General features: G+C 32.6%; 46 protein-coding genes and 1 tRNA gene (2 of these 47 cut by a window edge). 24 read left to right on the top strand and 23 right to left on the bottom strand.

Translation table 11 applies throughout. The annotated features are described in order from the left end of the window. A protein-coding gene (locus QZZ51_RS00850) for a glycoside hydrolase family 71/99-like protein (protein WP_291864567.1) crosses the window boundary here: on the bottom strand, positions 1–632 show its start. Its footprint begins 736 nt before the window's first position; 632 of the gene's 1368 nt are visible here — the first part of the coding sequence; the start codon lies at positions 630–632; its stop codon lies off the left edge, out of view. Positions 633–792: 160 nt separating this feature from the next. Here QZZ51_RS00850 and QZZ51_RS00855 point away from each other — a divergent pair, with 160 nt between their 5' ends. The 3 genes from QZZ51_RS00855 (at position 793) to QZZ51_RS00865 (ending at position 2291) form a co-directional block, all read left to right on the top strand. Then, positions 793–1365: a pentapeptide repeat-containing protein gene (locus QZZ51_RS00855; protein WP_291864570.1), complete on the top strand. Its 573-nt coding sequence runs from the start codon at positions 793–795 to the stop codon at positions 1363–1365. A gap of 85 nt (positions 1366–1450) precedes the next feature. Beyond that, positions 1451–1939, top strand: a complete 489-nt coding sequence (locus QZZ51_RS00860; RefSeq protein WP_291864573.1) for a DUF6265 family protein — start codon at positions 1451–1453, stop codon at positions 1937–1939. A 1-nt stretch (position 1940) separates the two neighbouring features. Further along, positions 1941–2291, top strand: coding sequence for a hypothetical protein (locus tag QZZ51_RS00865; protein ID WP_291864575.1), 351 nt, complete (start codon positions 1941–1943; stop codon positions 2289–2291). A gap of 3 nt (positions 2292–2294) precedes the next feature. Here QZZ51_RS00865 and QZZ51_RS00870 read toward each other — a convergent pair whose 3' ends face one another. Further along, complete coding sequence (locus QZZ51_RS00870; protein ID WP_291864578.1) at positions 2295–2759, bottom strand: CBS domain-containing protein; 465 nt, start codon at positions 2757–2759, stop codon at positions 2295–2297. Between the two features lie 152 nt (positions 2760–2911). Here QZZ51_RS00870 and QZZ51_RS00875 point away from each other — a divergent pair, with 152 nt between their 5' ends. The 4 genes from QZZ51_RS00875 to QZZ51_RS00890 all read left to right on the top strand — a co-directional run bounded on the left by QZZ51_RS00875 (position 2912) and on the right by QZZ51_RS00890 (position 7316). Then, on the top strand, positions 2912–5191 hold the full coding sequence (locus QZZ51_RS00875; protein WP_291864580.1) for a M28 family peptidase: 2280 nt from the start codon (positions 2912–2914) through the stop codon (positions 5189–5191). Beyond that, the gene (locus QZZ51_RS00880) at positions 5191–5997 is read left to right on the top strand and encodes an NAD(P)-binding domain-containing protein (protein ID WP_291864583.1); all 807 of its coding nucleotides are present in this window, start codon (positions 5191–5193) and stop codon (positions 5995–5997) included. The genes QZZ51_RS00875 and QZZ51_RS00880 overlap by 1 nt, the downstream gene beginning before the upstream one ends. A 122-nt stretch (positions 5998–6119) precedes the next feature. Then, a complete protein-coding gene (locus tag QZZ51_RS00885) occupies positions 6120–6494 on the top strand; it encodes a hypothetical protein (RefSeq protein WP_291864586.1) in 375 nt (124 codons plus the stop codon). A 126-nt stretch (positions 6495–6620) separates the two neighbouring features. Next, positions 6621–7316 carry a hypothetical protein gene (locus QZZ51_RS00890; protein ID WP_291864587.1) on the top strand — a complete coding sequence of 232 codons (696 nt, stop codon included), beginning with the start codon at positions 6621–6623 and terminating at the stop codon, positions 7314–7316. 70 nt (positions 7317–7386) lie between these two features. On the opposite strand, the gene QZZ51_RS00895 is transcribed toward QZZ51_RS00890, so the two are convergent. From QZZ51_RS00895 to rseP, 4 genes are all read right to left on the bottom strand, one after another. Beyond that, positions 7387–7887 (bottom strand): hypothetical protein, encoded by a 501-nt coding sequence (locus QZZ51_RS00895; RefSeq protein WP_291864588.1) that lies wholly within the window; start codon positions 7885–7887, stop codon positions 7387–7389. Positions 7888–7953: 66 nt separating this feature from the next. Beyond that, complete coding sequence (locus QZZ51_RS00900; RefSeq protein ID WP_291864589.1) at positions 7954–9603, bottom strand: glycerol-3-phosphate dehydrogenase/oxidase; 1650 nt, start codon at positions 9601–9603, stop codon at positions 7954–7956. Between the two features lie 64 nt (positions 9604–9667). Next, a tRNA-Asn gene (locus tag QZZ51_RS00905) sits at positions 9668–9741 on the bottom strand. Between the two features lie 81 nt (positions 9742–9822). Then, positions 9823–11178, bottom strand: coding sequence for an RIP metalloprotease RseP (gene rseP, locus QZZ51_RS00910; RefSeq protein WP_291864590.1), 1356 nt, complete (start codon positions 11176–11178; stop codon positions 9823–9825). A gap of 162 nt (positions 11179–11340) precedes the next feature. Here rseP and QZZ51_RS00915 point away from each other — a divergent pair, with 162 nt between their 5' ends. The 6 genes from QZZ51_RS00915 (at position 11341) to QZZ51_RS00940 (ending at position 19309) form a co-directional block, all read left to right on the top strand. Continuing rightward, on the top strand, positions 11341–12015 hold the full coding sequence (locus QZZ51_RS00915; RefSeq protein ID WP_291864592.1) for an SCO family protein: 675 nt from the start codon (positions 11341–11343) through the stop codon (positions 12013–12015). A 184-nt stretch (positions 12016–12199) separates the two neighbouring features. Beyond that, complete coding sequence (locus QZZ51_RS00920) at positions 12200–12442, top strand: FeoA domain-containing protein (RefSeq protein ID WP_291864595.1); 243 nt, start codon at positions 12200–12202, stop codon at positions 12440–12442. Further along, the gene (gene feoB / locus QZZ51_RS00925) at positions 12439–14676 is read left to right on the top strand and encodes a ferrous iron transport protein B (protein ID WP_291864597.1); all 2238 of its coding nucleotides are present in this window, start codon (positions 12439–12441) and stop codon (positions 14674–14676) included. The genes QZZ51_RS00920 and feoB overlap by 4 nt, the downstream gene beginning before the upstream one ends. A gap of 2 nt (positions 14677–14678) precedes the next feature. Continuing rightward, positions 14679–14831: a hypothetical protein gene (locus QZZ51_RS00930; RefSeq protein ID WP_291864600.1), complete on the top strand. Its 153-nt coding sequence runs from the start codon at positions 14679–14681 to the stop codon at positions 14829–14831. Positions 14832–15016: 185 nt separating this feature from the next. After that, positions 15017–16558, top strand: coding sequence for a carboxypeptidase-like regulatory domain-containing protein (locus QZZ51_RS00935; RefSeq protein WP_291864602.1), 1542 nt, complete (start codon positions 15017–15019; stop codon positions 16556–16558). 96 nt (positions 16559–16654) lie between these two features. Beyond that, positions 16655–19309: a DUF5916 domain-containing protein gene (locus QZZ51_RS00940; protein WP_291864605.1), complete on the top strand. Its 2655-nt coding sequence runs from the start codon at positions 16655–16657 to the stop codon at positions 19307–19309. On the opposite strand, the gene QZZ51_RS00945 is transcribed toward QZZ51_RS00940, so the two are convergent. The 14 genes from QZZ51_RS00945 to QZZ51_RS01010 all read right to left on the bottom strand — a co-directional run bounded on the left by QZZ51_RS00945 (position 19304) and on the right by QZZ51_RS01010 (position 39024). Next, the gene (locus QZZ51_RS00945) at positions 19304–19678 is read right to left on the bottom strand and encodes a DUF423 domain-containing protein (RefSeq protein WP_291864607.1); all 375 of its coding nucleotides are present in this window, start codon (positions 19676–19678) and stop codon (positions 19304–19306) included. The genes QZZ51_RS00940 and QZZ51_RS00945 overlap by 6 nt on opposite strands. Before the next feature lie 113 nt (positions 19679–19791). Beyond that, on the bottom strand, positions 19792–20223 hold the full coding sequence (locus tag QZZ51_RS00950) for a hypothetical protein (protein ID WP_291864610.1): 432 nt from the start codon (positions 20221–20223) through the stop codon (positions 19792–19794). Between the two features lie 5 nt (positions 20224–20228). Next, on the bottom strand, positions 20229–22268 hold the full coding sequence (locus QZZ51_RS00955; RefSeq protein WP_291864613.1) for a S9 family peptidase: 2040 nt from the start codon (positions 22266–22268) through the stop codon (positions 20229–20231). Positions 22269–22329: 61 nt separating this feature from the next. After that, positions 22330–23787, bottom strand: coding sequence for a class I adenylate-forming enzyme family protein (locus QZZ51_RS00960; protein ID WP_291864615.1), 1458 nt, complete (start codon positions 23785–23787; stop codon positions 22330–22332). Between the two features lie 15 nt (positions 23788–23802). Continuing rightward, positions 23803–24783, bottom strand: coding sequence for an NAD(+) synthase (gene nadE, locus QZZ51_RS00965; protein ID WP_291864618.1), 981 nt, complete (start codon positions 24781–24783; stop codon positions 23803–23805). A gap of 18 nt (positions 24784–24801) precedes the next feature. Beyond that, entirely contained in the window at positions 24802–26778 is a 1977-nt protein-coding gene (asnB, locus tag QZZ51_RS00970) for an asparagine synthase (glutamine-hydrolyzing) (protein WP_291864620.1), read from the bottom strand. Between the two features lie 20 nt (positions 26779–26798). Further along, the gene (locus QZZ51_RS00975) at positions 26799–27056 is read right to left on the bottom strand and encodes an acyl carrier protein (protein WP_291864622.1); all 258 of its coding nucleotides are present in this window, start codon (positions 27054–27056) and stop codon (positions 26799–26801) included. Beyond that, a complete protein-coding gene (locus QZZ51_RS00980) occupies positions 27028–27657 on the bottom strand; it encodes an acyltransferase (protein WP_291864625.1) in 630 nt (209 codons plus the stop codon). The genes QZZ51_RS00975 and QZZ51_RS00980 overlap by 29 nt, the downstream gene beginning before the upstream one ends. Positions 27658–27944: 287 nt before the next feature. Continuing rightward, entirely contained in the window at positions 27945–31949 is a 4005-nt protein-coding gene (locus tag QZZ51_RS00985) for a DUF2194 domain-containing protein (protein WP_291864627.1), read from the bottom strand. After that, positions 31946–33925 carry a hypothetical protein gene (locus tag QZZ51_RS00990; protein ID WP_291864630.1) on the bottom strand — a complete coding sequence of 660 codons (1980 nt, stop codon included), beginning with the start codon at positions 33923–33925 and terminating at the stop codon, positions 31946–31948. The genes QZZ51_RS00985 and QZZ51_RS00990 overlap by 4 nt, the downstream gene beginning before the upstream one ends. 5 nt (positions 33926–33930) lie before the next feature. Further along, complete coding sequence (locus tag QZZ51_RS00995) at positions 33931–34740, bottom strand: endo alpha-1,4 polygalactosaminidase (RefSeq protein WP_291864633.1); 810 nt, start codon at positions 34738–34740, stop codon at positions 33931–33933. Then, complete coding sequence (locus QZZ51_RS01000; protein ID WP_291864636.1) at positions 34727–36334, bottom strand: hypothetical protein; 1608 nt, start codon at positions 36332–36334, stop codon at positions 34727–34729. Before QZZ51_RS01000 ends, QZZ51_RS00995 begins: the two co-directional genes overlap by 14 nt. Before the next feature lie 35 nt (positions 36335–36369). Then, complete coding sequence (pelF, locus tag QZZ51_RS01005) at positions 36370–37887, bottom strand: GT4 family glycosyltransferase PelF (RefSeq protein WP_291864639.1); 1518 nt, start codon at positions 37885–37887, stop codon at positions 36370–36372. Positions 37888–38025: 138 nt separating this feature from the next. Then, a complete protein-coding gene (locus QZZ51_RS01010) occupies positions 38026–39024 on the bottom strand; it encodes an endo alpha-1,4 polygalactosaminidase (RefSeq protein WP_291864641.1) in 999 nt (332 codons plus the stop codon). A gap of 180 nt (positions 39025–39204) precedes the next feature. On the opposite strand from QZZ51_RS01010, the gene QZZ51_RS01015 reads away from it, so the two are divergent. From QZZ51_RS01015 to QZZ51_RS01025, 3 genes are all read left to right on the top strand, one after another. Further along, positions 39205–39606 (top strand): hypothetical protein, encoded by a 402-nt coding sequence (locus QZZ51_RS01015; protein ID WP_291864644.1) that lies wholly within the window; start codon positions 39205–39207, stop codon positions 39604–39606. 69 nt (positions 39607–39675) lie between these two features. After that, positions 39676–44007, top strand: coding sequence for a CusA/CzcA family heavy metal efflux RND transporter (locus QZZ51_RS01020; RefSeq protein WP_291864647.1), 4332 nt, complete (start codon positions 39676–39678; stop codon positions 44005–44007). A 9-nt stretch (positions 44008–44016) separates the two neighbouring features. After that, a complete protein-coding gene (locus tag QZZ51_RS01025) occupies positions 44017–45198 on the top strand; it encodes an efflux RND transporter periplasmic adaptor subunit (protein WP_291864650.1) in 1182 nt (393 codons plus the stop codon). Between the two features lie 11 nt (positions 45199–45209). On the opposite strand, the gene QZZ51_RS01030 is transcribed toward QZZ51_RS01025, so the two are convergent. Together QZZ51_RS01030 and QZZ51_RS01035 are read right to left on the bottom strand one after the other, a co-directional pair. After that, positions 45210–46031, bottom strand: coding sequence for a ZIP family metal transporter (locus QZZ51_RS01030; RefSeq protein ID WP_291864683.1), 822 nt, complete (start codon positions 46029–46031; stop codon positions 45210–45212). A 2-nt stretch (positions 46032–46033) separates the two neighbouring features. Further along, entirely contained in the window at positions 46034–46690 is a 657-nt protein-coding gene (locus QZZ51_RS01035; RefSeq protein WP_291864652.1) for a metal-dependent transcriptional regulator, read from the bottom strand. A gap of 92 nt (positions 46691–46782) precedes the next feature. Here QZZ51_RS01035 and QZZ51_RS01040 point away from each other — a divergent pair, with 92 nt between their 5' ends. Together QZZ51_RS01040 and QZZ51_RS01045 are read left to right on the top strand one after the other, a co-directional pair. After that, a complete protein-coding gene (locus QZZ51_RS01040) occupies positions 46783–49071 on the top strand; it encodes a TonB-dependent receptor (RefSeq protein WP_291864653.1) in 2289 nt (762 codons plus the stop codon). A 488-nt stretch (positions 49072–49559) separates the two neighbouring features. Next, positions 49560–49730 carry a hypothetical protein gene (locus tag QZZ51_RS01045; protein ID WP_291864656.1) on the top strand — a complete coding sequence of 57 codons (171 nt, stop codon included), beginning with the start codon at positions 49560–49562 and terminating at the stop codon, positions 49728–49730. On the opposite strand, the gene QZZ51_RS01050 is transcribed toward QZZ51_RS01045, so the two are convergent. Continuing rightward, complete coding sequence (locus QZZ51_RS01050) at positions 49710–50684, bottom strand: polyprenyl synthetase family protein (protein ID WP_291864659.1); 975 nt, start codon at positions 50682–50684, stop codon at positions 49710–49712. The genes QZZ51_RS01045 and QZZ51_RS01050 overlap by 21 nt on opposite strands. A gap of 74 nt (positions 50685–50758) precedes the next feature. Here QZZ51_RS01050 and QZZ51_RS01055 point away from each other — a divergent pair, with 74 nt between their 5' ends. From QZZ51_RS01055 to QZZ51_RS01080, 6 genes are all read left to right on the top strand, one after another. Beyond that, the gene (locus QZZ51_RS01055; RefSeq protein WP_291864662.1) at positions 50759–51397 is read left to right on the top strand and encodes an RNA polymerase sigma factor; all 639 of its coding nucleotides are present in this window, start codon (positions 50759–50761) and stop codon (positions 51395–51397) included. Between the two features lie 6 nt (positions 51398–51403). Then, a complete protein-coding gene (locus tag QZZ51_RS01060; RefSeq protein ID WP_291864665.1) occupies positions 51404–51799 on the top strand; it encodes a hypothetical protein in 396 nt (131 codons plus the stop codon). A 103-nt stretch (positions 51800–51902) separates the two neighbouring features. After that, positions 51903–52508, top strand: a complete 606-nt coding sequence (locus QZZ51_RS01065; protein WP_291864667.1) for a TetR/AcrR family transcriptional regulator — start codon at positions 51903–51905, stop codon at positions 52506–52508. Next, a complete protein-coding gene (locus QZZ51_RS01070) occupies positions 52509–53849 on the top strand; it encodes a TolC family protein (RefSeq protein WP_291864668.1) in 1341 nt (446 codons plus the stop codon). A 31-nt stretch (positions 53850–53880) separates the two neighbouring features. Further along, positions 53881–55044, top strand: a complete 1164-nt coding sequence (locus QZZ51_RS01075) for an efflux RND transporter periplasmic adaptor subunit (protein WP_291864670.1) — start codon at positions 53881–53883, stop codon at positions 55042–55044. A gap of 9 nt (positions 55045–55053) precedes the next feature. Then, positions 55054–57671, top strand: partial view of an efflux RND transporter permease subunit gene (locus QZZ51_RS01080; RefSeq protein ID WP_291864673.1) — the 5' portion only. It continues 871 nt past the right edge of the window; only the first 2618 of its 3489 coding nucleotides appear in the window; the start codon lies at positions 55054–55056; its stop codon lies beyond the right edge, outside the window.

The following is a 57671-nucleotide window of genomic DNA, read 5'->3' on the forward strand; positions in this document are numbered from 1 at the left end:
GAAGCAAGTCCAGAATTATAGGTGTCCACTGCAACCCTATCTTCATACATAATAGAAAATTCCATACCTAAATCATCTAACCTTGCCATAAATGACTCTGTAGATTGTTTAATTAAATCATAATCATACAGATCCTTACTACCATACCAGTCAAAAATTACTCCATCTATTCCAGAAAGTTTCATCATTAAAAAATGATATTCTTGCAAATCTGGGTCATTAGAAGAATATGGTCCTATGATAGGATAATAATACGATGCTATTTCTCTCTTCCCATCCGCATCAACAATATTTGGGTTTTTATTAGCCATTGTCCAGTGTTGCCCCCAATACCCATCATAATCTAAACTTTGAAACCAAGGCATATAATGCGCATATACCTTTTTCGGATTCTCTTTTACAACATCCATTCCAGAGATATCAACAATTCTTCCTGCCTTTGTCATTTTCCGATAAGCATCTTCTTCTTTTAAAACCGATAATAAAAGAGAATCCGAAACTACCACAGAATCCAATTCAATACTAAAAACTTGATTATCAGAAGGTTTCTCTTTTAAATTTTCCTTTTCACAAGATTGAAAAAAAATAATTATTCCAAGTAAGCATAAAGCAAATTTTGAATTAGACCACATAACAAATTAATTAATTTTGGAAAGCTATCAAATATGGAAACATATTAAGGTAATTCTTACAAAAATCATAAGTATTAACAATAAATTAACACTTATGATGCAATAAACCTAATAACAACTTAAGCATCTAATAAGTAACTTTACTTCTATTTAGAAGACTATGCAAAGATCATTCATAACAGATAAAATATATAAGGGAAAAAATTATACAACCCATAGGTTAGAAAGAAGAGAGTATGAAAATTGTACTTTCAACGGCTGCAATTTTGAAAACAGCTTGTTAGACAATCAAAATTTTATGGAGTGTACATTCATAGACTGTAATCTTTCTTCTGTAAATATTACCAACACCACTTTTAAAGAAGTTTCTTTTATAAATTGTAAAATATTGGGTGTAAATTTTGAAACTTGCAACACTTTTTTAATAGATTTTGTGTTCCACAATTGTACTTTAAACTATGCTTCTTTTTTTGGGCTCACTCTAAAAAACCAACAATTTAAGGATAGTAAACTAATTGAGGTAGATTTTACAAAAAGTGAGTTAAATGGAGTAGACTTCTCTGGCTGTAATTTAGAGCAAGCAATATTCGACAGAACCAACTTGGAAAAAGCAGACTTCACAACTGCTTTTAACCACACTATAGACCCAGAGAAAAATGAACTTAAAAAAGCAAAATTTTCTAAAGACGGCCTTTCTGGTTTACTAATAAAGCATCAGTTAATAATAGAATAAATTGCCTACCTAGAAGTACAGATTATACGATTATTGATTTATAATCGTATAATTTGTAACTTGTTGCAAATGTAAATCCCTATCTATGAAACTCATTCTCTTACTATTACTTCTATTTTCCATAAACGTATCTAGCCAAAATACGATACAATTAAAAGAAGGAGAAAAGTCTCCCAAAGCCAGCCTTTCTGATGTTGCTTGGATTTCTGGACATTGGAAAGGAGAAGCCTTTGGTGGTACTACAGAAGAAATATGGAGTCCTCCAATGGGCGATTCTATGATGTTTGTTTTTAAACTAGTCTTAGAAGGAAAAGTACAATTTTACGAAATTGGGCATATTCAAGAAAAAGAAAACACACTTTTACTACAATTAAAACATTTTGGTGGTAATTTAAAAGGTTGGGAGACAAAAGATGAAACCGTAGATTTTAAATTAATAAAAATGGAAGAAAACAAAGCCTTTTTTGAAGGGTTTACGTTTGAAAAAATTAGTGAAAACGAAATAAATTTATATGTTGTAATTAACAGCGATGGAGTTAAAGCAGAAGAAAAATTTAGCTACAAGAGGAAATAATATGAAAAAAGAGTGCTTAGAATGTAGTACAGAAATAATGGGTAGAGTGGATAAAAAATTCTGCTCTGATTATTGTAGAAACGCATATAATAACAAAATAAATAAAGACAGCAAAAACCTCATTAGAAATATAAATAATCGCCTCCGCAAAAACTACCGAGTTCTAGACAGTTTCCCCCTTAAAGATGGTAAAACCAAAACCACAAGAACAAGGCTTTTAGACCGAGGTTTCGATTTTGATTTTATCACCAACCTGTATACTACAAAAAAAGGAACTACCTATTTTTTTATATATGACCTAGGGTACTTACCTCTAGATAATGATTACTATATGATTGTTAAAAGAGAATAATAATTACTTATAGTTTTGTCCGCTCAATTTCAAAGCAGCTATCACAATATCTTTACGGCTTATCTGGCCTACTAAAATTCCATTGTTCATAACAGGAAGCCTACGTCTGTTACCTTTATGAAAAACACCAGCAGCATCAAAAATACTTATGCTATGCTCAATAGTTTCTACATTTTTAGTCATAAAACGCTCCACGCTTTTGTCCAAAATAGGTTGATTAAAATAACGGCTTTCCGATATTTGTTTCATACAATCTGCCTCCGAGATAATCCCCACTAAAAATCCATTGTTATCAATAACAGGCCCCCCAGATATATGGTTCTTTGCAAAAAGCTCCATAACCTCTAGTATAGATTGTTCTGGACTAAACGTTAGTAACTTTTTAGTCATGTAATCTTCAACCAATAACGGAGCATCAAATTCCTTCTTCGTAGTCTTTCTTATCCCTTGAAAACTCTTAATCCCCATATGCTTTTATTTTTTAGGTTGATTACTAAAGATAGAAAAATATTGCGAAATTCCTAATTATACCCGTTTTAATGTGTCATTACATTATCATTTATCATATTTAAGCATTAATTTTACATTAAACTTGTTCTAAAATAGATTATTCCTTATAAATGAAAAAAAGTACCGCCCTAAGTACCTTAGTTCTTATTACCATAGCCATTTATTGGTCATTTAAATCTTCTATGCCCTCTTACACAGAAGATAGTAATGCAACTAAAACCGAATTTTCTACGGACCGAGCATTAGAACATGTAAAACACATATCAAAAAAACCACATGGTGTTGGCTTCCCAGAACACACCGTAGTTAGAAATTATATCTCTAGCGAATTGGAAAAATTAGGTCTTGAAGTTTCCTTTCAAGAAGGGTATACAGCTGGAGACTGGGGAAACCTAAGTAAAGTAAATAATATATTGGCTCGCATTAAAGGAAGTGATTCCAAAAAAGCATTGCTTCTATTGAGTCACTATGATAGTCACCCGCATTCCTCCTTAGGTGCTAGTGACGCAGCTAGTGGCGTAGCAACGATTTTAGAAGGAGTACGTCAATTTTTAGCCAAAGAAAACAAACCTAAAAATGATATTATTATCCTCATCTCGGATTCTGAGGAATTAGGTCTTAACGGAGCAGATTTGTTCGTAAATAAGCATCCTTGGATTAAAGATATTGGCCTTGTGCTTAATTTTGAAGCACGTGGCAGTGGTGGCCCAAGCTACATGCTTATAGAGACTAATAGAGGAAATAAGAAACTTATAGAAGAATTTACCAAGGCAAACCCCGATTACCCTGTTGCCAATTCTTTAGTCTATAGTATCTACAAAATGCTTCCTAATGATACTGATTTAACCGTTTTTAGAGAAAATGGAGATATTGAAGGCTTTAATTTTGCTTTTATTGATGACCATTACGACTACCATACTGCCAAAGATAGCTATGCACGTTTAGATAGAAATACATTAGCCCACCAAGGCAGTTACTTAGTTCCCTTGCTTCATTATTTTTCCAATTCGGATTTAAGTAATCTAAAAAGCCTTAGCGATTTTATCTACTTTAATGTACCTTTCTTTAAATTGGTGTCTTACCCTTTTGATTGGATTTTACCAATGTTAGTATTAGGAATACTTTTGTTTGTCCTATTACTCTTTCAAGGGTTTAAAAAGAAAACCCTACAAGGAAACAAAATCTTAACAGGTTTTTTACCTATGTTAATTTCCATTGCCATAAATGGTGTTATTGGATATTTTAGTTGGAGTATCTTAAAAACACTTTACCCGCAGTACAACGATATGTTACATGGATTCACTTATAACGGCCATGCTTATATAGCAGCTTTTGTTTCTTTATCTATTGGCGTCTGTTTTTGGGTATATTATAAATTTCATAAAATAACAACCCCAAACCTCTTAATAGCCCCGCTATTTTTGTGGTTACTTCTTTGCGCTGGTGTTTCGGTATATTTAAAGGGCGCTAGTTTCTTTATTATTCCAGTTTATGCCTTGTTAGCGGCTCTATTTGTTACGCAAAATCAAAAAATGCCGAACGGTTTATTACTCGTCTTTTTAGCATTACCTGCGTTATGGATTTACGCTCCTTTTATAAAAATGTTTCCCATAGGATTAGGTTTAAAAATGATGGTGGCTTCTACCGTACTAACTACTTTAACTTTTATTTTATTATTACCCATATTTGCGTTCTACAAGAACAAGCGTTTTTTAGCCATACTATCTTTTATTGTATTTTTAGGATTCTTCTTCTATGCCCATTTAAATTCTAATTTTAACAAAGAAAATTCTAAGCCAACTAGTCTATTGTATGTGCTAGACACCGATACAAATGCTGCCAAATGGGTAACCTATGAGCACCAATTATCTCCCTGGACATCTCAATATTTAGGAAAAACAAAAAAGACTCCAGAAGCTGGATCCAAGACTTTGAGCAGTAAGTATGGCACAAACTTCACCTTTACAGTTGCTGCTCCCTTAAAAAATATTAAACCCCCAGTAATTGAGAAAACAAAGGACACCATTATTGGTAATCAAAGATTTATAGATTTATGCATTACACCACAGCGTAATGTAAATAGATTAGAACTTATTACAAATGACATAGAAATACAAAGTGCAGAAATAAATGGAGTTCCTTTATCCAATTATTTTCTAGAAAACAGAAAAAGAAACAAGCTAATAACACACTATATAACAGACAATGCCTATACAGAAGTTAGATTAAGTTTTCCTAAAGATGAACATTTAGAGCTTACTCTTTTTGAAGCTTCTAATGATTTACTAGACAATCCCCTTTTTAGTATTCCGGAAAGACCCAAAGATAATATTCCGATGCCTTTTATATTAAATGATGCTATAGTGATAACTAAAACCATTAAATTTTAATGCAGAATATTGGAATTATAGGATGCGGTTGGTTAGGATTACCTTTAGCCAAATCGTTACTAAAAGATGGTTTTACAGTTCATGGTACCACCACCTCTTCCGACAAAATAGAAACCTTAAAAAATGCCGGAATTAAAGCCTATAATATTTCTCTTTTTGAAGATAGAATCGAAGGACCAATCTCTGACTTTTTACATTCTTTAGATATTATAGTCATAAATGTTCCTCCTCGCTTAAGAGGAAAAAAACAGGAGAGTTTTGTAAAAAAAATGTCCCTCCTAAAAAACAAGATTAAAACCAGTCTATGTTCTAAAATTATCTTTGCTAGTAGCACTGCTGTTTATGGAAATACTACAGGGATTATTAATGAAAAAACTACAGTCTCTCCCAACACAGAGTCTGGTAAGCAATTAGTACTCTCTGAAAATATGCTTTTAGAAGATTCCAGTTTACAAACTACCATAATCCGTTTTGGCGGATTAATAGGTCCTAATAGACACCCAATAACAATACTTTCTGGTAAAACAGAATTAAAAAATGGGAATGCCTCCGTAAATTTAATCCACTTAGAGGATTGTATTTCTATATTAAAAGAAAGTATAACTAATAATTGGAGCAACGAACTTATTAATGCAGTATACCCAAGCCATCCTACAAAAAAGGAATATTACACCCAGGAAGCTATAAAAAGAGGTATAGTCCCTCCAAAGTACGCAGATTCACCACAGGACGACTCTAAAAGGGTAAGCTCCTACTTCCTTACAAATGTTAAAAACTACCATTTCCACACATCAATCTTCACTTAAGACACCACAAACAAAAGAGGTTTTACAACAAATACGTAGATTTTATGTTAATTAATAAATTGATTATAAGTTAGTTATAGATTAAACACATAACTTTACTTAAATGATTAAATATAAAAGCCATGGAAAATTCAAATCTAAAAGGGAGAATTTTAATGGATGTAGAAAATCTAATTTCCCGTAGTTGTACCGACCAAACCAACACTTTAAATTTTAAAAGGTTGCACATTGCACTACTTAAAAAATATTATAATGCTGCAGATGTATCTATAGATTATTATAGACATCGTGTAAAAATGGATATTGTTATCGACGATAAACAATATAATCCTAAAACTGCAAATGTTAACCTACCTGTAGTACATGCTAATTTATTTTTTAAAAACTTAAAAGAATTTTTAAAATCTTGCATTGACAAAGACTCTAAAAGTCTTGGCTTTTATGCCACCTTATTACGATCTTTTACACAGCAAGAAGTAAAATTAAGTATTGCATAATTCTAATTTAAAAGAAAAGAGATGTTTAACGCATCTCTTTTCTCTTTTACATCCCTTATTTAAGGGTTTTATTAACAGAATACTAGAAATAATTTCAATAGATTAGCAAACCAAAAATGAACAAAAATGAAAAAAGTACTTTTTGTATTTGCATGTCTAATAGGATTTTCTGCAATTGCACAAACCAAAACAGAATTACAAAAACATTATGAAGCTTTTTATAATGAAATGCGTCAACAAGGTGATGTTAGTGGCGTTATAAATGCACTAACACATTTAAACGTTATATCTCCTTCTAAACAAAGGAAAGATACCTTAGCATACATTTATGCCAATGACAATCAACACTTACAAGCATTAAATACTATTGGAATTGAAAAGTTAGATTCCGATTCTGATTTAGCAGTGCAGGTAAAAGCAATTTCTTTAAAAGCTTTAAACCAACCAAAGAGAGCTTTAGAACAGTTTGAAGTATTAAACAAAAGAACGCCAAACGCTTATTTAGCATACGAATTAGCAGATTTAAAAATACAAACAGGAGATAAGGTTGGCGCATCTACACATATTGATTATGGTATTATAAATGCAAAAACAGAAATGAAATATGCATTTTACGAACGCCAACAACCATATGAAGTCCCTTTAAAAGCTGCTTTTCTTCATTTAAAAGCTCTTATAACTTATAATAATGATAAAAAGAATATTGATGCCTCTGTTGCTTTACTAGATGAGGCTTTAGTATTAGACCCTAACTTTAATTTAGCAAGTTTAAGCAAACAAGCTTTAGTTTCTAGAAAAGAGGCGCCAGAGGAAAAAAAATAATTTCTATTAAACAAAAGAGAGAGAAGTAAAATTTCTCTCTCTTTTGTTTACATACTTTTACTCCCGTTTTTTAATTTCCCTCTTCTTCTAGTATTAAGGAATTATCTAACGGATTATTTATCTCCACATTAAACTGAGTTCTCATTGCATTATTTGCCTCTAACAACTCTCGGGTAGATACTTCTGTAGGCAATCTATACTCTAGATCCGCCTTTAATTTTAGCATATAGGTAAGTACTACTTTTTGTCTACTTTTTATTTGCGGAACATTATAATCCTCTGGGTATTTAGACTTTAAAAGAAGTTTTTGCTTTTCTATTAAGTCTTCTAATGCTATAGCCAAATCCTCTAAATTCTCAGCTTTATAAAGTACCTCTACACTTGTATCAAAAGCATTGTATTCTGGCCATGACTCTAGAATAGAGTTTGCTTTTGCATTAACCATTGCCTTTTTAATCCATTCTTTTGTGTCTAAAGTCGACACATCATCAGCTATACTAGCCTGGATACTCTTCTCTTTACAAGACATAAAACAAAGCACCATAAAACAAAAAAGAATTATTTTTCTCATAGAACGAATTTACAAATTAATAGGAGAGATTTTTATATGGTTAACACACCTTAACAAAACTACAGCTTAAAACGAAGAATGCTTAATTACTTCTTTTTCTATAGTTTCTCTAAAAACATTTATTTGTTCTGCAGAATAGTTAAAAGAAACTCCAAAAACGGTTAAAATTTTCTCTAAATATTTTGTTACACTTTCTATATCAAAATACAACATACCTGTTCTTCTAAAAAAGAAATCCATTGGTGTAACTACCATTTCATTTTGTATACAAAAATCTAACTCTGCCAATATTAAATTTTCATTTTTATCGTCTCCAGATTTTGTTTTAAAAACAGCTATAATCTGCTCAGATTGTCTCCCGTATGTAGTGGTTAAATACCATGCGGTATAGGGTTCAAAACCATATTGCTCTAAATCTTGAGTTAATTTTTTTACATACTTTTTAACCTGCTTATATTTTTTCCAAGGGCCACCAACCAAAGGAATTTTATGGGTAAACACTTCTTTGTATTCAATATGGGTAGTTCTTTCTAATTTTTTTTGAAGTTTATTCACCACCTTTTCTGCCATTTTTCTGTAGCCAGTAAGTTTTCCGCCTGCCATACTAATTAACCCAGAATCGGAAATAAATATTTCATCCTTTCTGGATAGCTCTGAAGGAGACTTCCCTTCTTCATGAATTAAAGGTCTTAATCCTGCCCAGGAAGAAATAATATCTTTCCGCACTAAATTAACAGTAGGAAACATGTTATTTATAGCATTTAATAAATAATCCGCATCTTCTATTGTTGTTCTTACTTCGTTTTTATCTAAAGTATAATTAGTATCCGTAGTACCTGCATATGTAACTTTTCCTCTTGGAATTGCAAACATCATACGCCCGTCTGGAATATCAAAATACACCGATTGTTTCAACGGTAATTTCTCTCTTGGAAACACTAAATGCACTCCTTTTGTTAAATGTAATTGTTTTCCTTCTTTAGAATGGTTAACCTCTCTAAGTTCATCTACCCAGGGTCCAGTTGCGTTTATAATAAATCTAGAATTTATGCTATATGCTTCTCCACTAATCTTATCTATAACCTTTACACCTGCTACCTGCCCTTCATTATAAATAAACTCCTCTACTTGCGTATAATTTAACGGCGTACCTCCATAACCAATAGCCGTTTTTATGTTTTCTAATGTAAGCCTAGCATCGTCTGTTCTATATTCTGCATAATACCCGGAACCTTTTAAAATATCCTCTGGCAATAATGGCTCTAGCGCTAAAGTTTCTTCTTTATTTTTCATCTTACGCTTGTCTTCCTCCTCTACATCTGCCAAAATATCATAGACCTTAAGGCCAATCGAAGTCATCCATTCGCTATAGGAACCATTTTTAATTAATGGAAGAAGCATTTTTTCGGGAATCACCAAATGCGGTGCTAACCTGTGTACAATAGCTCTTTCTTTACCTACTTCTTTTACTAAAGAAAGCTCAAACTGTTTTAAATAACGAAGACCACCATGAATAAGTTTAGAGGATCTGCTACTAGTACCAGAAGCAAAATCTTCTTTTTCTACTAATGCAACTTTCATTCCTCTAGAAGATGCATCTAAAAGAATTCCTGCCCCTGTAATTCCGCCACCAATAACGACCAAATCGTACTCGGTTTGCTCTAGCTCCGTAACAATCTTACTTCTATTATGGTTTGTGAATTTTATATTTTTCATAAGATATTAGGCTATTTAAATCAAAAAAGCCTCTACATTTCTGTAAAGGCTTTTTGTGTATCTGCTCCCCCTCTTGGGCTCGAACCAAGGACCCTCTGATTAACAGTCAGATGCTCTAACCAACTGAGCTAAGGAGGAGTGTTATTTTTACTTTAGTATCCTAAAGCGGCTGCAAATATAAATGTTTTTTCTACTTCACCAAACAATTTTTTATTGTTTTTATTTAATTAACCATTTGTACAAATCATTACCGTTGGCAAACAACAATAAAGCTATTAAAATAAAGAATCCTGTCATCTGTGCATACTCCATAAATTTATCGCCAGGTTTTCTTCCTGTAACCATTTCATACAGTAAAAACATTACGTGTCCACCATCTAAGGCTGGTATGGGTAATATGTTCATAAAAGCTAAAATAATAGATAAGAAAGCTGTTGCATTCCAAAAAACTGGCCAATTCCAAGCATCTGGAAAAATACCTGCAATAGCAGCAAAGCCACCTACTCCTTTATACGCACCTGTAGAAGGGTTGAATATTTTTTTCATCCCCTTAATATAATTAGATAATGTTTCTATACCCTTGTTTATTCCTGCTGGTATAGATTCTACAAAAGAGTATTTTACAGTTTCTAACTTTAACATCCCTTTTGCCTCCATATCATCTAAACCAAGTAAACCCGGAATAAAACCTATTGTAGCAGTATCACTTATAACAACAGCAAATTGCTTTTCAATATTCCCTTCTCTTTTTACCCTAAGAGATACTTCTTTGCCTTTATATTGCTCTAGAATAGGCTTAACCTCATCAAAATAAGTAATCTTTTTATCGCCAATACCTATAATTTCATCATTAGCTTGAATGCCTGAATTTTTATTTGCAGATTCTTCTGAGACTTCGGCAATAATAAATGGTCTTCTAAGACTTAAGAAACGCATTTTATCTTCATCCTTAATTAAAGTAGCTATAAAATCCTCTGGAATTTCTTGCTCAAAAGTATTACCATCTCTTTTAATAGTAATAGTATTACCGTAAGCAATATCTCCCATAATAGCGCTAAACTTCTCTACCTGGTTTCCATCTACAGCTAGGATTAAATCGCCTGTTTTAACTCCTAATTTATCTCCTATAGTAGATTCTGTTACCCAGAAACCATCTTTTAAACTATCTGCCTTTATATACTCATCTCCATACGACCAAGCCATACCAATATAAATAATTACAGCTAGAATAAAATTAACGGTAACCCCTCCTAACATAATAATTAATCGCTGCCAAGCTGGTTTACTTCTAAACTCCCAAGATTTTGGCTCTTCTTGCATGGCTTCTGTATCCATGCTTTCATCAATCATTCCGGAAATTTTTACATAACCTCCTAATGGCAACCAACCAATTCCATATACGGTTTCGCCAATCTTCTTTTTAAATAAGGAAAATTTTATATCAAAAAACAGGTAGAATTTCTCTACTCTTGTTTTAAATATTTTTGCAGGTATAAAATGCCCTAATTCGTGCAGAACTATCAATAAAGATAGACTTAAAAAGAATTGTATGGTCTTAATTAAAATTGGATTCATATTGTATTTTGTAATTAAAAATCGGCTCAAAAATACATCTTTACAAAGTCTTAAAAAAAGAAACTATCTGAAGCTCCTTATTTTTATGAAATAATTGGCTACAATATATATTGCATTTTTTTGATGTCTTTACAAGACTAGTGTACCTTTGTAAAAAAAAATATGCTTTCTTTTTTTAGCAAATACAAGTTCTTTGGAGTGGTTATGTTAATCCTATCGGGTATCATTGTATATCTATTTTACAATGCCCTATTGCCAAAAAAGACACTCCCAATATACCAGCCAGCTATGGTAAACTCAGAGTTGGTAGATAGCACCCTACAGCACGTTAAAAAATACCATACTATCGCCAACTTCTCGCTAACGAACCAAAATGGAGAAACGATAACGCAAGAAAATTATAACAATAAAATTTATATAGCCGATTTCTTTTTTACTACTTGTCCTACTATTTGCCCTATTATGACCAAAAATATGGGAGGCATACAGTCTAAAATCCTAAATGATGACGATGTTCTTTTACTTTCGCACTCCGTTACACCCATAATAGATAGTGTAGCGCAGCTGAAAAAATATGCTTTGGAAAAAGGAGTAAACGATTCTAAATGGAATTTAGTTACTGGAGATAAAAAAGAAATCTATAAGCTAGCCAGAAAATCTTATTTAGCAGTAAAAGACGATGGTGATGGTGGCCCTTTTGATATGGTACACACAGAGAACTTTATTCTAGTAGATAAAGAAAAACGTATTCGCGGTTTTTATGATGGTACTAAAAAAGAAGACATTGAAAAACTAATGACAGATTTAGCAATTCTAAAACAAGAATACCAAGAATAAATCCTTGTAAACAAAATATACCAAGTAAGCCTAAGAGGGCTTAAAAAGAATTCGTTTTTACTATTTTGATACACCCATAGTAGTAATAAAATTACTGGATAGAATAAATTTTCCCTAACCGCTTAAAAACTCATCTTTTTCTCTTATTTTTGTCCTTACTTAAAATCAATCTAAATAAAAATTAGTGGTTACAGTCGCGCATTTAAAGAGAGGAGAAAAAGGAATAATAAAAGATTTTGCACATGATTACCTTCCTATTAAACTACTAGAACTAGGTTGCTTACCTGGTAATCTGGTAGAACTAGTGCAAATAGCGCCCCTTAAAGACCCTATATATATAAACGTTAATGGTTCGCACATAGCTATTAGAAGGTCTATGGCTTTAAAAATTGAATTAGATTTAGTTCCGGAACCTGTAAATCTATGAGTAAACAAATTAATGTAGCGCTTATAGGAAACCCTAATACTGGAAAAACTTCTGTTTTTAACCAATTAACTGGTCTTAACCAAAAAGTTGGTAATTATCCTGGTATTACTGTTGAAAAAAAAGAAGGCCTCTGTAAATTACCCCGAGGTATTAAAGCACACATACTAGATTTACCTGGTACATACAGCTTAAACACAACTTCTTTAGATGAAAGTGTAGCAGTAGAGCTACTGCTAAACAAGAACGATAAAAACCACCCTGATCTTGCCATCGTAATTTCTGATGTAGAAAACCTTAAAAGAAACCTTCTACTTTTTACCCAAATTAAAGACCTTAAAATACCCACCATTTTAGTCATAAATATGGCAGACCAAATGGTAAAAAAAGGTATTGTAATAGATATAGCGCTTTTAGAAAAAAAGTTAGATACTAAAATTGCTTTAGTAAGTTCTAGAAAAGGAACGGGTATAGATAAACTTAAAGAATTAATTACTGATTATAAAAACCTATCCTCAAAACCCTGTGTAGATACCACAAAAATTGATATAGATTATTTTAGCAGATTACAACAAACTTTCCCTAAAGAAGATTTATATAAACTATGGCTAGTTATTACGCAAGACGTAAATTTTATGCCTATAGAAAAGAAGTTGATGGCAGACACTTCTTCTTTTGCTACTAAATCTAAATCGGAACTTAAGAGGTTACAACAAAAAGAAACCATTTTAAGGTATAAGTTTATTAATGAAATTTTAAAAGAAGCCTATTATGTAGATACTAATGCTGCAACAGGAGCAAGAGCTACATTAGACAAAATGTTAACACATAAAGTATTTGGCTACCTTATCTTTTTTCTTATTCTACTTACCATTTTCCAAGCTATTTATGATTGGAGTAGCTTACCTATGGATTTTATTGACGAGTCTTTTGCGTATGCTAGCGAATGGGTTAAAAATACGCTGCCCGCAGGAGCTTTCACCAATTTAATTGCAGAAGGAATAATTGCAGGCATCGGTGGAATAGTCATATTTATTCCCCAAATAGCCTTCTTATTTTTGTTCATTGCTCTTTTAGAAGAAACTGGTTATATGAGTAGGGTTGTTTTTTTAACAGATCGCATAATGCGCCCTTTTGGATTAAGCGGAAAAAGTATTGTCCCTTTAATTTCTGGAACCGCTTGCGCCATACCCGCAGTAATGGCCACACGAACTATTGAAAACTGGAAAGAACGTTTAATAACCATTCTTGTAACTCCTTTTACCACTTGTTCTGCTCGTTTACCTGTATATTTAATAATTATCTCTTTAGTTATTCCCGAAGGAAGATTTTTAGGCTTAAGCTACCAAGCACTAACTTTAATGTTACTTTATCTATTAGGTTTTGGTGCTGCTATAGTCTCTGCAATGATTTTAAATAAAATATTAAAAATTAAAAGTAGATCCTTTTTTGTAGTAGAAATGCCCAATTACAAACTACCACTGTTTAAAAATGTAGCATATACGGTATGGGAAAAAACTAAAAGTTTCGTTTTTGGCGCTGGTAAAATAATACTTGCCATCTCTATAATTATATGGTTCCTAGGTTCTTATGGAGTATCTGACAACTACAAAAATGCAGAGACTATTATTGAAAGTAAAATAGAAGAACATGGTTTATCTTCCTTTAACCAACTGAGTGTAACGGAAGATTTAGCAATTTATAAAGCAGAACTCTTACAAAGTCCTGCAAAAACAATATTCCAACAGAAACCAGAAGTATTGAACGATTCTTTACTTTTAAAAGAAACACATCTTATAGAACAAGCCAAAAACCAAGAAATTGCTAGTTTTAAATTAGAAAACTCCTATATGGGATATTTAGGAAAAGCAATAACTCCTATTGTAGAGCCTTTGGGATACGATTGGAAAATTGGTATTGCGGTACTAACTTCCTTTGCTGCCAGAGAAGTATTTGTAGGCACCCTTGCAACTATCTATAGCGTTGGTAGCGATGAAGAAGACACCATTAAAAACCGTATGGCAGCAGAAATAAATCCTGCAACTAAAAAGCCCCTGTTTAACCTAGCGTCTGGAATTTCTCTACTACTCTTTTATGCATTTGCAATGCAATGCATGAGTACTCTAGCTGTTGTAAAAAGGGAAACCAACACTTGGAAATGGCCTGCAGGACAATTAGTGTTTATGACGATTTTTGCTTACATTGTTGCATTAGCTGCTTACCAAATACTAAAGTAAAGATGGAGATATTACAAAACATTTTGGTTTACCTAACTCTTGCCGTAGCAGTTGGTTTTATGATGAAAAAATTTTTCCTTCCCAAACCAGTGAAGTCACAAAAGAAAGGTTTTGAAAAATCTTGCGGACAAAGTGGTTCTTGTGGTTGCAATTAAACAATAAATAATTTCTCTTCTACTCAATTTATTATCCCTTCCTAGTAACAAAACCCTTTTGTACTCGTCTATATTTTAATTATAGTTCTTAAAAAAAAGATAAAACTGTACTAAAGAAAATAAAAATAGACCTTCTTTCTATTTATCATTGCTTTAGTTTGTAGTATCAATCAACACAAACTTGTATGGAAAAAATTACTTTTTGGCTTTTATCTATTGTTATAACCACCATTTTTTCTAGCACGCAAGCACAAACTTTAACAGCCACAGTTGTTGACTCTACGAGTCAAAAACCAATTCCATACGTTACCGTTAAACTAAAAAATAAAGGAGTAATTACCAATGAAGAAGGTCGTTTTAGTTTTCTACTAAATAATGAAATTAAGGCAACTGACTCTTTATTCATCTCCTGTATTGGTTACGCTACTTTAGGGAAACCCATCAATGAATTTCAAGAAAACACTATTTATTTGCAACCTATGGCTATTGAGCTTAACCCTGTTATAGTATCTAACAAACAATATACTGCAGAAGAAATCATAGACATGGTTGAAGATAATTTAGAAAAAAATTACAACAGTAACTTAAGTAAAAAAAGGCTGTTTTTTAGAGATTCTTATTACCAGAGTTTTAATAAAATGGACTATACTTTTGTAAAATCTACCATAGACGCTTTTAATAAAAATTTCCTAGATAGCGTTTTAAATTCTGTCCCTAAAAGAAGTAGTTATTACACAGAAGTTTTGTGCGATTTGTATGGAAATAATGAAGAAGACAATCAGAAAATGGAGCTTATAAAAGCATCAGAGCTTTACGACAAAAGCAAACAGCTCGATTTTACGAACCTAGAAGATAGATTTAATGAAATAGTGCGTAAAAATGTAAAACCCAATTCTTATTTTAAAATAAAATCTGGTCTATTTGGCACTAAAGTAGATGGGGAAGATTTTGATGAAATTTTTGAAACCGAAGTAGATTCCTCAGATGCAGCTGCTTTAAAGAAAGAAATAGAAAAAAAGAAAAAAGAAGAAATAGACCGAAAAGCCAACTTCTCTAAATATAGAAGAAACTCTTTAGCTAGAATGATGCAAAATCTGTTTTACATGGAAGATTCTAAGCTAAACTTCATTCATAAATCTAGAAAATACAATTTTACTCTTAAAGAGTTTACTTATATCGGTGATGATGCCATATACATAGTGGATTTTAAATCTAAAGGTTCTGCCGACTACAGCGGTCAGCTTTATATAAATTCGGATGATTTTGCAATTATACGAGTAGATTATGAGAACATAAAATCCCTTAAAAAATTCAGTTTATTAGGTTTAAATATGAACCGATATTTAGATAAAGGGAAAATGTTCTTTATCAAGGAAGAAAACGGAAAATACAATTTGCGTTATTTAGAGGAAGAGGAAGGAACCCGAGTTGGTATAAAAAGACCATTAAAAATTATTGAAAAAAACAAACACGTAAAAGGCAGGAATAAACAGAATGAGTTGTCCTTAAAATTAGATATAGCAACAACAGGTATAAATAAACATGAGGTAATTGTCTTTAACTCCGAAAACATTACCCAAGCAGCCTACGATGCTTATACGGAAAACAATACCGTTCTACCCAAATATATGCCTAATTACAATCCCGAGTTTTGGAAAGGATATACTATAATTGAACCAAACCAAGCTATACGAGAGTTTACTTCAGATGATGTTAGTATAGAATAATACTCTCTAAATTGTTAAAAATATCTTAAAAGGCTAGACATGCTGTAACAGTTATTGATTTTGCAAGTCTCTTAAGACACATCCATCAACTAACACATGAAAATCAACTACTTAATAGTTTTTTTTGCTATTTCCTTTTTTCACACTCTTGTATACCCTCAAGATTCTACCGCTACAATTATACAAAAAACATACACGACTAAGGCATTAGCCAATACTTTGCCTCCAGACATCGATGGTATTCTAAATGATTCCAGCTGGGGCTTAGTAGAATGGGCAGGTGATTTTATAGAAAGTAGACCCGACGAAAACACACCTCCCAACTATCAAACTAAATTTAAAATAGTATACGATAAAAATTTTCTATATCTAGCCGTTCGTTGTTTTGACAATGAACCTCAAAAAATAGTAAAAAGATTATCCAGAAGAGATGGTTTTGAGGGAGATTGGGTAGGTTTCTTTTTTGATAGTTACCATGATGAACGTACTGCATTTTCATTTATAGTTACTGCTGCAGGTGTAAAAGGCGATGAATTCTCTTCTAACAATGGAAATGATTCTGATGAAAGCTGGAACCCTATTTGGTACACCAAAACAAAGATTGATGACAAAGGGTGGACAGCAGAATTAAAAATACCCTTAAGCCAATTAAAATTTGGCAAATCTGGTGAACAAGAATGGGGACTGCAATGCATGCGTAAATTCTTTAGAGATGAAGAACGCTCTCTATGGCAGCGTATACCACAAGACACACCTGGTTTTGTAAGTGAATTTGGAATATTAAAAGGCTTACTAAATTTAGAACCCCAAAAACAACTAGAAATACAGCCCTACACTATTACTAAGTTAGAAACTTATGAGCCCGAAGAGGGCAACCCATTCTTAGACGGTAACGATAGTAAAATTACGGTAGGATTAGATGCTAAAATAGGCATCACTAATGATTTAACCTTAGACCTAACTATTAACCCAGATTTTGGACAAGTAGAAGCAGATCCTTCAGCAATTGCCTTAGACGGTTTTCAAATATTTTTTAGGGAACAACGACCATTTTTTGTAGAAAACAAAAATATCTTTGATTATAGAGTATCTCGTTCAGAAGCTGGCAATACTTTTGGCTCGGATAATGTTTTTTACTCTAGACGTATTGGTAGAAGTCCACAGGGGTATCCAGACATTGAAGATAACGAATATGTAGACCAACCAGAAAATACTGCAATTCTAGGAGCGGCAAAATTTAGCGGCAAAACTAAAAATGGCTGGTCTATTGGAGTATTAGAAAGTGTAACCGCCCAAAAATACGCTACTATAGATAATAATGGCACTCGAAGAAAAGAGCTTGTAGAACCCTTGACAAATTATTTTGTTGGTAGATTACAAAAAGATTTCAATGATAAAAACACCTTCGTAGGAGGCATATTTACAGCAACAAATAGAGACAAATTATCCGAAAATTTAGACTTTATACATCATTCTGCATATACCGGTGGTTTAGATTTTAAACACCAATGGAACGACCGAGATTGGTATGCTGGGGGCAATATTCTTTGGAGCCATGTTAAAGGGAGTAAAGAAGCCATACAGAATACCCAAGAATCTATTGCCCATTTATTTCATAGAGAAGGTGCCAGTTACCTTTCTGTAGACCCTTCTAAAAATTCATTAACAGGCACAGGTGGTAACGTACAATTAGGAAAAGTAGGTAACGGACATTGGAAATTTGAAACTGGCGCTACTTGGAGATCACCAGAACTAGAATTAAATGATGTGGGTTTCCAAAGAAAAGCAGATGATATTAGACATTATACTTGGGTTGGGTACCAAACCCTAAAACCCGATAATACCTTTAGAAAAGTAGGCATTAATTATAATCACTGGAGTGTATGGGATTTTGGAGGGAATAATAATAGTATTCGCTTTAATACAAATAGCTGGCAAAACTGGAAAAACAACTGGTTTACGAATCTTGGTTTTAACTACGAACCCGTACAATACTCTAACTCTGCATTACGAGGTGGCTCTAGATTAAAGCTTGCTAAAGAAATTGGGTTCTTTAACGGTGTTAGAACTGATTCCAGAAAAAAAACTCGTTTTAACATCTTTCACAATGGTCGGAAAGGAACAGATGACTCATACAAATCTTACAATATTGAATTTGGCGTAACCTACCAACCTTTTAATTCTTTTAGCATTTCTGTATCGCCCGAATATGGTACTTACACAAACAAACTACAATTCATTGAAAACATAGAAGTAGCAAATGACACCAAATATGTAAATGGTACTATCGACCAAAAGACGCTAAGTATGTCTATACGTCTTAATTATACTATTAACCCTAATTTATCTATACAATACTGGGGGCAGCCTTTTATTTCTAGAGGTAGATATTCTTCTTTCAAAGAAGTAATAAACCCAATGGCAAATGATTTTGATAATAGAATATCTACGTTTACCGATAATCAAATTACTCTTCAGAATGATACCTATTCTATCGATACTAACTTAGATGGAGCAACAGATTTTAGTTTTGACAATCCAGATTTTTCATTTATACAGTTTAGATCCAATCTGGTAGCTCGTTGGGAATATATTCCAGGTTCCGAAATATTCTTAGTGTGGTCCCAGGACATATCTCAATCTGGAGATCCAAATAGCGGCCTTTATAGTAGCTTAGAAGATGGAGTTTTTGGAAATGAAAAACCAAAAAATATTTTTCTTATTAAAGCAACCTATCGCTTTGTTTTATAAAAAAGAGTATAGAAGCAAGCCCCAACCTAACACTAAAAACAAGCCTCCAAGAGGCGTAATTGGCCCTAAAAATTTTAGCGGTTTCCCTTTTGCAGAGCTTATGCAAAGACCATAAATACTGAATGAGAATAGAAAGACTCCTATGATTATAGAATAAATCATGGTTTGTTCCAAACTAGTTTCTAGTTTTAAATTAAACCCTAGAATTAACAGTAACAATGCATGATACATTTGATATTTAACACCAGTTTCAAAACTTTTTATTTGATCTTCGTTAAAAATCTTTTTCAATGCATGAGCGCCAAATGCACCCAAAATAATTGCTAACGCTCCAAATAACGCTCCGAAAAATTGAGCTAAAAACACCATAATTTCTAATTTAAGAAACGAATATAAGTATATCGTAAGAAAGAGCTATTGAAAGTTTCTCTCGTAATTATACCTATTTGCGACTATAATATTTTGCTTAACTACTTAAATAGTTATTTAGAACCATCCAATTTTCTTTTAAAAAGAGACAAAAGCTCTACCGTTTCTATACTATCCTTGTAATTAAAAAATAATTTTAGGGAATCTTGGTATACTATTCTAATTTTTTGATGTTCAAAATTATCGACAAAGACATGCACTTTCTTATCGGTAAGCGAATCTTTAAACTCTCTATACAATCCATTACCCTTAGACAAGGCCGAAAATCCATTTAAACGCTCCATATCGGGTATTCTCTCTACCATTGACACACTATCAACCTCAATGAATTTTATCTCTTTATAATAAATCCCAGAGACCATTTTTATACTATCTAGCTCTATTTTTGTCCAGTTTTTATAATGTACGGCAAAGGCTAATAAACATGCTGCTAATGTTATTAGTAGAATTAAATTCCACAACCAATGTCTCTTTTTATTCGCCATATATACTATTCCTTTGTTTCATTATACGTATTAAACCATGATAAAGTATGTGCAATCTTTGTAATTAAATTACTCGGCCTGTTTGCTATACCATGACTTGCTCCTGGAATTTCTACTAAAACAGTTTCTATCTTTCTTAATTTTAAGGCGTGGTATAATTGTTTTGCTTCGCTAGGAGGTGTTCGTAAATCATTCATCCCCACCATTACCATAGTAGGGGTTTCAATATTACCAACGAGCGAAAGTGGTGAAAATTTCCAATAGCCTTCAAAATTTTCCCATGGTTGCCCTGGGTATCTAGAATTTGCATACCCAAAATAATTATCGGCTACAAGGGTTTTACTAATCCAGTTCATAACTGGTTTTGCAACTACAGCTGCCTCAAATCTATTATTTTTTCCTATCATCCAAGCCGACATAATACCCCCTGCACTACCTCCTGTAACATATAATTTATCTTCCTGAGCTATTCCTTTTTCTATGCAGAAATCTACGCCATCCATAACATCATTATAATCTTCTCCTGGGTAATTATTGTACAATAAATTGGCAAACTCTTCTCCATAACCAGTGCTTCCTCTAGGATTTGGGTAAAAAACAATATATCCTGCAGAAGCATACAATTGCATTTCTGCAGAAAAACGATCTCCATAGTTAAGAATAGGTCCTCCGTGATTTTCTACTAAAAAAGGATATTTTCTTGTTGCATCATAATTTGGAGGGTATACTACCCAGCCTTGAATATCTCTCTGATCTACGGAAGACGTATACCATACTTCTTCTACTTTTCCTAAATTTTTATAGGTAAACAAAGCGTTATTTAAAGCTGTTATTTTCTTTACTTTCTTTGATTTTGGATTCACTATTGCTAATTCCGAAGGGTATTCGGGGCGCGTCTGTGTATAGGCTATTGTTCCATTTTTAGAAACCGTAAAAGAGCCTCCTGCATACGGTCTACCAATAGAAGTTCCCCCTTTATTATCTGCCAATTTAGAAACTTTTCCCTGCAGCGTAATATGCCCTATTTTACTATTGCCTTTATCATCATAACCAAAATAAAGCCCAGAACTTTTACTATCCCAAATAATATTAGAAACACTCCTGTCTAAATCATTAGAAATAACTTTAGAATTACTTCCATCCACATTCATTATATGTAATTTTCTAACCTGGAATGCCTGTACTTTATCTTCAAAACCAATATATGCTATTCGTTTTCCGTCTGGAGAAATAATAGGGTTTGCATCTGGGCCTTTTCTATTGGTTAAGGCCTTAATATCTCCATTAATAACCCCAACTTCATAGACTTCGCTATTTCTAAAATCGTACTCCCAATCTTCATTTCTATTACCAGAAAAATAAATTTTGTCTCCTTTTAGAGACCAACTTAAATTTCCTCTATGATGAAAGTCTCCTGTTGTAATTTGACGTATTGCTCCTCCTATTGCTGGTACCACGAATAGGTGATTAAATCCCGTAGGAATGTAACCTCTCCCATCTGCCTCATGATACAATCTATCCGTAATTCTTGGTTTATCTGCCCATTTAGCTCCTTTTGGTTTTTTTGGCATTTTAGCCAATACAGGAGGGGCTTTAGGCATATGCATAGTAAATGCCAATTGGACACCATCTGGCGACCATGTTAATGAACTAGGATTAAAAGGCAACTGAGAAATTTTTGCGATTTTACTAGAAGCAAGCCAGTACATATAAATTTCTGAGCCTTCTTCGGTACTACTTACAAAAGCCAACCTATCTCCAGAAGGAGACCACCTAGCACTAAATTCTGATACTTCTCTAGAGGTTAGTTTTTGGTGTTTTGTACCATCTGAATTAATAAGCCAAAGTTGCCCTACGGATTTATCTTTCATAATATCAAAGCCCATTCTTCTATATACCACCATATTTCCATTAGGTGAAATTTGAGGGTCTGACACATATTCTAAATCATATACATCTAAATAAGAGAATAATTTTTCTTGTGCTGTTATGTTAGTAGCCCATAACTGGCTTAACAAAAAGAGTATTAAAAAGGGTCTTTGCATTGGTTTTATTTTTATTAGTCACCCTAAACTTAACCAATAGTGTAGATTAATACAACAATATTTAGTATTTGGTTTTTTTGCCCGTGGCATTCATGGCTATAGCTTTCTTAAACACAAAATTTCTAGGTATTTTATATAACGAAAGTTTCTTGGCGCAGTACTCCAGAATTTGTGCTTTCATAGCATCTTCCTTATCGTCTTTATTAATTACAACAATAGCCTGTAACGCTTCCCCTTGTACCTCATCTATTACTCCAACAATACTACAATCTATAACACCAGGCACCTCTAAAACTACTGCTTCTATTTCCTTAGGACTTACTCTTTTTCCTCCAACTTTTAAAATTGCCTTTTTTCTGTCTACTAAATAAATAAAATCCTCTTCATCTTTTTTAGCAATATCTCCTGTATACAGCCACCCATCTACCAATGTTTCTTCCGTAGCTTTATTATCTTTATAATAACCAAGCATAATATTATCTCCTTTGGCTATTAATTCCCCTTCTTTATTTACAGCTACTTCCATTCCTTTTTCATCGACGATTTTCAATTCTACATTGGGAATAGCCTTACCTATAGATTTTATTTTACTTGGTAGATTTTCTGGAGCTAAATATGACAAACGCGCAGTGGCTTCTGTTTGTCCATACATTATGTAAAAATTTATCTCTGGAAAAGCATTTGTAAATTCATCGATAAAATTACTATGCAATTTACCTCCTGCTTGGGTAACATATTTTAAATACGGAAATTTAGTATCTTTAAAGGTTTTCGATTTTTTTAATAAAATTTGAAAGTGACTTGGAACCCCTGCAAAACCGGTACATTTATATTTCTGCATATCGGATATTACAGTGCCTAGAAAAATAAAATTATTATTCAAAACAATAGAACCTCCGACTTTTAAATGGGTATGTAAAAGAGACAAACCGTAGCAATAAAAGAAAGGTAAAACAACACACATAACATCTTTAGAAGTAAGTTTTAAATACCCAAGAATAGATTCTGTGTTTGTTATTATATTTTTATGAGACAACATTACTCCTTTAGGTAAACCTGTTGACCCAGAAGTAAATATTATTTCTGCAACTTTGTTACTATCTAAAAAAGCATCAAAATTAATTACTTTTTGCTCTTGTATAATCTGCTCTACATCCTCCTCTACCAGACAATTTTCTAAGGATTGATTCAACTTTTTAGCCAATGCTTTTGTTGTAACTACTAAACTACAGTTTGTAGAACCTAAAACATACTCCAAGGTTGCTTGTTCAACACCGTAATTAAGAGGAATACAAATATTTCCTGATTTTAAAATTGCTAAATACGCTGTTATAAAAAAAGTAGAATTGGGAGCAATTAATACTATAGCCTTCTCTTTGCCAACACTTTCTTTAAAATAAGATGCAACTTTTAAACTATTGGCATATAATTCTGAAAAAGAGATTGCCTCTTTAGACCCTAGAACAAATTCTTTTTCTAGATTTTTAGAACCGCTAAAGAGGTAATCAAAAACATTCATAATTCTCTGTTTATCCTAAAAAATAGGCTTCATTCTTAAATACTCTGTTGTTTTCTGTTTACGAACAAAACTCTTAAAAATATTCTCAATTTCAGGAGTAGACCTTTCCATTACTTTCCCTACTTCTTCTGCGGAATATTGGTTTTCCCAACCATACCATATTAAATCCATTTCTTTAAAAGGCATCTGATAAAAGAAATCTTCTTGGGTTTGTTCTGCAGTATATGTATCCGTGGTTGGTGTTCTACTAATAATTTCTTTGGGAACACCTAAATACTCGGCCAACTGATATACTTGCGTTTTATATAAATGACCAATAGGCATAACATCTGCTCCTCCGTCTCCGTACTTTACAAAAAAGCCTTGTTCTACTTCGTGCTTATTTGGTGTTCCTATAACCGCATAATGCATTCTTTCTGCATGATAGTATAACATAGACATTCTACTTCTTTGCTTAAAATTTGTTGCTGCAACAATTTGTAAATACTCCTTTGCTGGTAATAATTTACTAACTACTTCTCCATCTGGTCTAATTACGGTAATCGAAAAAACGGCTGGAATATTATCCGCAATATTCTGTTTTATTTCAATTTTTGCTTTATCTGCTTTTGGATTAAAATCTTTTATTACTCTCCCAATTGCTTCATCTCTTCTTTCATAGCAATTAAACCCACGTAATGCTCCTGTAATATTTTCTTCTAAAGTAACGACCCCAAAAGTATCCGCTAATTCTAATGCCAACATTTTACTATCATCACTAGAATCTTGCTCTGGGAGCATAATACCTAACACCTTTTTTGGGCCAAATGCCTTTGCCGATAATGCCAACACTACAGAAGAATCTATACCTCCGCTAATACCAACAATAGCCCCTCTACGTTGTAAATTTGCTCCTACATCTTCTTGTAACTTTTTTATAATATCGTTACAAAGATTCTCTATATCCTTTATTACTAAAATGTCTTTAGAAAAAGGTTCTTTTATCATTGTTTCCATAAAACTTATTTTTTTCTACTATTGAATTATTACTTTATCTAATTGCAATATATCTTTATCTTCTATAGATCCCCGTGACCTTTTTATAAAAGTATCGTATACTATTTGAGTAGATAAAATACCTGTAATTGCCATATTATCTATTTCGGATACCGGATGATTAGACCTCATTTTCTTTAACAGGTTACCCACATGGTTCTCGTTAAACAATCCAAATTCTTTTATCTTCTCTACCTCTAAAAGACTTTTTAAATATAAGGGTAAGCCTTCTTGCGCAAAGGCAGATCTAATAGGTGACCTATACGCCTGTTTTGGTCTATTACGTATCTCTTCTGGTAGTTTACCTTTCATCATCTTCTTTAAAAGATACTTTTCGTTAAGTCCTTTTAATTTATATTCTGATGGTAATTGCATACAAAAATCTATAATTCTATGGTCTAGAAAAGGGTATCTTCCTTCAATAGAATGAGCCATAGCCATGCGATCCCCTTGCGATGACAGCAAGTACCCAGACATAAAAAGACACATTTCTAGCCATTGAGCTTTACTTAGAGAATCTACATTGTTTAGTTTTTTTACTAGCTCCTTCTCGAGTCTATCAATAGGGTCATTCCCTTTTATTTTATCTTTTATTTTTTGCGATAAATAACTAGTTATATGCGCTGTATTATGCCAGCGTAATACATGGGAGTAAATCGGAGATTTAACATCGGATAATTTATACCCAAAAAACAACTTTAACGCTGTAATATTTACACTTTTCATCCATGGGAGATAAGGATACAGTTTTTTTAAAAGTAATGGCCTTAAATTAGAAGTAGGGTCTTTAGACCAGAATTTTCTAATTTTAGATTCTTTAAATATATTATACCCTCCACAAATTTCATCTGCGCCTTCCCCTGTAACTACTACCTTAATGTTGTTTTTTTGTACTAGCCCAGCTAGTAAATTCATTGGCGCAGGAGACGTTCTTAAAATAGGAGCTTCTGTATGCCAAATGACATCCGGAAAAACTCGCGCTATATCTTTATAACTACTTTTTATACTGGCGTGGCTTGTTTTAAAATAGTCTACAGCTATTTGCTGATAGTCCGACTCATCAAACTCCTTTTCATTAAAACCTATTGAAAAAGTTTTTAATTTATTCGTAGAAACTTCTTTTATCGTGGCAGTAATAATACTAGAATCTAGTCCTCCGCTTAAATATGCTGCAACGGGAACATCTGCTCGTAACCTTATACGCACAGCATCTTTAAAAATAGCATCTAGTTTTTCTGATGCTTCTTCTAGACTTCCTTTAAACTGTCTTTTGGGTGTATAGATTGGCACCTTCCAATATCTAGATTCTTTGATTCCACCTGAATTTACAATTAGACTATGCCCTGGTTTTAATTCATAAACATCTTTAAATAGGGTATGTGGAGGAATGGCTGTCCAAAACGTAAAATACTCTTGAAGGGCTTTAGATGAAATCTTTAAATTTAACTCTGGGTATTCTAAAAAAGCTTTTATTTCTGATGCAAAAACGAAAGCTCCATTTACCTGGGTATAAAAAAATGGACGAATCCCAACTCTATCTCTGGCTAAAAACAATTCCTCCTTAATAGTATCCCATATAGCAATTGCAAACTGACCATTTAATTGGCTGATAAAATCTGGACCGTATTCTTGATACAAATGCACAATAACCTCCGTATCACTAGTAGTTTTAAAAGTATGCCCTTTTTGTACTAATTCTTCTTTTAATTCTGGGTGATTAAATATTTCTCCATTAAAAACAATCCATAGAGACTCCTCTTCATTAGATAAAGGCATTGTACCTGTTTCTAAATCGACTATGCTTAACCTTACACTGCCTAAACCAATTTTATTAGATAAATAAACCCCACTTTGGTCTGGTCCTCTATGCTTAATTCTAGTAAGCATTTTGGTGAGAATATTTAAGCGTGTATCCTTGCTGTCGCTACATTGGTAAAAACCTGCGATACCACACATAAGCTATTTATATCTATGAGTTATTCCTTGCCGACTTTACTCTCAATAAAATCTGAGATACTATCAATAGATTTAAAATTATCTACTACCAATTCGGCATCATTAGTCTCTATACTAAACTCTTCTTTAATATACTCTATAAGGAATAATAACCCCATAGAATCTAATAATCCGGCTTCGAAAATTAAGGTGTTATCTTGGATATCTTCTGTATCTCCAAAGGTCGATTCTATAATGTATTCTCTAATTTTATCTCTTGTTTCTGTTGTTGTAATCATAATCTGGGACGTTTTGGTTTTTAGTTAATAAATCTATTTTTTGGGTAAGTAGGTTTTTGGATCTATTTGTTAATTTTTTAATGGGGTTTCCGTAGTATATCGTCCATGACTTTAAGTTAGTAGAAACTACGGCAAGGGCACCAATAGCAACTCCTTCTTCTATAGTTACATTTGGTAGAATTACACTGCCTGCACCAACTATAACGTGTTCTTGTATTAATACTTTACCTTTTTTATAATTTTTATATTTATTAGGGGTTGTTGGGTTTGTTAAAGTATTCCCTGAGTAATCATCTGTTTTACTATAAATTTTGACTCCTTGAGACAGTCCACTAAAATCTTGAATTTCTATCCCATCGGTAGCCAACAAATGACTAAAAGAACCAATATGAACATAAGAACCTATATTTAAAAATCCTTGTTCCGTAATAATAAAAGAACAGTGCTCATCAATAATTACATTACTTCCAATAGACAAATTAGTAATACCTACAATGGTACAATTCTTTGCAACCTTTACATTTTTACCCACTTCTTTTACTCCAAAAGATTTTAAATCTTCTTCGGTATAATAGTCCGTAATAAAAGGGTTTTTAGTCATGGATTTAATTTGAAAAATTAAACACCGCAACAACAAAATAAAAGAATTATTAAAATCCTCTTATTTTGTTGTTTTGAATTTAAAATAACAAGATAAAGTTATGGTTTTACGCCCCTCAATTAAATGATATATATCATTTAATACCAGTAAATAACATTTTTATTTAAAACAAAAAAGTCCCTGTATTAGTAAAACACAAGGACTTTTTAAAAAGAGTAAATTACAATTACTTCATAAAAACAAGAAATAACATAGTATCTTAAATTTCACTATTTAATACGACAGGTTTATTTAAAATTATACGATAATCCAAATTGAATAACATTAGAAAAGAAGTTCTTTATTGTGTAAAACTCATAGCCTGCATTTATTTTAGTAAAGTCCGTTATTTTATAAGACATGTTCCCTGTATATCTCTCGAAATTAGGCTCGTCTTTCTCCATAAACATTCCAAAATCAGCAGTTAAGTTAAACTTGCTTTTCTCTGAACCTAAAACAACCAAAGCACCAGCACCTGCGTATACTCTTTCTTTAGCCATCCAATAAGGATAGCCAGATTTACGATCTGTACTCCCTATTCCTGCAGCTCCCTCGATTAATGGTAAAAACTTAAGTTTATCTAAACCTATAAGTTTATATTCTAATCTACCCAATAGCATATGGTCATTCTCTTTGTCTGTATAATAGTTAGATTCTAAAGACAATATTGGTTTAATTTGTTTCCCAATAGCCATTTCTTTATAGCCCGTAAACTGAATTCTATAGATACCTAAAGAATGTCCTGGTCCAGACATCACCGGAAAGGCATCTAATTGAAAGGCCGTAAAATTCTTTTTCTTAGAATAGTTAACTCCTGCACTTCCCTGAAAAAAGAAATCCCCAAAATTATCTCTTTCTACTCGTCCTCTCAGAGCATACTTATATTTTTTATTAGACTTATTGGTAAACCCATATTCTAATCCCATTAAGTCATGTCCAATATTTTCATTATTTGATGGAAAACCATTCAATTTAAACATAGTGCTTTGCGTAACGGAAAAACTATGCATGTTTCCATTGGCATTGTGGGTATTGTAATTTACAATATTAGATAATACGGTTGGCTTTAATTTATCGTTAATACTAAAAGACCCAAAGCTTATAGACGACCCTCTTTCTTGCCTCATCTTTTTGGCTATTTGTTCCCCAATTTCTAGATCTAACAAATCGCCATATTGCCTAAATATTTCCACTTGCTCTTTAAGCTCTAGATTTTTAACTTCTTTGTTTAGTGCTCTCTTGTATTTTTCATTAATTTTTTCACTAGGAACACTAAATGCTACTTTTGCAGATTCTTTTACTTCCCCTTCATAAAGCAATAACGTTGCCATAAATAAACGTATTTCATGGTCTTTAGAATTTCTAGCGATATATCTCGTAAACGTACTTTTTAGTCCCGAAATATCTTTTACTTCATAAAGCCAAGACATTTTATCTTTTATAGTAATTTCGTCGGTACATTCTGCCCATTCCAACGCTTTTTTATAATTACCATAATCGGCATAAGTTTTAGCAATTTTTGTTGCTAAATGTTTTAATTCTTTAGAACAACTTTTGTTACTCTTAAGCTCTTGTGTTGCTTTTTTAGGGTTATTCGCTAACAATAAAGCTATATAGTATGGGAAATTTTTCTTTTTCATCTTTTCGAAATTCGAAGAGCTCATTGTCCAAAAATCGATTGTTTCCTGATCTATATTACTTGCGCATTTCTGCCATTCTAAAGCCTTACTGAATCTTAAATTATCTGCAAAAGTCCAAGCGATTATCGTTGCTAATTCTTTATAATCTTTATCACATGGATTTAAAACCAAAAGTTCTTCCACTAAATCTTCATAATCATTATCTATTAAGTGATTTATATAAAGTTTAGAGTTTTTAGAATTTGGCTGTATAGTTACTAATTTTTTTAATACTTCTCTAATCTGTTTATGGTTTGGTTTTGTGTTAAAATAATCTACGTACTCTGATAAAACATTAATGTCTTTAGATTTCCATTCTATTTGTCTGGTAAGCCATACTTTACGTTCTGCATCATTAGGGTACCCTACTATGTCATTAACTTTCCTAGAAATGTCTGCATTATTTTTGGACTTAAATCTTAAGTAGTAGCTATTTAGCTCTTTCCAAACTTTATTTTCTCTTTTCTGCCATGCCATGTATTCGGCATATTCCAACCATATATCGGAGCTTGCATTAGGGTTCGTTTTAAAATTTTCTTCGATTAAATCTGTTGCCTTATTTAATTCTCCATCGACTACATACCTATTCACTAAATCGGCCATTGGAGTCATTAATTTTTTATTTTTTAAATACAGCTCATAATCTTTAGTTACCACTGATAATACTACATTGTTAGGTTTATAAACAGCTCTCGATTTACCGAATAAATCAGGAACAGAAATAGATGAATTTCCTGATTTTATCGAGTATAAAAAACCATCTAACATAGCTGTTTTCTTAATTTTTAGTTCCTCTTCAGTTAACAAATCATCTACTAGAGGAACATTAGCCTCATCTACGTACATTAACCAAAAATTACTCTTTTCTTTATTTCTGGCATTACTACTTTCTACCTCATACATTCCATCAAAATTAGAATGCCTATAATAAGCATAGCGCCAATCCATAGTGCGTTCTGCTGCCTTACTAGCATTTAAAAACCTTGAAAAAGGGTGGTCCCTTTTGTACTCAGAAATATGATCATTAAAAGTATCGTACATCCCTTTTTTACCATTTTTAGAATACCAGTTTAGTTTGTGCTTATTTCTATAACTAAAATGACCACTAGTCAACGCATTAGATTTATCAGGGATTTGATATACATCATCTGGGTGCACAAAATGTGTCCATACTCCCGTACACAAATACATAGACTCTATAGCCCAAATATTAGCGGTTTCTAAAACATAACCACTACTTATTCTAGGGAAATCGAAAAACTTGTCATTATACGGGTCTGGCCCAAATTCTCTATCACCACCTTCTTCTAATGTCCCTAAATAAACACTTTGCAAATACTTAATACTTGGTATTCCTTTGTTTAATTTAACCAAACCAATACTATCTATATAATTTGATGGAGGTACGTAGGATACGGGTAAGTTTTTAAAATCTAATACTTTCCATTTTTTTTCAGCAGCATCTAAGGCGGTAACCATATATTCTGGGTTCTTCCAATCTTCCTTTAATAGCGAAACATGGTTATATCCATGAAAACCAAGTTCATGCCCATTTTTAATAACATCCCTACCAATCCAACTGCTTAATTTTTGCAATGAGCCTTCTTTAGTAACCGTATTCCTATCCCATTCTGTAAAAGTAAAAGGTGGAACAACAACCGCGTTATAATCGAAAGTAACATAAGCTGTATATTCTATATTTTGCTTTAGTGCTAGTTTTTTCATATCGGGCCACCAGACGTCTTTTACGTAATCTGTTACCGTAATATTTAGTTCTGACTTAATTGGTTCCTTATAAATATTATATGTTGGTGAAGGAAAATCATCTAAAAAGATAGTAGCTACATTAGCAATAGGATAAGGAATACCTTCTAAACCTTTAAGAATGCTAGAGAACATAAATCCACGCATACTCTTGTTCAATAGAGTAGATGAATTAAAAAACATTACCCTTCCTTTACCTATTTTATTTTCTAATAACACAGGGTAATCAGTATTGTTTGTAGCACTAATTAAAACTTGAGTGTTATCGGAAAAATTACGCCCACTAAATCCTAAATGAAGACCCCCATCATTATACTTAAAACCTTGTTTCCCCGGAAAAACAGGAGACTTAAAACTATATCCTTGTGCTGTTTTATTTGTTTCCCAATTGGCATCTGGGTTAAGGCCTATTAAAAATGCTATTCTTTCATCTTTAATTGCTTTCGTTACATATAAAGTACCTCCTTTTGCTACAAAATTTAAAATAGCCTTTAAAGCTAGTTTATTTAAAGGAGCTGTTTCATATATACATAAAACTCTTGTTGTTGGAGCTATTTCTTGATTCTCATTAAAATCATTTATAAAAATATTTTTGTATGGTATTTTAGTATATTCTAGTGCCTTATTTAAATTTTTACTTTCTAAGATATTACTATACTCATTTTTACTAACCAAAAATTGAACAAGGGGTAGTTCCCTACTCTTTTCTGGCATACTAAATTCGTGTGTAAATCTATAAATATCTCTTTGGCATCCTAATAGAAAGCCCACCAAAATGGTTAGAAAGCCAAGCTTTATTTTATTGATCATAAATCAAAAATTAAATCATTTAATCTAGAAGCATTTTCCTTATTTACGATTTCGTAAACGGTTAAAAAATTATCTTCAAAATATACTTTTACCTTTCGCCCTCTATTTTTTAGAATATCTATTTGATATTCTATTTGAATAGCTGTTTCTTTTTTAATCTTAAAGTTTTTATCCTTAGAATTTACATTGTTTTTGGGCACAAAAACAAAAACACTATTTGGTAATATATTACCAGAATTCTTTTTCATTAATTCCTCATCTCCCTTGATGGTTTGATAGATAGAATCTTGTTTAGCATATGCGCTTGTAAAAATATTATAATTAATAAAATGATGTTCGCTCTTCCCTATGCTCTGTCCATAATTTTGATTTACCACAGCATAAGAGTATGGTAAATAATTACTAGACAAATCATTATAAATTAAAAGAATATCGGTTTTAAGCTCATCTGTCTTTTCAAAATTATACTTAGAAAAACTATTGGTAAAATACGATGCTAATACTAATAAAGTGAATACAGATGCTATACTTATAGCCTTTGACTTTCGATTTTTAGGGATAGAGATTCTAAAATAGCTTATTACAATACCACAAAATACACCCATTAGAATAACAATTAATACGGAAAGAATTTGATAATATAAATCTACATCAATCCAAGGCCATTCTAACCATTTTAAAGCTATCACCATGTTTAAAAAAACAATAAAAACCATTGCTGGAGTCCATTTTTCTTTGTCCTTTACAAATAATGGTATTAATCCCAAAAGCGTAATTACGCCAAGGATTGCATATACTAATACCAAATTATCTATGGTTATAACCAATTGTGGAAAATACGTATACACATCTACCAATATCATACTTTCCTTTATAAAAGTAACAAAAGAAGTATCTAATAACCAACATGCTATTGCATGTATTGTCATTACCAAAATAGTTGCCAATAAATAACTAAGCATGCTTCTTAAAATATATGGCAGTCCTTTTTTTGTAAAAAACAACAATGCTATAATTAAAAAAAGAGGCATAATGATAACACCAACAAATAAACTAACAAAAGCCAATGCAGTATAAATAACAAATAATGTTATAAAATATTTACGTTTATCTGTACTAAGTAATTGAGGTATAACCGTAAAAAGCATCGCAGGAAATGCAAACCAAACAGCCATATACAAAGCATTGTGCTCCAATAAAAGGTTTATGTTTATCGGAAGGTACTTATAGAAAAAACCAAAGAATAAAACACCAATCATTGGCGCTAAAAACTTTGAGTTCGTAATCTTTACTAATACCCAATACATAACTAAGCTAACCCCAAACGTTTCTAATAGGCCAAAAGAATGAACTGCCATTTCTTCGCTTATACCTGTAATTTTACTGTAAAAATTAATAATAGCGTTTTCTCCTAGCAATGTAAATCCAGGGCTAAACCAAATATTTTCATTAAAATTTTTGACAAATTCTAGATTCTGAATCCATAAACCAGAAAGTGTATATAGGTCATTTTTTAAGAAAAGATATCTAGAAATAAAGCAAGCCGATGATACTGCAAAAGCAGTAACAACCATAAAATTTATCTTTTTAGGAAGAAAAAAATTGATGGTTTTTTTAAATTGTTTAGAAAAATTTGGTTTCTCTTCCATAAACCTAAAGAAGGTAAGTAAAAAGGCTTTCCGTTTTTTCTGTATTTGGCTAGCAGAATTTCTTAAACTTCCTAAATCTAAATACAGAAAAAATAACAACCCAAAAAACAAGGATATTAAAGAAAAAACATCATACATTTTTAACTGCACCAACACAAAAACCAATAGTAATATAATACTTCCAAATATAATAGAACGCTTAATTACATAATCTAAATTGTATGTCTTAATTGGCTGCCGTGTAACTATTTGGTGCACCACCAGAACTCCCAGAAAAAGAAGAAAAATTCTAAAAGGCCCTAAAAGTATATTATCTAGAAATACCATTTAAACTACATTTTAAATTTTGGAATAGACTGTAAATCTATTTGTGCAACAAATGCTGAAAAACCAAGTTTTAGACTCTCTTGTAGAATCTTTTTTTTCATTTTAGCTGTTTCTGCATATTCAATAACATAAATTGGCCTTGTGGTTTTTTTTCTTGCCAATTTTAAGCTTTTAACCATTTCTTTTTTAGTATTTACATCTCGTAAGGCATACTCTTTCTTCTTAAAATCATAGGCACTTATAACAGACTCTACAACAATAGCATCTGTAATCTTCTTAAGTTCATTAGTTATAAAAAGACCTGCATTCTGAACCAAATAAAGCTCTTCATTATCCTTTTTAATTTTATTTAAAAATGTAATAAATTCATCCTTTTGATCGTGTAATTTTCCCCATTTAGATACATTATCTAGGTTATCTAAAAACAATCCTTGGATTCCTTTTTGTTTTATTCTACTAATTACTTTTAGTAAAATCTCTTGGGCTTTTTTGTCTTTAATATTTATAAAATGACTATTCCAAATATCATTTTTTCCTAAAGTAAAAGGCTCTATATGTCTATAAAAAGAAACGTATTCGTTAGCTTCTGATAAACTTATATAAGCGACTACTTTTTTATTATTCTTGTTAAAAATTTCTATTTCAGAAGAAGTATAATGTTCCGATTCTATAACAACTAATTCATACCCCTTTATTAATTCTGGATCTACTTTACCATAACAAACAAAGAGCTTGTCTACCAAGGTGTCCTTAGGCTGTAATTGAGATATACCTAGAAATGGCAATAAAAGGTATATTATATTAATAGGCCGCATAATAATGGTAATCTAGTTTTTTAAAGAAAATAATAATTTCTCTTAAAGTTAAAATCATAAACAATCCTGCTCCTACCAACATACCAACAACGCTATACTCATAGCTTATTGTTCTAGATAAGATAAAACCTACAACCAAATTAACTAAGCAAGCAATTATTATAGAACGTAATGGTCCTTTTGGGCTATCTAATGTGAACAAATACAAAGAATTAAGCATTCCCCATGTAAGTAACAAATAACCAATACCACCAAGAACACAAACCTTGATACTTATAAAGTCTAGAGTTTCTCCAAAATTAGCTTCATAACCCCAAGGTTGGGTAATTAATAAATAGATAAATGTGGTAGTTACTAATGCTGTAAGGATGAGCAATGAGATATGTCCTAGATACATTCTAAAAAGACTTTTATTAAAAACCTTCTTATTAATCAATAATGTATTTCGTTGTTTTATATCTAGAAACTTGCTAAAAGATGCAATAGCATACTCTAATACTCCTGCTAGCATAAAAAATATGAGAATTGCAATATCCATCCCTATTTCATAATCTTTCTCATATAAAAATATAAACTGATGTGTTAAATCTATATCAGCAGACCAAGCTAAAAATCTATCCATAAAAATAAAAACATATATAAGGGTACCGTAAAAGAAATACCTATAGTTTTTATAAATAACCATTAACTTCTTTGGTCTCAAATTTTCTGCAGTATAAAAGCCCTTTTTTCTATTAAAAAAGAATTCTAAAAATAGTTTAGAAACTATAATAGCCACTCCAATGCCTGCCCAATGTGTAACATAAGTATTTGTGTTAGTATATAATTTAAGGAACAACGCAATCGCTGTAGCAAGGAGTATTGCTAATGAAATAACCCAGCGCTGTCTTATGGTATGAAAAGGTGCCGACACTAAGAGTAGCAACCCTATTAAAAAAGCATACACACATGTAATTAGTATAAAAGAAAAAGGGTATAGATTAAACAGGAAATTTACGGCAGCAATACTTAAAAATGTTAATAGTAAACCCTTAATTCCGGATTTAATTAACTTATTGACTACCATTTTGGCTTTCTTAAACTCTTGGTGGTGCCAATAAAAGGATGCTTGCCTCCCTAATACCTGAACATACCCTCCGGAAACAATTAAACCAATTATAACTCCAAAAACTACAGATGTAGATTGTACAATATTGAATCCTATAAAAGCCCATAAAGAATATCCAAAAACAATTATAGATGCTATTTGTAAAAAAATAGGGAGTAGATGAAATATCCCTAAAGGATAAAACTGCACTAACAGCTTTGTTTTCATCCATAAATAGCTAGATACTGGAACTAGCGCATTTTTTTTCTTTGCCTTTCTTAATTCACTTTCGTTTTTTAATGTGTCTGTGTTTCTTCCTTTTAAATCTTTAAATACGTGCTTGGCCAAATCGGAAAGGGAAACAAACCCGTAATCTTCAAAAACGTCTTTATCTCTAATCCCGAAAGATTCTAATGTCGCCAAAACGACCATTACACTAACTGGATTACCAATTTTATGGATTACCAATTCTGTTATACTTTCAATATTTTCTTGAATATTTTTCATGTAATGAGAGGACAGCCTTCGCTTCCGTACGGATACTAAATTGTTTGATTTTCTATTAAACTCGTAGTTTTAACACTTAAATTTTGGTATGTTTTTTCAAAAGAATTTATAAAGGTTTCTATAGTAAAATTTTCTAATACTTTCTGGCGGGCATTCTCACCCATCCCTTTTCTTAGTTTTTCATTATGCAAAAGTTTTATCACATTTTGTGCTATTTCTTTATGGTCTTTAGGTTTGCAAACTAAACCACAGGTATCATCTATTGCTTCTGTAACCCCTCCTACATCTGTAGCAACTACAGGTATTCCGGAGCTCATAGATTCTATTACGGTAAAAGGGAATCCTTCTGAAATAGAGGTTAGTATAGATATATCTCCTTCGGAATAAATTAACTCTGGCTTATTATGAAATCCTTTTAAAAAGAAATTATTTTCTAGCTTTAATTCTTTTATTAATTCTTCACATTCTATCGTGTATTCTGGTACTGCATCTTTGTTACCATATATTAAATACTGCACATTGGGTATTGTTTTTACCACTTCATTGCAAGATTTAATCATGGTTAAAATATCTTTTAAATCGAAAATTCTTGCAGCTGCAACAACAGTTGGAATATTTTTTAAGTGTTCTGGTTTTGGTCTTGGAATAAATACGTTTTCATCCACTCCATTATAAATAACTTCTATTTTTGATAGTTCTGCTCCATAAAATTTTTCCCACGACATATTGAATTTACTAACCGTGCTAATTTTTGACGCATGCGAATAAACCAATTTTGTAATACATTCTGAAAAATTAATAAGCATTTTTTTTAAGAAATAAGAATAGTCGGCAGCGCTAATAGCAATTAAACGTTCTCTGATAAAAACACCATGTTCTGTTACTAAAATTGGCGTATTGTATTTATATTTTAATACTAAAGCAGGAATAACCGCTATTCCAGAAATTGTAATATGAGAAATATCCATTTTAGGAACCTCTATGGCCATTGGAATAAGAAAACGATAAATCCAACGCATAGCTGTCGTCATATCTTCCAAGGATATTACATTTAACTCTTCTGGGGGCAATACTTGCGACACAACGTCACAGAAAGTATACCAGACTGCTTCGCTGGTCATTGTAGTTTTATAATCATATTTCTGAAAAAAACGCCACATTTTATAGAAACTGGCATTTACATTTTCTAAAGATTGATTTTCAGAATATATTTCTTCGATAAATGATTTAAAATTTGGAACAAAAGAGCTTGTAATAATATCGTCTGATGTAAACTCTCTTGCCTTGAGTATTGCAGAGTATTTTATATTATAATCTACACAATCAAAAGGTTCTTCTGGAGACCACATTGGAACCTGTATGATATTTTTTACATTTTTACTTAGTGGGTATTTAGGGGTTACTTCTACGCCTGCGTTAATAGAATATAATGTAAAATCAATACCCCTTGTCTTAGTGCACAAATCATGAGCCCATGTAGAAACTCCTCCTCCGCTATAAGGGTATGTGCCTTCCGTAATAAGAAGCACATTAATATTATTGGTTAGTGTCATGTTGTTTTTTTCCTCTTACTATTTTTGGCAAAACAAAGCCAAAGAAAATATATAAAACTGATATGCCAGTTTATTTTGGCTAAAGCATGGGAATTAATCTACAAAAGGCATATACATTACCCTTATCGATAAAACACTCTATTCATCATAGTTCTCAAAATACTCAAAGGCGTCTATAATATCTAGATAAACACCATCAAACCCCGTAGAAAGAATCTTATCTAGGTAAGCGTCTTCACTTCCATAAATAACATTTTGCCAGTCTTTTTCCCAATAGCGAACTTTATAATTTCCTTCCCAATTTTTATTCTCTTTATCTAACCAAACTGGGGCATTAGTCTTCCAATCACTATTCCAATAATATCTATAGTCCTCTGCTTCGCCTATAGACATGTAGCACATAACCAATCTTTGCCCTCCATCGGGTTTGGTTTTTAGCTCTTCAATAGAAAGTCTTGAAAATGGCGTTCCATCATTAAAAAACATATCTAAAAAAACCACATCGTAATTAGAATTTCCTATTTCGGTTAATAAGTCATTTTTAGTATCATAATCTTCGTAATTAAGAATAAATAAAAAATTCTCTGCATCACTCAGTGAAGACACATCCCGACTACTCAATTTATTAAAAGTTGTAGGCGTTGGGGGTATTAATGTTAAATCTCTTTCTGTTGCTACAAAAGGTGTAAAATTTAGGGCATAATTTTGCTCATAGGAATTCGTTATTTTTTTGCTTGAGGAGCAGTAATCAATCACAAAAATAGAATTATTATAATTTTGAGACACTTGCAATAAGCTTACATTATAATCTGTTACCTCCTGTGTTGTTGCTACATTATCTTTTTTATAGCCATAAAACAAGTTTTCTTGTCCATTCCCATCTATAGCCTCCAAGTAACTTTCACTTGGAGCTCCATCTGCTGTACCTGTTTCTGTTACTAATTCAATTCCGTTTTGGGGTATTATAGAAAAATCTGGATTTACTCCTTTAGCGTGTTTACTTAAACCAATTACAAAAGAGCGCATATCTTCTCTAAAGTCTCTACTCTCTAGCCGAGGAATAGCATTTTGTTCTAAATCCGTTGTGCTTGTGCCTTTATTATTCTCACAACCAGTATTCAAAAAAAATAAAAACAAAAATAACTTTATAAAACCCATCTTATTTATAGTTTATAAACTGCAACAAATATAGCGCATATTTATAGTAGAAGTATATGGCGCTTACATAAAACACCACCTGCAAGTTGCAGATAATACACAACGTTATGTTAATTTTCTCTTACAACTCTAAAAAATTCTATCTTTACTCTATATTATATGATAAAACTAGTTTCTATAGTAACTTCTTTACTCATTTTAATTCAGAGTTTTCAATTTAGTTTTGTTGAGCTAATGGAAATGGACGAATTAATAGAGCACGCCGAGTTTCATGCAAATGAATATGGGGATAATTTTCTAGTGTTTTTATCTAAACATTATGGGGAGCTAAAAGCGGAACACGATAAAACCAGTCACGGAGAAAAAAAAGAACACGAAGAATTACCTTTTCAACATGCGGCACATGCCCCTTCATTATCTGTTTTTGTAATTACGTATAGTAGTAACTATAACACTCCCTCTTTTTTAGAACAAGAATACAAAACCACAAACTACCATTATATAGATTCTCATTCTATATATAAAAAAGAGGGTCTCTTACAACCTCCCAGACAGGCATAACATAATCTTTTTTTTAATTGCACAACCCTTCTTTAGGGCGTGTATTGTCTCATGATTATTTTATGAATTATGCTTTCACACATTATTAGTTTTAGCCTTAAGAATAAGCTTATTATTCTGTTATTTACGGTTTTTGTAATAAGTTTTGGTTTCTATTCCTTAACCCAAATCTCTATTGGTGCGGTACCCGATGTTACCAATAATCAGGTACAGGTAATAACCACTTCCCGAAACTTATCTACCCAAGATATGGAACAGTTTATTACATATCCTGTAGAATTAGAAATGGCCAATTTACCAGGCGTAGAAGAAATACGTTCTATATCTAAATTTGGCCTTTCTGTCGTTACTGTTGTCTTTAAAGATAATATGGGCACTTTTTTACCTAGACAGCTTCTTGCGGAAAAAATAAAATCGGCTTCCGAAAAAATCCCGGAAGGGTTTGGAACTCCAGAAATGGGCCCTATAACTACAGGCTTAGGAGAAATATACCAATATATTTTAGATGTTAAACCCGGTTATGAAGATAAATATGATGCTTCCGATTTAAGAACCATACAAGATTGGGTTGTTAAAAGGCAGCTTTCTGGAATCCCTGGTGTTGTTGAAGTAAATACTTGGGGTGGTTTTCTAAAACAATACGAAGTAGCAATTAATACGCAGAAACTAAATGCTATGGGTATTACAACGCAAAATATTTTTACAGCACTAGAAACTAATAATAGTATTGCAGGAGGTGGTTATATTGAAAAAACAAATCAAGCCTATTTTATACGAGCTGAAGGTTTAATTACCAATTTAGAGGATATAAAAAACATAGTTATTACATCTAAAAATGGACTTCCAGTTTACGTTAAAGACGTTGCCACCGTAGGTTTTGGAAGTGCCAATCGTTTTGGAGCTATTACAGGAAATGGAGAAGGAGAAAAAGTTCTTGGCCAAGTAATGATGCTTAAAGATGCAAACTCCAAAAAAGTGATTGATGCTGTAAAAGAAAGAGTAGAATCTATTTCTAGTTCTTTACCAGAAGGTGTTTACATCAATGCTTTCTTAGACAGAAGCGAACTTATTGCAAAAACAACCTTTACCGTAACCGAAAACCTAATTCTTGGTTGTCTCATCGTAATTTTTGTGGTAGTTCTTTTATTAGGGAACTTACGTTCTGGTTTGGTTGTAGCATCTGTTATTCCATTATGTTTACTTTTTGCTTTATCCTTAATGTACATCTTTGGAGTCGATGCCAATTTAATGAGTTTAGGCGCTATAGATTTTGGAATAATCATAGATGGCGCAGTAATAATAGTAGAATTTATTGCCTTCCAAATAACCTCCAAAAAAGAAGAATTAGAACTATTATCTAAGGATAATCTACAAAAGGTTAAAGATGAAATCACCTTAAACAGCTCCTCCAAGATGATGAATTCTGCCATTTTCGGACAGCTTATCATTTTAATAGTCTTTATTCCTATACTTTCTCTAACTGGTGTGGAAGGGAAAATGTTTAAACCAATGGCATTAACCTTTAGTTTTGCTTTAATCGGCGCCATGATTTTCTGTTTTACCTACGTTCCTGTTGCTGCTTCCATCTTCTTAAAACCAACAAATATCAATTCTAAAAATCCTTCTATTAGGCTAATGAATTGGGTTTATAAAATATACGCCCCAATAATTGACTGGGCATTAAATAAGAAAAAAACTGTTTTAGGTATTGCTTCTGCACTATTAGTTATGACTATTATTCTTTTTTCATCCATGGGCGGAGAATTTGTTCCTACTCTAGATGAAGGCGATTTTGTAATTCAGCCTGTTCTTAAAACAGGAACCTCTCTAAGCAAGACTGTAGAAACCACAACCCAAATAGAAAAAATACTATTAAATAATTTTCCTGAAGTAAAACAAGTGGTCTCTAGAATAGGCGCTGCTGAAGTTCCTACGGATCCCATGTCTATGGAAGAAAGTGATGTAATCATAACACTTAAACCTAAAAAAGAGTGGACCTCAGCTAGCTCCAAAGATGAGTTAGCAAATAAATTTAAAGAAGCACTGGCAATCCTTCCTGGTATGGAAGTAGAATTTACGCAACCTATAGAAATGCGGTTCAATGAACTTATAACAGGTGTTAGAGCAGATATTGCTATTAAAATCTTTGGAGAAGATTTAAATGTTCTTAGCCAAAAAGGAAATGAGCTTAAATCTTTAATAGAAAATGTAGAAGGCGCAGCAGATATCTCCGTAGAAAAAATTATTGGCCTTCCACAAATGAAGGTAAAATATGATCGGGCTAAAATTGCTCGTTACGGATTAAATATAAAAGATCTAAACGAAATGGTATCCATGGGTTTTGCTGGTCGTATAGTTGGTAATGTCTATGAAGGAGAGAAAAGGTTTGATCTTGTAGTTCGTCTAGAAAAACAAAATAGAAAAAGCATTACTAATCTTAAAAACCTCTATGTTGATCTTCCTAATGGGGGTAAAACCCCCTTAAATGAGTTGGCAAGTATCACCTACGAAAAAGGCGCTGCCAAAATCTCTAGGGATGATACACGAAGAAGAATAGTAGTAGGTATAAATGTTAGAGATAGAGACTTGCAATCCGTTGTCGACGATGTGCAACTTATTGTAAAAGAAAAAATTAAACTCCCTGTAGGATACAACATAACCTATGGTGGCCAATTCCAAAATTTACAAAGTGCAACTTCCAGATTACTATTAGCCGTTCCGGTAGCATTAATCTTAATTTTTGTGCTTCTATATTTTGCATTTAAATCTGCAAAAGAAGCTTTAATCATCTATTCTGCCATTCCCCTTTCAGCTGTTGGCGGTGTACTCCTACTTTGGATAAGAGATTTACCTTTTAGTATATCGGCAGGTGTAGGTTTTATAGCTCTATTTGGTATTGCTGTATTAAACGGAATAGTATTAATTGAACATTTTAAAGAACTAAAAAAGCAAAAATTCGAAAGCATGGAGGCATTAGTAAAACAAGGTACAAAAGACAGATTAAGGGCTGTTTTATTAACTGCCCTAGCAGCAGCATTCGGGTTTCTACCGATGGCCATCTCTACCAATGCTGGAGCAGAAGTACAACGTCCATTAGCTACCGTAGTAATTGGTGGTTTAATAACGGCTACCATATTGACTCTAGTAGTATTGCCCGTGCTTTTCGCCTATTTCAATGGACCGAAAAATAATAAGGTAAACTCTTCTAAAATTTCTTCTATTGGCACCCTGTTACTTCTATGCTTTTTTCTTTTTCCTAAATCTGGAATATCGCAAGAAAAAGACATGGATAAACTTATAAGCCTAGGGTTAGAAAACAATGCAGAACTCCAATCTTTTGCTCTTAAAAAAGAGCAAGCAAATGCACTTATAGGAACAGCTTTTAATTTTGATAAAACTCAAGTATATTATGCATACGATGAGAACAATTTAGCAAGTAATAATGAAGCTTTAAGGATTTTTGGAGTACAACAAGACTTCCTCTTCCCTACTCTTTATTTTGCTCAAAAAAAATGGAATAAAGCGGCATCTGATTCAGAATCTATTCAATATAGTATTCAGAAAAAACGTCTTATACAACAAATAACTTCTAGCTACCAAGCATTGCTCTATGAAAAAGAAAAAAAATCTATTTATAGAAAACTAGATAGTTTATACACCAATTTTTCTGCCATGGCACAAAGAAGGTTTGAGCTTGGCGAAACCAATTATTTAGAAAAAATAACTTCCCTTTCTAAGCAAAAACAAATAGAACTTAAGCTAGAACAGGCAGAACAAGAAGTTTCCATAGCCTACAACAATCTAATTAAAATTATACAGCCTAAGGACAGTATTTATTTGGCTACTGTTTCTTTATCTAAATTAAGGTTAAATCTACCCGTCTCTAATTCTAACATAGAGTCTAAATTTTATGAAAGTAGAATAATGCTTTTCCAAGCCAAGAACCGGTATGAAAAACAGCAATTACTACCAGATATTAGTTTGGATTATTTTCAAGGTACCGCTCCTAATTTAAAAGGTTCTTTAAAAGGATATTCCATAGGACTAAAAATACCTTTATTTTTCAATGGGCAGTCCTCCAAAATAAAAGCATCGAAAATCGGAGCGTCTATTGCCGAGGCAGAATCACAACAATACCAAAAGGAACTAAAAGGGTTACAAAACAACTTAATGGTAAAATACCATACACAACAAAAAGCCTTAGATTATTATGAAACCGAAGGAAAAGTATTAGCTACTGAAATATTAAAAACAGCCAGCCTAAGTTTTAAAAATGGTGAAATTGATTTTTTTCAATACATACAAAGCATAGAAAATTCTTATACCATAACCCTAGAATATTTAAATAAACTGAATCAGTATAACCAAACCGTTATTACTCTTAATTATTTATCTCTTTAATACACTATTATGAAATTATATACATACTCTCTATACAGTTTACTTTTAATTTTCACTTTAAGTGGTTGTGGAAATTCGGAAAAAAATACAACCTCAAAAACTTCTGAAAAAAGTTCGTCGATAGAAAACGAGGAACATAGAGACAAAATTCTTGAAATTACCAAAGAGCAATTTAATAACGCCAAAATGGAAATAGGCAAGTTAACAAAACAACCTTTTCCTGAAACTATTACCACTAGCGGTATGATAGATGTTCCCCCAGAGAACAAAGCTGTTGTTAGTGCTACCATGGGCGGGTACATAAAATCTACACCTTTATTAGTTGGTGACCAAGTAACAAAAGGACAGTCATTAGTTACTATTGAAAATCCAGAATTTATAACTCTACAGCAAGAATACTTAGAAATTAAAGAGCAGTTAACTTATTTAAAATCCGAGTATGACCGCCATAAAATTCTCTTTGCAGAAAATATTACATCACAAAAAAACTACTTAAAAACGGAAAGTGAATACAAAACTGCAAAAGCTAAATACAATGGTTTTAGAAAACAGCTTAGTATGCTAAACATTTCATCTTCTAATGTAGACAAAGGAATAATTACTACAGTAGCATCTGTTTACGCTCCTATTAGTGGTAGTGTTACTAAAATGAATGTTACTAAAGGCACCTATGTCTCTGCTGCTGCTGCTATTTTAGAAATAATAAATAACGAACACCTCCATGTAGAACTCACGGTGTATGAAAAAGACATCTTAAAAATTAAAAAAGGCCAAGAAATTCTTTTTAAAATACCCGAAGCTTCTAAAGAGGTTTTTAAAGCCAAAGTACACCTGATAGGCAAATCTATTAATGCAAATAGAACTATTACAGTGCACGGTCATATGGAAGATGAATCCGAAAATAATTTTTTAACTGGAATGTTTTTAGATGCTAATATCATTACTAGCACCACCAAAGAAATGGGTCTTCCAGAAGATAGTATTATTGAACAAGATGGCAAATATTTTGTCCTTCGGTTAATGCCCCAAACCGATTCTTATCATTTTAAAATGATAGAAGTAAACAAAGGAGACACCAGTAATGGATACACGGCTATAAAACCTAATAAAAATTTAACCGAGGATTCTCAATTCCTCACTAAAGGAGCTTTTAATTTAATAAGTGAAGAAGGCGGTGGTCATAGTCATTAATTTTTTACCCTCTATCCCAAACCAACATCTAGGGTCATCATCACAATAAAACCGCCGATAAAGCCCATTACAGCAATATCGGTATATTTATCTTGTTGTGTTTCAGGAATAACTTCTTCTACTACAACAAAAATCATAGCGCCTGCTGCAAAAGAAAGTGCATATGGTAAAATAGGTTGAAAAGTAAGTACCGCCCAAGCGCCAATAACTGCTGCTACAGGTTCTACTAAGGCAGACGCCTGTCCAAACATAAAGCTTCTAGTTCTACTTAATCCTTGTCTTCTTAATGGCATTGCTACTGCGAAACCTTCTGGAAAATTCTGGAGCCCAATACCCAAAGCTAATGCCACGGCTCCACCAATCGAAGCACCATCAAAACCAGCTGCAACTCCTCCAAATAAAACTCCTACAGCTAAACCCTCTGGAATATTATGTAAGGTTATGGCAAGAGTTAGTAATATAGATCTATGCCATGGCGTTTTTATGCCTTCTTTTTCGCTTTCTTTAAAATTAATATGTAAATGAGGCAATACTTTGTCTAATCCAAAAAGAAACAGAGCTCCTAATAAAAATCCAACTGCAGCTGGTATAACTTTTACAAAACCTTCTCCCGGACTCATTTCTATTCCTGGCGCTAAGAGACTCCAAAAACTAGCCGCCACCATTACGCCACCAGTAAAACCGAGCATACCATCTAAAACTGCTCTGTTTAAAGTTTTGAAGAGAAAAACTAAGGCCGCTCCTGCTGCCGTTAATGCCCACGTAAATATTGTGGCATAGAATGCTGCTAATATGGGATCTATAGATCCTAAATATGTTACTACTTGTTCCATCATTATTCTATAATTCTTAAATATAAGTTAGATGCTATTTGATCCGATATATGAATATCTATATCTCTAATTTTTATATGTAAAGAGCCATCAAACTCTTCTTTATCAACAATCAATATTGTATCCCCCAAAGCAATGTTATTTTTGTCTAGAAATTTTAAAAACGGAGGTGAAGAGTCTTTTACTCCAACACAAATACCTTCTTTTCCTATAGGTACTTCATTTAACAATCTCTTAATCGACTTTTTAAATTCTCCATTTTTAGAAGGTATTGGATCCCCATGCGGGTCAATTTGCGGGTATCCCAAATGTTTATCTAGCATATCTACAAGCTTCTCACTTTTTATATGCTCTAATTGCTCTGCTACTTCATGCACCTCATCCCAAGAAAATTCTAATTTCTCTACCAAAAACACCTCCCACAATCTATGTTTTCTTACTATAGACAAGGCTATCTTTAAACCATATTCCGAAAGAGTTACTCCTTGGTATTTTTTATAATTCACAAGACCTTTTTCCGACAATTTCTTAATCATATCGGTAACCGAAGATGGTTTTGTTTCCATCCTCGCTGCAATAGAATTTGTAGAAACACTACCCGATTCTCCCTTTCCTAAATGGTATATTATTTTAATATAGTCTTCCTCTGAAAGCGTCATTAAATTTTCATTTAAAACAAAAATACATTTTTATTATTAAAAACAAATATTTAGTTTTGTCTAAATTTTAATTTTTGCAAACATAAATATTTATGAATCATATCCTCAAATCGTTCCTTATTAGCATTGTATTTCTATACAGTTGCCAAATTTTAAATGCTCAAGAATCGCAAATAAAAGGAATTGTATCCGAAAACAATACCCCAGTAGCCTTTGCTAATATTCTTTTAAAGGGCACTTTAAAAGGCACTGCAAGTGATGAAAATGGTAATTTTACTATAAAAAACATTACCCCAGGAAGCTATACTTTATACGTATCCGTACTAGGCTACTTGCCCTATTTTCAAAAAATAGCAATTAAAGAAAATGAAAATAAAACCTTTTCCATTGAACTAAAAGCTTCTTCTGAGCAACTAGAGGAAACCGTTGTAACAGGAACCCTAAAACCCGTTAAAAGATTAGAGAGCCCTGTACCCGTGGAAGTTTATAGCCCTACATTTTTAAAAAAGAACCCAACTGCAAGCATTTTTGAGGCTTTGCAAAACGTAAATGGCGTTCGTCCACAAATAAATTGCAATGTCTGTAATACTGGAGACATACATATTAATGGTTTAGAAGGCCCATATACTTTAGTTTTAATTGATGGAATGCCTATTGTTAGTGGACTAGGAACGGTTTATGGTCTTTCTGGAATACCAAATTCCCTTATTGAACAAATTGAAATTGTAAAAGGACCAGCTTCTAGTTTATATGGAAGTGAAGCCGTTGGTGGTTTAATAAATATTATTACAAAACGTACCGAAGATGCACCTATATTTTTTGCAGATGCTTTCGCCACAGGTTGGGGAGAATATAATCTAGATATAGGAACAAAAATAAAAGCAGGTAAGAAAGCTGATGCCTTATTAGGGGTTAACTATTTTAACTATGATAATCCTATAGATAATAATAACGATAATTTCACCGACTTAACCTTACAAGAACGTATTTCTGTATTTCAAAAATGGAATTTTAAACGGAAAGAAAATAAAATTTTATCACTAGCAGGGCGTTTTTTTCTTGAAAATCGTTGGGGCGGTGAAATGCAATGGACACCAGAGTTTAGAGGTGGAACAGATATTTATGGAGAAAGTATCGAAACAACTAGATGGGAAATACTAGGTAAATACCAACTCCCAATAGAAGAAAAAGTTCTTTTTTCATTTTCTTATAATGACCATCATCAAGATTCTTTTTATGGAGACATTCCTTATTTAGCAGATCAAAGAATTGGCTTTGCACAACTTACTTGGGATAAGCCAATAGGGAAACACGATTTACTTTTTGGAACTTCGCTACGTTATAATTATTACGATGATAACACTTCAGCAACAGCAAATAACGCAGAAAATAATCCTGATGAAATAATTATTCCAAGTTTATTTGTACAAGATGAAATTAAGTTCAATAAAAAACATTCTTTACTATTAGGTGCTAGGTATGATTATGATGAAAGACATGGCTCCATTTTTACCCCCAGAACTGCTTATAAATGGAAAGTTTCCAACAATGGAATTCTACGATTAAACGCTGGTACTGGATTTAGAGTGGTGAATTTATTTACAGAAGAACATGCTTCTTTAACAGGGTCTAGAGAAGTTATAGTTGCCAATGAACTAAAACCTGAGAAATCCGTAAACGCTAATTTAAACTACCTTCAAAAATTCTATAGTGACAATGGAACTTTTGCAAGTTTAGATGCTTCTCTTTTTTACACCCATTTTAACAATATTATCTTACCAGACTACGACACCAATCCTAACCAAATAATATACGACAACCTAGACGGAAAATCGGTTTCTAAAGGGATAAGTGCCAACGTAGATATTGTTTTCCCTAACCATCTAAAACTTCTTTTGGGAGCCACATTTATGAATGTTAGCAATACCAGAAATGGCGTAACAGAAAGACAAATATTAACCGAAAGTTATTCTGGTACTTGGGGTATTTCTTATGAAATAAAACCTATCAAATTAAATATAGACTATACAGGTAATATATACGGTCCAATGCGTTTACCCATATTAGGAGAACTAGACCCTAGAAGTGAGTATTCCCCTGTTTGGAGTATACAAAATATTCAATTCACCTTTAAAGGGTTACCAAAAATGGAAATCTATAGTGGCATTAAAAATCTTTTAAACTGGACTCCAAACCGTGGTAATCCTTTTATAATAGCACGATCCAATGACCCCTTTGATAAAGACGTAACGTTTAATACCAATGGTGATGCTATCCCAACGGCTAACAACCCTTATGGCTTAACTTTTGACCCAGCTTATGTATATGGGCCAAATCAAGGTATTAGAGGTTTCTTAGGAGTTCGGTACATCTTAAACTAAGAACTATATAATAACGCCTGAGCTAAGTATAGTGGGGAAGTAAGGAAACTTTTCGTTTCCGACTTCGCACTAAGCCGAAGCTTATTGTTTTGCTTTTTCTTTTTTGTTCCAAAGCTAAATACAATAGATTCGGCGACCTTATAAAATTACGCAAAACTTGGGATTTAGTACCAATCACCGTATTAATTTTAGTTCTGTTGACAGTAGTATTTGTCACGTCAAGTTGCTTTCAAATAATTCCAATTTGATAATATTCATAATTCTAAAGTTTCTTAATCAGGACTTTTTTAATAATGATTCTGGATTGATAATGAAATATAATCCGACTAAAATTACGGAATAATATAGCCAATTATAGTTTTCCAAAATCATTGAGCCAATCAAGATTAAAATATTGGCAATTTGTCCAATAATATAAAAACTCTTTTTTTGATGAGATTAAGTATGATATTACATTGACTAAGCTAAATCCAATTATACTACTAGATATGAAAACAATTATGCCAGTTCTATCGCCACTCAAATCGCCTTTAACTATAGAACCAATTATATTTGCAATTGTTTGGATAATAGCAAAAACTAGTGGTGCAGAAGTCATTGAAGCCACTACATTCTTTAAAAACAATAACGGGAAAAAATTAAACTTCTCTTTGCATTAAGCCTTCTCCAAATTCTCTAAGAACTTTTTTATTTTCCGTAGGAATATTGAGCTCTTCTAGAACTTTAAATGCCTTTTGTGTATACTCCGATATTGCCGATTTAGCATCTGTAACAGCACCTGTATCCATAAACACTTCTTTTACCGTGTCTATTTTGTGGGTAACATCATTAGGTTGTATAGAATATAAATCTGTTAACTCTCTTACTTGCGATTTTGTACCCAATTCTAAAGCCCTTAAATACAAGTATGTTTTTTTGTTTTCTATAATATCTCCTCCTACTTGTTTCCCAAAAGTTTCTGGATTACCAAAGGCATCTAAATAATCATCTTGCAATTGAAAAGCGATACCAAGATTTCTACCGAAATCATAAATTCTATTCTGGTCTTCTTGCGAAGCTTTAGCAATTATACCCCCCATTTTCATGGCTGCACCAACTAAAACTGCAGTTTTATAATCAATCATTTTTAAGTACTCTGGAATAGTAACATCGTCTCTGGTTTCAAAATCCATATCGTACTGTTGACCCTCACAAACTTCTATGGCTGTCTTAGTAAATAATTGTGCTAACGCCCTAAACGTTTCACTCTCATAATTTTCAAAAAGCTGATATGCATTTATAAGCATTGCATCTCCAGAAAGTATTCCCGTATTTATGTTCCATTTTTCATGAACAGAAGGCATTCCTCTACGTAAAGGAGCATCGTCCATAATATCATCATGCACCAAAGAGAAATTATGAAAAACTTCAATGGCTAATGCTGCATCCAAAGCTTTGGTAAAATCTGTATTAAAAATTTCGGCAGTCATCAGAGTTAGAACAGGTCTTAACCGCTTTCCTCCCAACTCTAAAATATAAGTAATGGGGTCATAGAGATTTTTAGGCTCTTTGGTAAAAATTTTCTCTTCTAAATACGTAACAAAATGAGTGCGGAAATAATCTACAGAATGCATGTTTGCAATTTTTTTTCAAAAATACATCCATTTTACCAAATGACCTCCAAACAAATTCATAGGACTTAAAAAGAATGAAATTTTCTAAAAAAATTAAAAAAAATGCAATAGTTTTAAAAAACCTCGTCTTTATAGTTGCATGCTGGTTGTTAAACCAAAAAGATACAATGCCCGATACAGATAATGACAAAAGGCTTAAGCTATTTTTTTATAACGAATATCCTTCGTTAAAAGCCTATGTACATTCTAAAATTAAAGATACAGCAGACAGAGGTGCAGAAGATATTATACAAGAAGTTGCTCTAAAAATCTTCTCAAGATCCAAAAATGCCTCTCCCATTACCAATGTTACTGGCTTTGTATATAATGCGGTGAAAAATAAAATTATAGATACGTTACGAACCAAAAAAAACAATTTGTCATTTGAAGAAAAAACAGAATTAAAACTTCTAGAATTCTCTGAACTCATTTATGAAAATTCAACTGAAATATATTCTGACAAAATGAAATTAGAGTTAAAAAAGGCAATTAGCGACCTAAAACCAGAGTATCAAAGTATAATTATAGCTATAGATTTTGAAGGCTATAGTTATAAAGAAATTGCGTGGGATACAGGAATACCAGAAGGCACTCTTATGTCTAGAAGACATAGAGCACTATCTATATTGGCAAAAAAATTAATGCAACAAAAACGTACAGCACATTTAATATAAAAAATTATGGAACAATACATTAAACATAAAATTAGAAGTAAAAATATTGGAACCATTGTAGGCTGGGTACTATTTGGTATTATAGCAGCAATAGCTTTTGCTCTCCTTCTTGGTTTTGGAGTTATGTGGTTATGGAATTGGCTTATGCCAGAAATATTTGGCTTAACTACCATAGGGTATTGGCAAGCTATTGGCCTTTTTGCTTTAGCAAAAATACTATTTGGATGCATTGGTGGAAATAGCTCTAGCAAAAAGAAAGAAAAAGAAAAGTCATTTTCCAACAAAAATGAAAAAGAATGCGGAGATTTTTCCAAATGGAAGCAATATGACCAATTCTGGAAAAAAGAAGGAGAAAATGCCTTTAACTCCTTTATTAATCGAACTCCTGAAGAAGAAGAATAAAAACTGGATACCAAACGCAAATCCTAATAATGTTAAATAAATACAAAACTTTGGAAACTTTTAATGTTTTTAAAGTTTCCGTGTGCTATCTTCACAGTCTCTTATGAAAGATTTAATATTAAAGAAAGCTACCGATATGTTTTTAAACCTAGGGTTTAAAAGTGTTACCATGGATGATTTGGCCAATGAAATAGCTATTTCCAAAAAGACTATTTATTCCCATTTTAAGAATAAAAGTGAACTAGTCCAAGAAGTAACCATGGATATGTTTTGTAATATATCTGAGGGTATTGATTCCATTTGTGCTTTAGAAAAGAACCCTATTGAAGAACTTTATGATATTAAAAAGTTTGTTCTACTACATTTAAAAGATGAAAAATCATCTCCACAGTACCAATTACAGAAATATTATCCTAAAATACACAACACCATTAGGCAAAAGCATTTTGAAGTAATGCAAGATTGCGTAGTTATAAATATTAAAAGAGGAATAGACCTTGGTATTTATAGAGAAAACCTGAATATTGAATTTGTTTCCAGAATATACTTTTCTGGTATAACCAATATAAAAGACCAACAACTTTTCCCTTTAGAGATATTTCCTATCCGAACCCTTATGGATGAATACCTGGAATACCATTTAAGAGGTATAGTAACGCCAAAAGGAAGAAAAATATTAAACACAATCATCAATTCAAATCATAATTAAATGCGAACTAAATTATTACTATTACTAACCTTAGCTTATGTATCCGTAAGCTATTCCCAAGATAAAACAAACAGTTTTACTTTGGATGAAGCTGTTTCTTTTGCTCTAAAAAATAACTATAGTGCAATTAACGCAGAAAGAGATATTATCGATGCCCAAAAACAAAAATGGGAAACCATTGCTGGTGGCTTACCTCAAATTAGTGGAGCAATTAGCTACCAAAACCAATTAAAGCAGCCTGTATCTCTAATTCCAGGAGAATTTGCTGGTGGAGAAGCTGGCACTTTTATTCCCATAGTTTTTGGACAAGCACAAACTGCCTCTGCCACAGCAACCTTATCTCAACAAATTTTCGACGGCTCTTATATTGTAGGTGTGCAAGCTTCCAAAGTATTTTTAAGCTACAGCGCTAACAACAAAGAAAAAACCCGATTAGAAGTTAGGAAGGCTGTTACCCAAGCCTATGGTAATGTACTCCTTGCAAACGAGAGTGTTTCTATTTTTGAAAAGAACAAAAATACTCTAGAAAAAAACCTCGAGGAAACCACTAAAATATATGAAAACGGATTAGCCGATGAAGAAAGTGTGGAACAATTACAAATTACACTTTCATCCATAGACCATCAATTAAAAAATGCGGTTAGATTAAAAGACATTACTTTACAAATGTTAAACCTAGTAATGGGGATTGCTATTGATGCTCCTACGAAACTAGAGGATAACCTAGATGCATTAACCCAAAAGCAAATTAAATTAGATTTACTAGAGTCTAACCTTACCATTGAAAATAATGTTGACTATAAACTAGCCACTAATTTAAATGAGCAACGTTTTTACGAGCATAAACTTGCTAAAAGTAAAGCATTACCAACCTTAAATGCATTTGTTAACTATGGTACTACTGGCTATGCAGATGATTTTAACTTTCTGCAAAGCGACCAACAATGGTTCGACTCTTCTATTCTGGGTTTCGATTTAAACATTCCCATTTTCAGCTCCTTAAAAAGAAGCGCCAGTACCCAACGTGCTAAAATTGCTCTGGAGAAAGCAAAAACACAGTTAAAAGAAGCAGAACAACAAATACGCTTACAATTAGAAAATGCTAAAAGCGATTACATTTTAGCAATTGATCAATACCAAACAGCAAAAGATAATTTAGGCCTTGCGGAACGCATTGAAAAAAAGAATCAGATTAAGTATTTCGAAGGATTAGCAACTAGCTTTGAGCTTAGACAAGCCCAAACACAATTATATACTACCCAACAAGAGTATTTACAATCTATGATAGAAGTTATCAATAAGAAAACCGAATTAGAAATTATTCTTAATGCCGAATCCTAATCAAAAAACATCAACATATAAATCAATCCAAATGAAAAGAATTATTTATCTAGCAGCTTTTGCTATATTATTGTCCGCTTGCGGTGGTAAGGAACAATCCGTTGAATCCGTAATAAGTACTAATAATATTGCCAAAATAAAAGAGAAGAAAGCAGCAATAGAAAAAGAACAAGAAGTAGTAACTGCAAACTTGCAAATGCTTAAAGATGCATTGGCCGAGTTAGACACAGTAAAGAAAATTCCTTTAATATCTACATTCTTAGCGAAACAAGAAGTTTTTAACCACTATGTAGAACTCCAAGGTAATGTTACCACAAAGAACTTACTTACCATAACTCCAGAAATGAGTGGAATTCTTAAAACCGTTACCGTTAAAGAAGGACAACGCGTAAGTAAAGGGCAGACCTTAGCTATACTAGATGATGGTGGAATAGGCCAAGAACTTGCTCAACTACAAATACAAGCAGATTTGGCTAAAACAACTTTTGAACGTCAAGAGCGCTTATGGGAACAAAAAATAGGTAGCGAAATGGACTTTTTACAAGCAAAATCTAACTACAATGCCCAATCCAAAGCCATTAATCAATTACAACAACAACTTGCTAAAACAGTAGTAAAAGCTCCTTTTTCTGGAGTCATTGATGATGTAATTACGGAACCTGGTAATGTAACGGCTGCTGGGCAAACGCCTCTTTTTTTATTAGTTAATTTAAACCGTATGTACATTGAAACAGATGTACCCGAAAGTCATATATCTAACATTAAGAAAAACAAAGCTGTACTTGTAGATATTCCAGTTTTAAATAAAGAAATCTCCACTAAGGTTGCACAAGTTGGCAGTTATATTAACCCTGCAAACCGTACTTTTAAAATAGAAGTTAATGTTCCTAATCCAGACAAAACCATTAAGCCAAACCTAACAGCAAAGCTTAAAATTAATGACTATACCAGTGAAAATGCTGTTTTAATACCGCAAAGTATTATTTCTGAAAATGCCAAAGGACAACAGTATATTTATGTGCTTAAAAACAAAGAAAACAATCATGGTGAAGCAACTAGAGTAATTATTAAAACAGGCAAAACTCAAGATGATCTTATTGAAGTTTTAAGTGGAATAGAAGTTGGAGAAGAAATTATACAAGAAGGCGCCAGAACTGTAAAGAATGGCCAAACTGTTGAAGTAATTAATTCATAAAAAAAACTCATGAGCAAAAATAAAATAATGCATAAAGAGTTTAAACTCTCTTCTTGGGCAATAGAAAATAAGACTACGATATACGTATTAATTATTCTATTTTTAATACTAGGTGTATCTGCTTTTTATAGCATGCCAAGAGAAAACTTCCCAGAAGTAAATGAAACCAAAATCTATGTAAGCTCTGTTTTTCCTGGAAACACAGCAGAAGACATAGAAAAACTAATTACAGATCCATTAGAGGATAAACTAAAAACAGTGAGTAATGTGGTAGAAACTACATCTACCTCACAAGAAGATTATTCCTTAGTTGTTGTTGAGTTTGATGAAGGGCTAACGGTTGACCAAGCAAAGCAAAAAGTAAAAGATCAGATAGATACAGAAACTTCTAGTGAAGACTGGCCCACTTTTAATGATGCCAAAGTAGAACCTAATGTGTTTGAGCTGAGCATGTCTGAAGAAATGCCAATTCTAAACATTAACATTTCTGGAGATTACCCTGTTGAGAAGTTAAAAGAATACGGAGAATATTTGCAAGATGAAATTGAAAACTTGCAAGAAATTAAGCAAGTAGACATCCGTGGAGCCCAGGATAAAGAAGTTGCTGTAGAAGTAGACATTTATAAAATGATGTCTGCCAAAGTAAGTTTTGACGATATTAGAAATGCAATTGCTGGGGGTAATGTTACCATGTCTGCTGGAAATTTAATTACAAGTGGGCAAAGAAGAACCATACGAATTTTAGGCGAAATTGATACCCCTGCAGATTTAGAAAACTTTGTAGTTAAATCGGAGAATGAAAATCCTATATATCTTAAGGATTTAGCTACTATAACATTTAAAGAAAAAGATAGAACTACCTACGCTAGAGAATTTGGAAATAGAGTAGTAATGCTAGACGTTAAAAAACGTGCTGGTAAAAATATGATTGATGCTACCTCTCAGGTTCGCGATATTGTCGAAGATGCAATAGAAAATGAATTCCCAAAAGATCTACATATTACTATCGCAAATGACCAATCTTCTGTAACTATTACACAAGTAGACGATTTGGTGAATAACATCATCTTTGGAATAATACTGGTAGTAACGGTATTAATGTTCTTCTTAGGTTTTAAAAACGCTGTGTTTGTTGGTTTTGCGATACCCATGTCCATGTTTATGTCCATATTAATCTTAAATGCATTTGGGTATACCTTGAATGTTATGATTCTTTTTGGATTAATTATGGGGCTAGGTATGCTGGTTGATAACGGTATTGTAGTGGTTGAAAATGTGTATCGCCTTATGGATGAAGAAGGCATGGGAAGAGTTGAAGCTGCCAAAAAAGGTATCGGAGAAATTGCCTTCCCCATCATCATCTCTACCGCAACAACTGTCGCAGCCTTTATTCCTTTAGGATTATGGCCCGGAGTAATGGGAGAATTTATGATTCTATTACCCATAACACTTTCTACCGTACTAGGATCTTCCCTTTTTGTTGCAATTTTCTTTAACTCGGTACTAGTATCACAATTTATGAGTGTGGAAGATGTAGACATGCCCATGAAAAAAATAATCATTACAACTGCAGTAATGGTTACTATAGGTCTAATTATTGTTTTTACCGGAGGCACATACAGAGGACTTGGAACATTGATGATTTTTACTGCTGTAATGCTTTGGATGTATAGACTATTCCTAAGAAATTGGGCTAATACTTTCCAAAATAAAGCACTTCCATGGTTAGAGAGAATGTATGAAAGAACACTAAGATGGGCACTTACCGGATTAACTCCTTATATCTTAACCGTAAGTACATTTGCTCTATTAATAATCTCTTTCATGGCATTTGGCTGGTCTTTAGGTACCCAAAGAACTAAAGTGGAATTTTTCCCAGACAATAAGCCTAATCAGATTATTGTATACATAGAATACCCAGAAGGGACAGATATTGAAAAAACCAATCAGATTACAGAGTCTATTGAAAAAAGAGTCTATAAGGTTTTAAACGCCCCTCTTTATATGGATGGCGACTATAATTTCATGGTTGAAAGTGCTGTTTCTCAAGTAGGAGAAGGAGCAGGAAACCCAAATACAGATGGCGGTTCCTCTGCAGAAATGCCGCATAAAGGTAAAATTACTGCTTCCATGCGAGAATTTAAATATCGCCGTGGTTTAGATAGTGAAGAATTACGCCAAAAAGTACAAGAAGCACTTGTTGGCATTTACCCAGGAGTTTTAATTTCTGTAGAAAAAGATGCTAATGGCCCACCTGTTGGTAATCCTATAAACATTGAGATTGAAGGCGATGATTATGCGGAACTTATCCATGAAGCTGAAAAAATGCGAAACTTTATTAATACCAAGAATATTGCTGGTATCGATGAATTAAAAATTGATGTTAATAGAGACAAACCATCGATGCTCGTTGAAGTAGACCGTAAAAAAGCTGGTGAATTAGGAGTTAGTGCATCCCAAGTGGGTAGCCAATTACGTAATTCTATCTTTGGAACAAAAGCAGGAACCTACAAAGAAGAGGGAGAAGACTATGACATCTACGTTCGTTTTAATGAAGAAAACAGATATAATAAAAGTGCTTTATTTAACCAGAAAATAACTTTTAGGGACATGGCTTCTGGTCAGAT

Origin of the sequence: Maribacter sp., from assembly GCF_016744255.1 — a bacterium.
Lineage (GTDB): Bacteria > Bacteroidota > Bacteroidia > Flavobacteriales > Flavobacteriaceae > Maribacter_B.

Bases quoted from the DNA above. Each gene is read 5' to 3' on its own strand.
- QZZ51_RS00855 (WP_291864570.1), top strand. From the start codon at position 793: ATGCAAAGATCATTCATAACAGATAAAATATATAAGGGAAAAAATTAT.
- QZZ51_RS00860 (WP_291864573.1), top strand. From the start codon at position 1,451: ATGAAACTCATTCTCTTACTATTACTTCTATTTTCCATAAACGTATCT.
- QZZ51_RS00865 (WP_291864575.1), top strand. From the start codon at position 1,941: ATGAAAAAAGAGTGCTTAGAATGTAGTACAGAAATAATGGGTAGAGTG.
- QZZ51_RS00870 (WP_291864578.1), bottom strand. From the start codon at position 2,759: ATGGGGATTAAGAGTTTTCAAGGGATAAGAAAGACTACGAAGAAGGAA.
- QZZ51_RS00875 (WP_291864580.1), top strand. From the start codon at position 2,912: ATGAAAAAAAGTACCGCCCTAAGTACCTTAGTTCTTATTACCATAGCC.
- QZZ51_RS00880 (WP_291864583.1), top strand. From the start codon at position 5,191: ATGCAGAATATTGGAATTATAGGATGCGGTTGGTTAGGATTACCTTTA.
- QZZ51_RS00885 (WP_291864586.1), top strand. From the start codon at position 6,120: ATGGAAAATTCAAATCTAAAAGGGAGAATTTTAATGGATGTAGAAAAT.
- QZZ51_RS00890 (WP_291864587.1), top strand. From the start codon at position 6,621: ATGAAAAAAGTACTTTTTGTATTTGCATGTCTAATAGGATTTTCTGCA.
- QZZ51_RS00895 (WP_291864588.1), bottom strand. From the start codon at position 7,887: ATGAGAAAAATAATTCTTTTTTGTTTTATGGTGCTTTGTTTTATGTCT.
- QZZ51_RS00900 (WP_291864589.1), bottom strand. From the start codon at position 9,603: ATGAAAAATATAAAATTCACAAACCATAATAGAAGTAAGATTGTTACG.
- rseP (WP_291864590.1), bottom strand. From the start codon at position 11,178: ATGAATCCAATTTTAATTAAGACCATACAATTCTTTTTAAGTCTATCT.
- QZZ51_RS00915 (WP_291864592.1), top strand. From the start codon at position 11,341: ATGCTTTCTTTTTTTAGCAAATACAAGTTCTTTGGAGTGGTTATGTTA.
- feoB (WP_291864597.1), top strand. From the start codon at position 12,439: ATGAGTAAACAAATTAATGTAGCGCTTATAGGAAACCCTAATACTGGA.
- QZZ51_RS00930 (WP_291864600.1), top strand. From the start codon at position 14,679: ATGGAGATATTACAAAACATTTTGGTTTACCTAACTCTTGCCGTAGCA.
- QZZ51_RS00935 (WP_291864602.1), top strand. From the start codon at position 15,017: ATGGAAAAAATTACTTTTTGGCTTTTATCTATTGTTATAACCACCATT.
- QZZ51_RS00940 (WP_291864605.1), top strand. From the start codon at position 16,655: ATGAAAATCAACTACTTAATAGTTTTTTTTGCTATTTCCTTTTTTCAC.
- QZZ51_RS00945 (WP_291864607.1), bottom strand. From the start codon at position 19,678: ATGGTGTTTTTAGCTCAATTTTTCGGAGCGTTATTTGGAGCGTTAGCA.
- QZZ51_RS00950 (WP_291864610.1), bottom strand. From the start codon at position 20,223: ATGGCGAATAAAAAGAGACATTGGTTGTGGAATTTAATTCTACTAATA.
- QZZ51_RS00955 (WP_291864613.1), bottom strand. From the start codon at position 22,268: ATGCAAAGACCCTTTTTAATACTCTTTTTGTTAAGCCAGTTATGGGCT.
- QZZ51_RS00960 (WP_291864615.1), bottom strand. From the start codon at position 23,787: ATGAATGTTTTTGATTACCTCTTTAGCGGTTCTAAAAATCTAGAAAAA.
- nadE (WP_291864618.1), bottom strand. From the start codon at position 24,783: ATGGAAACAATGATAAAAGAACCTTTTTCTAAAGACATTTTAGTAATA.
- asnB (WP_291864620.1), bottom strand. From the start codon at position 26,778: ATGTGTGGTATCGCAGGTTTTTACCAATGTAGCGACAGCAAGGATACA.
- QZZ51_RS00975 (WP_291864622.1), bottom strand. From the start codon at position 27,056: ATGATTACAACAACAGAAACAAGAGATAAAATTAGAGAATACATTATA.
- QZZ51_RS00980 (WP_291864625.1), bottom strand. From the start codon at position 27,657: ATGACTAAAAACCCTTTTATTACGGACTATTATACCGAAGAAGATTTA.
- QZZ51_RS00985 (WP_291864627.1), bottom strand. From the start codon at position 31,949: ATGATCAATAAAATAAAGCTTGGCTTTCTAACCATTTTGGTGGGCTTT.
- QZZ51_RS00990 (WP_291864630.1), bottom strand. From the start codon at position 33,925: ATGGTATTTCTAGATAATATACTTTTAGGGCCTTTTAGAATTTTTCTT.
- QZZ51_RS00995 (WP_291864633.1), bottom strand. From the start codon at position 34,740: ATGCGGCCTATTAATATAATATACCTTTTATTGCCATTTCTAGGTATA.
- QZZ51_RS01000 (WP_291864636.1), bottom strand. From the start codon at position 36,334: ATGAAAAATATTCAAGAAAATATTGAAAGTATAACAGAATTGGTAATC.
- pelF (WP_291864639.1), bottom strand. From the start codon at position 37,887: ATGACACTAACCAATAATATTAATGTGCTTCTTATTACGGAAGGCACA.
- QZZ51_RS01015 (WP_291864644.1), top strand. From the start codon at position 39,205: ATGATAAAACTAGTTTCTATAGTAACTTCTTTACTCATTTTAATTCAG.
- QZZ51_RS01020 (WP_291864647.1), top strand. From the start codon at position 39,676: ATGCTTTCACACATTATTAGTTTTAGCCTTAAGAATAAGCTTATTATT.
- QZZ51_RS01025 (WP_291864650.1), top strand. From the start codon at position 44,017: ATGAAATTATATACATACTCTCTATACAGTTTACTTTTAATTTTCACT.
- QZZ51_RS01030 (WP_291864683.1), bottom strand. From the start codon at position 46,031: ATGGAACAAGTAGTAACATATTTAGGATCTATAGATCCCATATTAGCA.
- QZZ51_RS01035 (WP_291864652.1), bottom strand. From the start codon at position 46,690: ATGACGCTTTCAGAGGAAGACTATATTAAAATAATATACCATTTAGGA.
- QZZ51_RS01040 (WP_291864653.1), top strand. From the start codon at position 46,783: ATGAATCATATCCTCAAATCGTTCCTTATTAGCATTGTATTTCTATAC.
- QZZ51_RS01045 (WP_291864656.1), top strand. From the start codon at position 49,560: ATGAAAACAATTATGCCAGTTCTATCGCCACTCAAATCGCCTTTAACT.
- QZZ51_RS01050 (WP_291864659.1), bottom strand. From the start codon at position 50,684: ATGCATTCTGTAGATTATTTCCGCACTCATTTTGTTACGTATTTAGAA.
- QZZ51_RS01055 (WP_291864662.1), top strand. From the start codon at position 50,759: ATGAAATTTTCTAAAAAAATTAAAAAAAATGCAATAGTTTTAAAAAAC.
- QZZ51_RS01060 (WP_291864665.1), top strand. From the start codon at position 51,404: ATGGAACAATACATTAAACATAAAATTAGAAGTAAAAATATTGGAACC.
- QZZ51_RS01065 (WP_291864667.1), top strand. From the start codon at position 51,903: ATGAAAGATTTAATATTAAAGAAAGCTACCGATATGTTTTTAAACCTA.
- QZZ51_RS01070 (WP_291864668.1), top strand. From the start codon at position 52,509: ATGCGAACTAAATTATTACTATTACTAACCTTAGCTTATGTATCCGTA.
- QZZ51_RS01075 (WP_291864670.1), top strand. From the start codon at position 53,881: ATGAAAAGAATTATTTATCTAGCAGCTTTTGCTATATTATTGTCCGCT.